This window comes from Mesorhizobium sp. SEMIA396 (assembly GCF_024518615.1).
In the GTDB taxonomy this organism is placed as follows: Bacteria; Pseudomonadota; Alphaproteobacteria; order Rhizobiales; family Rhizobiaceae; genus Mesorhizobium.
Genome location: NZ_JANIFC010000010.1, coordinates 1 through 55,051 on the forward strand (window position 1 = coordinate 1; position 55,051 = coordinate 55,051).

Sequence of the window (55,051 nt, forward strand, 5' to 3'; positions counted from 1 at the left end):
ATGCGACCATCCTGGCGGTCGGCGCCGGCGAGGAGCGGGCGGTGGTCAAGAACGGCGAGATCAAGATCGCCACCGTGATGTCGGTGACGCTGTCGACCGACCACCGCGCCGTCGACGGCGCGCTGGGGGCTGAACTGCTGGTCGCCTTCAAGCGGCTGATCGAGAACCCGATGGGCATGCTGGTCTAGGACGGAGAGGGCGGTGCGGATCTTCTTCACCTCCCTCATGGCGTTTTTCCTGTCAGGATTGGCAGGCGGCCTGGTTGCTCAACAGCTGGCGGTCGCAACCCATGCTCAGGAAGAATACATTCTGGTGTTCATGACGTCGGTGCTTGTCACCATTGCTACGACGATCATGTTTTTCATCGCGCAGCTTTTTGCGAACGCACCGACGATCATCAACTGGCTGGGCCTCTGCGCAATTGTCCTGTTCGTGCTGATCGGGCTCGGCCTGATCGGTTGGACGTTCTCTCAGCCGGTCGATAAGCGCCAGTGGGGAGGTGACCTGCCGATCGTCGCCGGCCTGGTTTTGCCGAACCTGGCCACTGTGCTGGTTCACTGGCTGTTCGTGCGCTGGCGGTTGAGGCGCGGCTCGATTAACGCACAGGTGGGCGCATGAAGACGGTTCTTTGCTACGGCGACTCGCTGACCTGGGGCTACAATGCCGAAGGTGGCCGCCATGCGCTGGAAGACCGCTGGCCGAGCGTGCTGCAGGCAGCGTTAGGCGCCGGCGTGCAAGTGATTGCCGATGGCCTCAACGGCCGCACCACGGCCTTCGACGACCATCTGGCCGGCGCGGATCGCAACGGCGCCAGGCTGCTGCCAACGGTGCTGACGACCCATGCGCCGATCGACCTGATTGTCATCATGCTCGGCGCCAACGACATGAAGCCATGGATCCACGGGAATCCCGTCGCGGCCAAGCAGGGCATCCAGCGGCTGATCGATATCGTGCGCGGTCACGACTATCCCTTCGACTGGCCCGCGCCGCAGATCCTGATCGTTTCGCCGCCTGTCGTCAGCCGTACTGAAAATGCCGACTTCAAGGAAATGTTCGCCGGTGGCGATGACGCCTCGAAGTTTTTGGCACCGCAATATGCAGCGCTCGCCGACGAGGCCGGCTGCGGCTTCTTCGACGCCGGCAGCGTGGCGCAAACCACACCGCTTGATGGCGTCCACCTCGACGCCGAAAACACGCGAAACATCGGCAAGGCGCTGGCACCCGTCGTGCGCGTCATGCTGGAATTGTGAAGGAGAAAACCCGTGGCTGAGAACTACGACGTCATCATCATCGGCTCCGGCCCTGGCGGCTATGTCACCGCGGTGCGTTCCGCGCAACTCGGCTTCAAGACGGCGATCGTCGAGCGCGAGCATCTCGGCGGCATTTGCCTCAACTGGGGCTGCATCCCGACCAAGGCGCTGCTGCGCTCGGCCGAGATCATGCACTATTCGGATCACCTGAAGGATTACGGGCTGAAGCTCGACGGCAAAGTCAGCGCCGACACAGCGGCCGTGGTCGACCGCTCGCGAAAGGTCTCGCTGCGGCTCAATGGCGGCGTTGCCTTCCTGATGAAGAAGAACAAGGTCGATGTCATCTGGGGCGAGGCCAAGCTTTCGAAGCCGGGTGAGATCGCCGTGTCCAATACGGCCAAGAAGCCGATGGAGCCGCAGCCGCCGGTGCCGAAAGGCGTCAAGGGCGAGGGCACCTACACCGCCAAGCACATCATCCTGGCGACCGGCGCGCGGCCACGCGCGCTGCCCGGCATCGAGCCTGACGGCAGACTGATCTGGACCTATTTCGAGGCCATGGTGCCGAAGGAGATGCCGAAGTCGCTGCTGGTCATGGGATCGGGCGCCATCGGCATCGAATTCGCCTCCTTCTACCGCACCATGGGCGCCGAAGTAACGGTGGTCGAACTGCTGCCGGCAGTGATGCCCGTCGAGGATGCCGAAGTCTCGAAATTCGCGCAAAAGCAGTTCGAGAAGCAAGGCATGAAGATCATCCTCGAAGCCAAGGTGACCAAGGTCGAGAAGGGTGCGAACTCGGTCACCGCGCATGTCGAGATGAAGGACGGCAAGGTCGAGAAGATCACCGCCGATCGCATGATCTCGGCCGTCGGCGTCCAGGGCAACATCGAGGGCCTCGGGCTTGAGGCGCTAGGCGTGAAGACCGAGCGCGGCTGCATCGTCATCGACGGCTACGGCAAGACCAATGTGCCGGGCATCTACGCCATCGGCGATGTCGCCGGCCCGCCGATGCTCGCCCACAAGGCAGAACATGAGGGGGTCGTGTGCATCGAGAAGATCGCTGATTTTCCTGGCGTGCATGCCACCGACAAGCTGAAGATTCCGGGCTGCACCTACTGCAATCCGCAGGTCGCCTCGGTTGGCCTGACGGAAGCCAAGGCCAAGGCCGAGGGCAAGGACATCCGGGTCGGGCGCTTCCAGTTCGCCGCCAATGGCAAGGCCATTGCGCTCGGCGAGGATCAGGGTTTCATCAAGACCATCTTCGACAAGAAGACCGGTCAATTGCTCGGCGCCCACATGGTGGGTGCCGAAGTGACCGAACTGATCCAGGGCTTTGTCGTGGCAATGAACCTGGAGACGACCGAGGAAGAGCTGATGCACACCATCTTCCCGCACCCGACGCTGTCGGAGATGATGAAGGAAAGCGTGCTCGACGCCTATGGCCGCGCGCTCAACGCCTGATAGATTGAAAGCGCTGCTACAGATGGAACCCGGCGGCAAGGTACTTCGTTTGCGGATGCGTTTTCACGCATCACACAAGGAGAAGGCATATGCACCTGAATGGCGTCGGCTGGATAGCAGCCATCATCATCGGCGGCCTGGCAGGCTGGTTCGCCGAAATGTTCATGAAGAGCAACACCGGCATCTTCATGAACATCGTTATGGGCATCGTCGGCGCGGTCGTGCTGAACGCCATTCTGCAGGCTCTCAATTTTGGCCCGTTCGGCGTCGGCTGGATTGCCTATCTGATCACCGGCTTTATCGGTGCCTGCCTGCTGATCTGGGCGGGGCGTCTGGTGCGCCGATAGCATCACTGAAAAGCTGCCATGCGAAAAAGGCTGTTGCGGCATGCGCCGCGGCGGCCTTTTTCTTTGCGTTGAAAAGTCCTAGATGACGTTATGACAGCGAACGCCTGACTGGCGTCGCGAATGAACCAGGTTTCCCGATGGTCACTGTCCTCGATACGATCGCCAACGCCCCGCGCTTGCGGCATCCGGAAAAGGCGCACAAGCCTGATCAGGATGTGCTGCGCAAGCCCGACTGGATCCGCGTCAAGGCGCCGATGTCGAAGGGCTATGCCGAAACGCGCGAAATCGTCAAATCGCACAAGCTGGTGACGGTCTGCGAAGAGGCCGGCTGCCCCAACATCGGCGAATGCTGGGAAAAGAAGCACGCCACCTTCATGATCATGGGCGAGATCTGCACGCGCGCCTGCGCCTTCTGCAACGTCGCCACCGGCATTCCGACAGCACTTGACCCGGATGAGCCGGCCCGCGTCGCGCATGCGGTCAAGCAGATGGGCTTGACCCATGTCGTCATCACCTCGGTCGACCGCGACGACCTCGCCGATGGCGGTGCGCAGCATTTCGCCGAAGTCATTCGCGCCATCCGGGCGGCAACGCCGCTGACGACGATCGAAATCCTGACGCCCGACTTCCTGCGCAAGGACGGCGCGCTGGAGATCGTCGTGGCCGCCAAGCCCGACGTCTTCAACCACAATCTCGAAACCGTGCCATCGAACTATCTGACGGTACGTCCGGGCGCCCGCTATTTCCATTCGATCCGGCTGCTGCAGCGGGTCAAGGAGCTCGATCCGTCAATCTTCACCAAGTCCGGCATCATGGTGGGGCTGGGCGAAGAACGGAATGAAATCCTGCAGCTGATGGATGATCTGCGGTCCGCCAATGTCGACTTCATGACCATCGGCCAGTACCTGCAGCCGTCGAAGAAGCACCATCCGGTGATCCGCTTCGTCACTCCGGAGGAGTTTAAATCTTTCGAGACGATCGGCCGGACCAAGGGTTTCCTGCTGGTGGCGTCCAGCCCGCTGACGCGTTCGTCGCATCACGCCGGCGACGATTTCGCCAAGCTGCGTGCGGCACGGGAAGCGATTCTCAAGAAAACAGCCTAACCCGCTGGTTTCATGCCAAAATTCGAAGCCACCCGACGCGTATCCCATACACCCGAGCAGATGTTCGCGCTGGTCGCCGATGTTGAATCCTATCCGCAATTCCTGCCGCTTTGCGAAGCGCTGACGGTTCGCTCGCGCAAGGAGCGTGACGGGCGCACGGTTCTGCTTGCCGACATGAGCATCGGCTACAAGGCGATCCGCGAAACCTTCACGACGCAGGTGCTGCTGAAGCCCGCCGAGAACACCATCGACGTGAAGTACATCGACGGGCCCTTCAAATATTTGAGCAACGTCTGGCGTTTCGAAGCGGACGGCGCCGGGTGCACCGTCCGCTTCTTCATCGACTACGAGTTCAAGAGCCGTATTCTGGGCGCGGTCATGGGGACCATGTTCGATCGCGCCTTCCGCATGTTCGCCGAAGCCTTTGAGAAGCGCGCCGACGTCATCTACGGTGCAGCACCCCGGGTCCAGGGTTAGCCGAGTGCTTGCAGGCCCAACTCCAGCGCTTGCCGGACCGTTTCGCGACGAATGAAATCGCGGCCTTTGTCTGCAAAGAGCTGGTGCTCGGCGACAATCGGTCGGCCGTCCAGCGCAACCCCGAACCAGACCAGGCCGACCGGTTTTTCCGCCGAACCGCCGCCAGGCCCAGCGATCCCGGTGACCGCCAGGGTCAGCCCGGCGCGCGAACGGGCAAGCGCGCCTGCCGCCATTTCAATCGCAGTCTCGCGCGAAACCGCGCCATGCGCCCCGAGCGTGGCGGCGGAAACGCCGAGCATGTCCATCTTGGCTTCGTTGGAATAGGTGATGAAGCCGCGATCGATCACGGCGGACGAGCCGGCGATGTCGGTCAACGCGGCGATGATCATGCCGCCGGTGCAGCTTTCCGCCGTTGCCAGCATGATGCCGCGTCTCTGGCAGGCTTGCAGCAGGGCATTTGCCAGCTCGTTGTGGGTCATTCCGGCACCTCGCCGGGAAACACCACGCTGGCGGTGGCGATCGCCGCAATGCCTTCCTCGCGCCCGACAAAGCCGAGCTTCTCATTGGTTGTGGCCTTGATCGAGATGCGATCCGGCGTAATTGCCAGCATCTGCGAAAGGGCTGCGGTCATGGCCTCGCGATGCGGGCCGACGCGCGGCGCTTCGCAGATCAGCGTGATGTCGGCATTGGCGATGCGGCCGCCGCGCGCGCGGACCAGTTTCGCCGCATGCTCGACGAATATGCGCGACGCAGCGCCTTTCCACTGCGGGTCGGATGGCGGGAAATGCGTGCCGATGTCGCCTGCGCCGCAAGTCGCCAGCAGCGCATCGGTCAAGGCGTGCAGACCGACATCGGCGTCGGAATGGCCGGACAGCTTCTTGTCGTGCGCTATGGCGACGCCACACAAAGTGACATGGTCTCCCGGTTCGAAGGCGTGGACGTCGTAGCCATTGCCGGTACGGATGTCGGGAAAGCGCACGCGTTCGCCGGAAAGCCGCTGGTCCGCCATCGCAATATCCCGTGCCCAGGTGAGTTTGACATTGTCCGGCGAGCCCGGAACGATCTTGACCGGAATATGCGCCCATTCGGCGATCGCGGCATCGTCGGTAAAATCCATTTTTCCCAGATGACGGGCTTTCTCGTGCGCGGCAAGAATGGGCCAGAACGGAAAGCCTTGTGGCGTTTGCGCCGCGTGAAGCCCGCTGCGCGATACGGTTTCGCCAACCACGCCGGAGGCCGATTCGCGCTTCAGCGTGTCGGCGACGGGCAAAGCGGGCAACGCGCCCTCGCGCTCGCCGATGGCGGCGATGGTGCGATCTATCAGGTCCGCATCGACAAACGGACGCACGGCGTCATGGATCAGGACCTGCGCCGGCGCGTGGCCTCTAAGGGCAAGCAGGCCGAGCCGAACGGATTCCTGCCTCGTCGCCCCGCCCATGATGGCGGTGACGCGCTCGGCATTGGCGCCCGCCGCCTGCCGGAACAACTCATGGTCATCGGCATGAATGGCGACGACGATCTCGCTCGTCCGCGGGTGGGCCAGAAAAATGTCCAGCGTGTGTGCAATGACGGCAAAGCCGCCAATGTGTTGATATTGCTTCGGTCCGTTGGCCTGTCCGGCGCGCGCACCACGGCCGGCCGCAACGATCACCACCGCGACCTTGCCATCCGCACCCGAAACGTGATTTTCACTTGCGTCAGTCATGCCTGTTTGGTCCTAGCGCACGATCCCGAAAAGTGTAATCGGTTTTCGGAAAGATCGTGCGCTAAGTATGAAATTCCAAAGCGTCTTTTGCGCGTCCTCGGCGACGCGCGGCGCTTTGGTCGCGGCCAAAGCCGAAGGCCGGCATTTTCCCAATTGCGCCTTAATGTGGCGTCATTCCGCGTTGCACATTGCGCCGGTTCTGGCTAGAGAATGTGCAACGAATGAAGATGCTTGGTTTTTGTGCATGGTTAACTTGACCAAATTGGCCGCGCCGCTCGATGTCGGTGGCGTGAGAATCCGCAATCGCGTGTTCCTCGCACCGATGTCGGGGATTACGGACGAGCCGTTCCGGCAGCGTGCCCACGCGCATGGAGCGGGCCTGGTCGTATCCGAAATGGTTGCCAGCGGCGAGCTTGCCAAGGGCAGGGCCGGTTTCAAGCTGCGCATACGCCACTCCGGCCTGCCCGTCCATATGGTTCAGCTGGCAGGCCGTGAGGCGATGCACATGGCCGAAGGTGCCAGAATCGCCGCCGGTGAGGGCGCCGACATCATCGACATCAACATGGGATGCCCGGCCAAGAAGGTTACCGGCGGTTATGCGGGTTCGGCATTGATGCTGGATCTCGACCACGCACTGTCGCTGATCGACGCCGTTGTCGGCGCGGTCGAGGTGCCGGTGACGGTCAAGATGCGGCTTGGCTGGGACGAAGGCGCGCTCAATGCGCCGATGCTCGCGCGCCGCGCCGAGCAGGCCGGTGTCAGCATGGTGACCGTGCACGGCCGCACGCGCTGCCAGTTCTACCAGGGCAAGGCCGACTGGCGCGCCATCGCCCGCGTCAAGGAAGCCGTGTCCATCCCGGTCGTCGCCAATGGTGACGTCTCTTCGCCGGCGGAAGCGGCCGACATTCTCGATCAATCGGGTGCCGACGCCGTGATGATCGGCCGTGCCCATTATGGCGCGCCCTGGATCGCAGGCGGCATTGCGGCCGCAGCGATCGGCGAGGCGACGCCAAACATGCCACGGGACTCGACGGCGGTCGCCGACTACATCGTGGCCCATTATGAGGACATGCTGGCGCTCTACGGCGCCGAAAGCGGCCTGCGCCAGGCGCGCAAACACCTTGGCTGGTATCTCGACCGGCATGCCGGCGGCGTCGCCGACGACAGCCGAAAGGCCATACTGACCGCATTCGAGCCCGCGCGCGTCATTGCCTTGCTGCGCGATGTGTTTTCGCGCGATCCGCAACCCTTGAACCTGCGGAGCGCCGCATGAACGCCGCCGCCGGCCAGGGCGCTGAAATGGCGGATGCCGCCCAGATCGTGCTCAACACCATCCGTCGCCCGGTGATCATGATCAGCGAGGAAGGTTTCATCACCTATGCCAACGCCGACGCGGAAGATTTCTTTCGCTCGAGTGCAAACATGCTCGCCCGCAACACGCTGTCAAAACTCATTCCCTTCGGCAGCCCGCTGCTGACGCTGGTCGATCAGGTGCGCGAGCGTCGGGCTCCGGTCAACGAGTATCGGGTCGACGTGTCGTCGCCGCGTCTCGGCATCGAAAAGGTCGTCGATCTCTACGTCGCGCCGGTGCCGGAATATCCGGGCTCCGTCGTGGTGATGTTCCAGGAACGGTCGATGGCCGACAAGATCGACCGGCAGATGACGCATCGGGGTGCCGCACGTTCGGTGACCGGTCTGGCGGCAATGCTTGCCCATGAGATCAAGAACCCGCTCTCCGGCATCCGCGGCGCTGCCCAGCTTCTCGAACTGTCGGCTTCCGACGAAGACCGCGCGCTGACGCGGCTGATCACCGACGAGACGGACCGCATCGTATCGCTGGTCGATCGCATGGAGGTGTTTTCCGACGAGCGGCCGATCGATCGCTATCCCGTCAATATCCATGTCGTGCTCGACCATGTGAAGGCGATTGCCAAGAATGGTTTTGCCAAGAAAATCAAGATAATGGAGGATTATGATCCTTCATTGCCTCCGGTGTTTGCCAACCGCGATCAACTCATCCAGGTGTTCCTCAACCTGGTCAAGAACGCTGCCGAGGCGATCGGCAGCGACCCGCAGGGCGAGATCGTGCTGTCGACCGCCTTCCGGCCGGGCATCCGTGTTTCCGTTCCGGGCACGCAGGACCGCGTGTCGCTGCCGCTGGAATTCTGCGTGCGCGACAATGGCTCCGGCGTCTCCGAAGACATCCTGCCGATCCTGTTCGACCCGTTCATCACCACCAAGCCGAACGGCTCCGGGTTGGGTCTTGCGCTGGTCGCCAAGATCGTCGGCGAGCATGGCGGCATCATCGAATGCGAATCGACGCCGCGCGGCACCACATTCCGCATCCTGATGCCGGCCTGGAAAGAAGCGCCAAACGGCGCCGATGATGACGGCGAAGGAGACCTCAAATGACCGTTCGCGGCAATATTCTCGTCGCCGACGACGACGCGGCAATCCGCACCGTCCTCAACCAGGCGCTTTCACGCGCCGGTCATGAGGTGCGCGTCACCTCCAACGCTTCGACGCTTTGGCGCTGGGTGGCGGCGGGCGAGGGCGATCTGGTCATCACCGATGTGGTGATGCCGGACGAAAACGCCTTCGACATGCTGCCGCGCATCAAGAAGGCGAGGCCGGAGCTGCCGGTTATCGTCATGAGCGCCCAGAACACATTCATGACGGCGATCCGCGCCTCCGAAACCGGCGCTTACGAATATCTGCCCAAGCCGTTCGACCTGACCGAACTGCTCAACATCGTCAACCGGGCGCTTTCCGAGCCGCGTCGGCCGAAGATCGATGCGCGGCCGGAAGAACAGCCGGACGCGATGCCGCTGGTCGGCCGCTCGGCGGCCATGCAGGATATCTACCGCATGCTGGCGCGCATGATGCAGACCGACCTGACGGTGATGATCTCGGGCGAATCCGGCACCGGCAAGGAGCTGGTGGCGCGCGCGCTGCATGAATATGGCCGCCGCCGCGGCGGCCCCTTCGTCGCCATCAATATGGCGGCGATCCCGCGTGACCTGATCGAATCGGAACTGTTCGGTCACGAGAAGGGTGCCTTCACCGGCGCGCAGAACCGCTCGACCGGCCGCTTCGAGCAGGCCGAAGGCGGCACGCTGTTCCTCGATGAAATCGGCGACATGCCGATGGAGGCGCAGACGCGCCTGCTGCGCGTGCTGCAGCAGGGCGAGTACACCACGGTCGGCGGACGCACGCCGATCAAGACCGACGTGCGCATCGTCGCTGCCACCAACAAGGATCTGCGCACGCTGATCAACCAGGGGCTCTTCCGCGAGGATCTTTTCTATCGCCTCAACGTCGTGCCGCTCCGGCTGCCCGCGCTGCGTGAGCGCTCCGAGGATGTGCCGGACCTCGTCCGCCATTTCTTCAAGCTCGGCGAAATGGAAGGCCTGCAGACCAAGCGCATTTCTTCCGGCGGCATCGAGTTGATGAAGCGCTATCCGTGGCCGGGCAATGTGCGCGAACTGGAAAACCTGGTTCGCAGGCTCGCCGCGCTCTATTCGCAGGACGAGATTTCCGCCGAGATCATCGAGGCGGAGCTCAAGACCGGCGAACGTCCGGTGGTGCCGGGTGGCGGCAATCTGATCCCCGACGATTTGTCGATCGGGCAGGCGGTCGAGCACTTCCTGCAGCGCTATTTCGCTTCCTTTGCCGGCGATTTGCCACCTGCCGGGCTTTATCAGCGCATCCTGTCCGAGGTCGAGTTTCCCCTCGTCCTGGCTTCGATGACGGCAACCCGCGGCAACCAGATCAAGGCCGCGGAACTGCTGGGCTTGAACCGCAACACGCTGCGCAAGAAGATCCGCGAGCTCGGCGTCAACGTCTACAAATCATCGCGGCAGGGCTGAGCCTTGATCTGAGCCCGCGCTCTTTTCAGGGGATCGGCTCGCGAAAGATTTCCGTCTCGGTCACACTTGTTGCATAATCGCCACAATGCGTTGCATACATCCGACGCAATCATGGCTCTAGACGGCGACATGGCTCCGCAGGCACCGACAACAAACCAACCGCTCTTCAGCGAACCCGGCGCTCGTGACGGGCGCCGGCTGCTTGCGCTGCCGGGTGTGATCGCGGTCGTCGGCGCGCTGATGACGGCTGCGATCTCGTTCACCATCCTCGTCGGCGCCACGCCGATCACACCGAACGAGTCGACGACGCTGGCGCTGATTGCCCTCAACGCGGCTTTCGTCCTGTTTCTTATCGCGCTGGTCGGGCGTGAGGTGCACCGCATCCTGATGGCGCGCCGGCATGGTAAGGCCGCTTCGCGGCTGCATGTGCGCATTGTCGCCATGTTCGCCCTGGTTGCCGCCATTCCCGCCATCATGGTGGCCATCATTGCCTCGATCACGCTCGACATCGGCCTTGACCGCTGGTTCGAGATCCGCACCAAGACGATCGTCAATTCGTCCCTCTCGATCGCCGACGCCTATGTCCAGGAAAATGCCCGCAACCTCCAGGGCACGACATTGTCCATGGCCTATGATCTCGATGCGTCGCGCACGCTCTACGGCCTTGATCGTACCGGCTTTCTCGACTTGATGAACAAGGAAGCCGTGGGCCGTTCGCTGGCCCATGCGGCGCTGATCAAGCCGGACGGCTCTTTCGTCATGAGCGCCAAGACCGATACGGAGTTCGCCATGCCCGAGCCGCCGGAAGGCGCGGTGGCCAGCGCTGCCGACGGCAAGCCGGTGCTGATCGAACCGAAAACGCGCAACATCATGGGCGCCATCGTCAAGCTGCGGGAGATCGAAGGACTCTACCTCTACACCATTCGGCTCGTCGATCCCGAAGTGATCAAGGCAAGGCAGATCGTCAGGTCCAACACCGACGAATATCGGGGGCTGGAAGATAACCGCCGTACCTCGCAGGTGGCCTTCGCGCTGCCCTATCTGTCGCTGACGCTCATCATCATCCTGTCCGCGATCTGGACCGGCATTGCGGTCGCCGACCGTCTGGTGCGGCCTATTCGCCAGCTCATCGGCGCCGCCGACGAGGTGGCGACCGGCAATCTCGACGTCGCGGTTCCCGTCAGGCCTTCGGACGGCGATGTCGCCTCGCTCGGCGATACCTTCAACAAGATGCTTCTCGAACTTAAATCGCAGCGCAATGAGATCCTGTCGGCCAAGGACCTGATCGACGAACGGCGCCGCTTCTCCGAAGCCGTGCTTGCCGGCGTTACCGCCGGCGTCATCGGCGTCGATCCCTACGGCATCGTCACCATCGTCAACCGCTCGGCCGAGGCGATGCTGGCGATTTCGGCCAGCGCAGCCCTTGGGCAGAATCTTTCCGCCGTACTGCCGCATGTCGGCCGCGTCTTCGAGATCGGTCGCAAGTCCGGCAAACCCGTCTATCGCGAGCAGGTGACCTTTTACCGCGCCGGTGCCGAGCGGACCTTCAACGTGCAGATCACCATCGAGGCCGGCGACGACGGCTCGGAGGAAAAATCCTATGTCGTGACGGTCGACGACATCACCGACCTGGTTCAGGCGCAGCGCTCGTCGGCCTGGGCGGATGTGGCGCGGCGTATCGCCCACGAGATCAAGAACCCGCTGACGCCGATCCAGCTCTCGGCCGAACGCATCAAGCGCCGTTACGGCAAGGTGATTACCGAGGACCGCGAGGTTTTCGACCAATGCACCGACACCATCATCCGTCAGGTTGAGGATATCGGCCGTATGGTGGACGAATTCTCGGCGTTCGCGCGCATGCCAAAGCCTGAGATGAAGGCGATAGATCTGCGCGAATCGCTGCGTGAGGCCTCGTTCCTGGTCGAGGTCAGCCGCGCCGACATCACTTTCGAGCGGATATTCGGCACGGAGCCGCTCAAGGGCACTTTCGACAGCCGCCTGATGGCGCAGGCCTTCGGCAATGTGATCAAGAACGCGGCCGAGGCGATCGACGGATTGGAACAGAAGGACGGTTCGCACGGCATAATCCGGATTCAAGCCGGGCGCCAGAATGGTGCGATTCGAATCGACGTCATCGACAATGGCAAAGGCCTGCCGCGCGAGAATCGCCAACGGCTGCTCGAGCCCTACATGACCACACGCGAGAAGGGCACCGGACTTGGCCTCGCTATCGTCAAGAAGATCGTGGAGGACCATGGCGGCAGGCTGGAACTACACGATGCTCCAGCGGACTTCCACGATGGGCGCGGCGCGATGATCAGCATCATCCTGCCGCCTGCGGCCGCAACGGCTCCGCGCAGCGAAAGCAGGGCGGAAAACGAAAGAGAAACTGAAAAGGTCGGTAATGGCGTCTGATATTCTCATCGTCGATGACGAGGAAGACATCCGTGAACTCGTCGCGGGCATACTGAGCGACGAAGGTCACGAAACCCGCACGGCATTCGATGCTGACAGCGCGCTCGCTGCTATAGCTGATCGCGCGCCGCGGCTGATTTTCCTCGATATCTGGCTGCAGGGCTCGCGCCTGGACGGGCTGGCGCTGCTCGACGAGATCAAGACCATGCATCCGACCTTGCCGGTGGTGATGATTTCCGGCCACGGCAACATCGAAACGGCGGTCTCCGCCATCCGTCGCGGCGCCTATGACTTCATCGAAAAACCGTTCAAGGCCGACAGGCTGATCCTTATTGCCGAGCGTGCGCTCGAGACCTCGAAATTGCGGCGCGAGGTTTCCGACCTCAAGCTGCGCAGCGGCGAAACCTTCGATCTGATCGGCATGTCGTCGGCGATGAGCCAGTTGCGCCAGACCATCGAACGCGTCGCGCCGACCAACAGCCGCGTGATGATCATCGGACCGTCTGGCTCGGGCAAGGAATTGGCCGCGCGCGCCATCCACACGCTGTCGGCGCGCAAGAGCGCACCTTTCGTGACGCTGAGCGCCGCCAACATCACGCCCGAGCGCATGGAGATCGAGCTGTTCGGCACCGAATCGAATGGCGTCGAGCGCAAGGTCGGCGCGCTGGAGGAGGCCCATCGCGGTATCCTCTACATCGACGAGGTGGCCGACATGCCGCGCGAGACGCAAAACAAGATCCTGCGCGTGCTGGTCGAGCAGCAGTTCGAGCGGGTAGGGGGAACCAAGCGGGTCAAGGTCGATGTCCGCATCATCTCCTCGACCTCGCAGAACCTCGAAGCGATGATTGCCGACGGGCGTTTCCGCGAGGATCTTTACCATCGCCTCGCGGTGGTTCCGGTCATCGTGCCGGGATTGGCCGAGCGGCGCGAGGATATTCCCTACCTCGTCGACAATTTCATGAAGCAGATCGCCCGCCAGGCCGGCATCAAGCCGCGCCGCATCGGCGACGACGCGCTGGCCGTGCTGCAGGCGCACAACTGGCCGGGCAACGTTCGCCAGCTGCGCAACAATGTCGAGCGCCTGATGATCCTTGCGCGCGGCGACGACGTCGATGCGCCGATCACCGCCGATCTGTTGCCGGCCGAGATCGGAGATGTCATGCCGCGCACGCCGAATCAATCCGACCAGCACATCATGGCGCTGCCGCTGCGCGAAGCGCGTGAGCAGTTCGAGAAGGACTACCTGATCGCCCAGATCAACCGGTTCGGCGGCAACATCTCGAAGACCGCCGAGTTCATCGGCATGGAGCGCTCCGCGCTGCACCGCAAGCTGAAGTCGCTGGGCGTCTGACGCGGGTTAGCCGCGCCTGGGCCAAGCATTTGCCGGTTACGGCCGCGGTGGAATCGCATAAGAAAGCCCCAGAATTTCTTAGAGGTTGCCCATGCCGCGCATTGCCTATGTCAACGGGCGCTATGTCACGCACGCCGACGCTGCCGTGCATATCGAGGATCGCGGCTATCAGTTCGCCGACGGTGTCTATGAGGTCTGCGAGGTGGCGCATGGCTTCATCGTCGACATGCCGCGCCATCTGGCGCGGCTGAACCGCTCGCTGACCGAATTGTCGATCGCCTGGCCAGTCACCTCTCACGTGCTGCCGCTTATCCTGCGCGAGGTGGTCAACCGCAACCATGTCGCCAACGGCCTGGTCTATGTCCAGGTGACGCGCGGCGTCGCCAGCCGCGACTTTGTCTTCCCTTCCGCAGACACCAAGCCGGCCCTGGTGGTGACCGCCAGGAAGGCCGACCCCGCAGCCGGAGCAAAGCGAGCCGAGACCGGCATCGCGGTCATCACCGTGCCGGAGAACCGCTGGGACCGCGTCGACATCAAGACCGTCGGGCTGCTGCCCAATGTATTGGCCAAGCAGAAGGCAAAGGAGGCCGGTGCGCAGGAAGCCTGGTTCGTCGACGCCGAAGGCAACGTAAAAGAAGGCGGCTCGTCCAATGCCTGGATCGTCACTCGGGACGGCGTCCTGGTCACCAGGCCGGCGGAGCACGGCATCCTGCGCGGCATCACCCGCACGACCATGTTCGAAGTGGCGGCCAAGCTCGGCCTGAAGATCGAGGAGCGCGGCTTTTCCGTCGCCGAGGCCAAGGCGGCACGCGAGGCGTTCATCAGCTCCGCAACGACACTCGCCATGCCGGTGGTGGCTATCGACGGCGATACGGTCGCCAATGGGCACCCCGGCTCAATAACACTTTCCTTGCGGCAGGCCTTTTTTGACATTGCGGAAAAAAGTCCAGCCTGATAACCGCACAGGTGGAATGAACATCAATATATCTCGTTCTGCTTGTCGTTACTGACGACAAGACGGTGTTTGCGAGCTTGACATGCGCCCGTTAATTTGGCGCATTGGCTTGCAAACCGAAGGGGATCGGCGAAAGACAAGAACAATGGCGGAACGATCGCAAAACCTTCAGGACCTGTTCCTGAATTCAGTTCGCAAGAGCAAGAACCCGCTCACCATCTTCCTTATCAACGGCGTCAAGCTGACCGGCGTGGTCACTTCGTTCGACAATTTCTGTGTCCTGCTGCGCCGTGACGGTCACTCCCAGCTCGTCTACAAGCACGCCATTTCCACGATCATGCCGAGCCAGCCGGTTCAGATGTTCGATGGCGAGGAAAGCCAGGGCGCCTGATTGGCACGTGAGAAAGACGCGGACGCCACCGTTCGCGGGAAACCAACGCATCATCCCGGGACGGAAGCCAAGGGCCCGACCCGGGCTGTTGTCATTGTGCCCGTCCTTACCCGCCACCAGCGCAACGACGACGAGACCAACCGTCCTCGGCTGATGCGTTCGGCTGATGCTCGCCACGACGAGGCCGTCGGCCTTGCCCGCGCCATCAACCTGGATCTGATCCACACTGCGGTGGTGACCGTCAACGATCCGCGCCCGGCGACGCTGCTCGGCAGCGGCAAGGTTGCGGAGTTCGCGGAAATCGTCAAAGAGGGACATGCGGAAGTGGTCGTCGTCGACCATCCGCTGACCCCGGTGCAGCAGCGCAATCTCGAAAAAGAGCTGAACGCCAAGGTGCTGGACCGCACCGGGCTGATTCTTGAGATCTTCGGCGAGCGCGCACGCACCAAGGAAGGCACGCTGCAGGTCGAACTCGCCCATCTCAACTACCAGAAGGGCCGCCTCGTGCGCAGCTGGACCCATCTGGAGCGCCAGCGCGGCGGCGCCGGCTTCCTCGGGGGCCCCGGCGAAACGCAGATCGAATCCGACCGGCGGCAGCTGCAGGAAAAGATCATCAAGCTGAAGCAGGAGCTGGAAACGGTGCGGCGCACGCGCGACCTGCACCGCGCCAAGCGCAGGAAGGTGCCGTTCCCGGTGGTGGCGATCGTCGGCTACACCAATGCCGGCAAGTCGACGCTGTTCAACCGGCTGACCGGGGCGGATGTGCTGGCGCAGGACATGCTGTTCGCCACGCTCGACCCGACGCTGCGCCGCGTGCGCCTCCCACATGGCACGCCGATCATCCTCTCCGATACGGTCGGCTTCATTTCGGACCTGCCGACGCATCTGATCGCGGCTTTCCGCGCCACCCTGGAAGAGGTGGTCGAGGCCGATCTTGTGCTTCATCTGCGCGACATTTCCGATCCGGACACTGCTGCACAAGCGGAAGATGTCGAGCGCATCCTGGCCGACCTCGGTGTCGACGCCGGCGACGCCAAGCGCGTGATAGAAGTGTGGAACAAGATCGACCGGCTCGACGAAGGCAACCGGACCCGGCTGCTTGCAGACGGCGCCGACGCCAACAAGGCGCCGCCGATTGCGGTGTCGGCGGTGACCGGCGAGGGCATCGATGCGCTGAAGGCGATCATCGAAACACGGATGGCGGGCGAACTCGAAGACCTCACCGTGACGATCGAGCCGGCCCAGTTCGGCCTTGTCGACTGGCTTTACCGCAATGGCGATGTCGTTTCGCGAAGCGACAATGATGACGGCAGCGCCACCATCTCGCTCAAGGCCACGCAAAGCGCCCGCGAAGAGATCGAAAGCAGATTGCGTCGTAAAAACAACGGGTAATCCGGAGCAATTCCAGGAAAAAGTGTATAGCGGTTTTCCGTCCGGAATTGCCCGAAAGAGAGATTACTTCGCGGTCTTTGCTTCCTGCCAGAGCGCTTCCATCTCGGCCAGATCAGCCTTTTCCAGCGTGCTGCCGGATTTTTCCAGAGCTTGTTCGACATAGTGGAAGCGCGAGCGGAATTTTTCGTTGGTGCCGCTCAGCGCTGCTTCGGAATCGAGCTTGAGATGACGGCCGAGATTGACGACGGCAAACAGCATGTCGCCGAACTCGTCCTTGATCGAGGCGGTGTCGCCCTTTGCCAGCGCCTCGCGCAATTCGCCGATCTCTTCCTCGATCTTGTCGAGGATGGGCGCCGCCTCGCTCCAGTCGAAACCGACGCGGGCGGCCTTCTCCTGAAGTTTCAGCGCCCGGGTCAGTGCGGGCAGGGCGACCGGCACGCTGTCCAGAAACCCCTTGCCGTTGTCTTCGGGATCGAGACCACGCGCGAGGCGGGCGCTTCGTTTCTCCGCCTTCTCTTCGGCCTTGATCTCTTCCCACATGCCCTTGGCCATGCCGGCGTTGCGGGCTTTCTCGTCGCCGAAGACATGCGGATGGCGGCGGATCATCTTCGTCGTGATGGCTTGCACCACATCCGGGAAGGCGAATTCACCGGCCTCCTCGGCCATCTGCGCGTGATAGACAACCTGCAGCAGAAGGTCGCCGAGCTCGTCGCGCAGATCGTCAAGGTCGCCGCGCGCGATGGCGTCCGCCACCTCATAGGCTTCCTCAATCGTGTAGGGCGCGATGGTCGAGAAATCCTGTTCGATGTCCCAGGGACAGCCGGTCTTCGGCGCCCGTAGCGCCGCCATGATCTCGATCAGGCGCGAAATGTCTTTCGATGGCGTCATCTAGAGCTATTCCAGGAAAAGTGTGAAACGGTTTTCTGTCCGGAATTGCGTCAAAACAGTCTATCGGATGCTATCCCGCGACCGGCCGCGCGGCTAACGCTGTCAGCCGGCGCGGAAGCCTTGTCCACAGACAAGCCGCGTCAATCAAGAACCGAAACGATCGCCTTGGCGAGTTCGTCCATGCCGTCCTCGGGCAGGCCGGCGACATTGATGCGGCTGTCGCCGACCATGTAGACGCCGTGCTCGGCACGCAGTCGCTCGACCTGCGCTTCCGTGAGCCCAAGGCGGGAGAACATGCCGCGATGGCTGGCGACGAAATCGAAACGGTCGGAATTCGACTGCCGGCGCAGCGCCTCGGCGAACTGCACGCGTAGCCTGAGCATGCGCAGCCGCATCTCTTCAAGTTCGGCTTCCCAGTCGGCGCGCAAGGCGGCATCTTCGAGCACGATGCGCACGGCCGCCGCACCGTGGTCCGGCGGCATCGAATACATGGCGCGCGCCGCCGACAGCATCTGGCTCATCGCCACATCCGCCTGTGCGCCGTCCCTGGCCAGGATCATCGCCGCGCCGACGCGGTCGCGGTAGACAGCAAAATTCTTCGAGCAGCTCGAGGCGACGACCATTTCCGGAATTTTTGCCGCCAGCAGGCGCAAGCCGAGGGCATCGGCCTCGAGGCCATCGCCAAAGCCCTGATAGGCGATGTCGACAAACGGCAGCAGCTCGCGCTCGACGACCAGATCGGTAACGGCTGCCCACTGTGCCGCATCCAGATTGGCGCCGGTCGGGTTGTGGCAGCAGCCATGCAGCAGTACGACGTCGCCGCTCTTTGCGGTCCGCAGCGCCGCCAGCATGTCGTCGAAGCGAACAGCGCCCGAGGCGGCGTCGAAATAGGGGTATTCACGGATCTGCAGGCCGGCGGCGCGCATCACCGGCATGTGGTTCGGCCAGGTCGGGTCCGACAGCCAGATGGTTGCATCCGAGCGTGTCCGCTTCAGCAGTTCCGCCACCAGCCGCAGCGCGCCGGAGCCGCCGGGCGCTTGTGCGGCGCGGATGCGCGTCATGTCGGCGCCTGGACCGAAGGCGAGCTTGGCCATCACCGTGTTGAAGCCGGTATCGCCGGCAAGGCCGAGATAGGTCTTGGTGTCCTGGGCCTGCAGCAGGCGCTGTTCCGCTTCGCGCACGGCGCGCATGACCGGCGTCTTGCCGTCGCGATCCTTGTAGACGCCGACACCGAGGTCGACCTTGTCTGGACGCGGATCGGCGCGATAAAGGCCGATCAGGGCGAGGATCTTGTCGGCGGGGGCGGGCTGCAGGGCTTCAAACATCGAAAATGGTTCCATTGGCGCGGCGGAGTGATACGCAAATCGGTCGCGTTTCGCCAGCGGTTTTAGCTAGGTGCTCCAGCCCGAGGCGGGGGTGCCGGGAAGCCTGCCCTGCCTGCTCCTTTCAGCTTTGCCTCGGCCAGCGGTCAGCCCCCGCCGTGTTTCCCAGTCTGCCGCAACAGATAGATGACCGCGCCCAGCACCATCAAGGCCAGCCCGAACCATGTCAGGGCATAGGCCAGATGGTTGTTGTGGAACGAAACGACCGTCAGGCCGCCGACCGGCCACCCTCCCGGATTGGGCGCGGCATCGGCATCGATGAAATAAGGAGCGACCTGCCCGAGGCATTGCGTCGTGGCGATCGCCTGCACATCGCGCGAATACCAGCGGTTGGCGGCCGGATCGTTGTTGCGCAGGAAGCCGCCCTTCGGTTCGGTCAGGCGCAGCAGGCCGCGAATTCCGGTGTGATCGCCCGAGGGCTTGCCTGCGAGGCGGGTTGCCGGATCGCGCTTGTCCGTCGGCACGAAGCCCCTGTTCACCAGAATCGTGAAGCCATCATCCGCTCGGAACGGCGCCATTACCCAGAAACCACCGCCGCGATCGGTGACCGCCTGGACCAGGGTCTCGCGATCACCGAGGAACCGGCCCGTGACGGCAAGCTGGCGATACTCATCATCCCTGGCGTTGATCTCTGGCCAGGCCGAAGGCGCCGGGGCGGCCACAGGTACCGCCTTGAGACGCTGGTCGACACGCTCGATCAGGTCGAGCTTCCAGACGCGGCGCTCCAGCTGCCAGATACCGAGCGCCGAGAACCCTGCGACGCCGATGGCACCGCAAAGGCAAAGCACCAACAGCGTCCATGGTGAACGCGTAACCCTTTGGCCGTCGCCTGTATTCGAATGCGGTGTCGTCCGCGCCTGTTCATCCAAAGCCAGGTCCCTCTCTCAGGGTATCTGACTCATGTCATGGCCGGGCATCATGTTGGCGTTCAGATGGTACATGACCCAGAGCGAGCCCGTCAGCGCGATCACCACCAGGATGAGGGTGAAGATCAGGGCCATCATGGTCCAGCCGCTCTCCGACCTGGTGTTCATATGCAGAAAGAACACCATGTGGACGATGATTTGCACGACGGCGAAGGCCATGATGGCAATCGCCGAAGCCATCTGATTGCCGAGTGCGTTGGTCATGACCAGCCAGAAGGGAATGGCGGTCAGCACGACGGACAGGCCGAAGCCTGTCAGATAGCCGCGCAGCGAGCCGTGATCGACGCCGTGACGCGCGTGGCTCTGGTCGCTGGTGTCTGTGTGGTGGCCGGCGCTCATCGCAACATTCCCATCAGATAAACGAAGGTAAAGACGCCGATCCAGATGACGTCAAGGAAGTGCCAGAACATGCTCAGGCACATCAGGCGCCGCTGGTTCGCGGCGATCAGCCCGTGCCTGGAGACCTGCACCATCAGCACCACCAGCCAGACCAGGCCGAAGGTGACGTGCAGGCCGTGCGTTCCGACCAGCGTGAAGAACGATGACAGGAAGCCGCTGCGCTGCGGCGTCGCCCCCTCGTGGATGAAATGGGCGAATTCGTAGAGTTCGATGCTGAGAAAGGCGAGGCCGAACAGGCCAGTGATCACCAGCCACACCTGCATGGGTTTCACCCGTCCCTTCGCCATCTCCAGCATCGCGAAGCCGTAAGTGATGGAGGACAGGAGCAGCATGGTGGTGTTCAGCGCGACCAGCGGAAGATCGAACAGATCCTTCGGCGCGGGTCCGGCCGCGTAATTGCCACCGAGCACGCCGTAGACCGCGAACAGCATCGCGAAGATGAGGCAGTCGCTCATCAGGTAGATCCAGAAGCCGAGCATGGTGCTGCTGCCGCTCTCGGCATGGCCGTGGTCGTCTTCCAGGTGGAAGACCGTGTCGTCGATCACCGTGTCGGCGTGTGCCATGGTGCTTATCCCGCCTGGCTGGTGGCTGCGAGCAGGCGTGTCCGCTCGTCCTCGACGCGGGTGACGTCACTGGACGGAATGTGGAAGTCCCGGTCGTAGTTGAAGGTATGCGCGATGGCGTAGCCGATCAGGGCGACGAAGCTGACGATCGCCAGCCACCAAATGTACCAGATGAGCGCCATGGCAAGCACCACGCTCAACCCGGCCAGGACGACGCCGGCTCCGGTGTTGCGCGGCATGTGGATGTCGCGGAAGCCCGTCAACGGACGCTGGTAGCCGCGATTCTTCATGTCCGCCCAGGCGTCGAGATCGTGGACGACGGGCGTGAAGGCGAAATTGTAGGCCGGGGGCGGCGACGAGGTTGCCCATTCGAGGGTGCGCCCGTCCCACGGATCGCCGGTATCGTCGCGAAGCTGCTCGCGCCGGCGCACGCTGACGAAGATCTGGATGAGGAAGGACAGGATCCCAAGCAGGATCAGGAAGGCGCCGAAGGCGGCGATGATGAACCAGATCTGCAGCGAGGGATCCTCAAAGGTGCGCAGCCGGCGCGTTACGCCCATCAAGCCGAGGATGTAGAGCGGCATGAAGGCGAACCAGAAGCCGACCACCCAGAACCAGAACGACATCTTTCCCCAGAACGGATCGAGCCGGAAGCCGAATGCCTTGGGGAACCAGTAGCTGATGCCGGCAAACAGGCCGAACAGCACGCCGCCGATGATGACGTTGTGGAAATGCGCGACCAGGAACAGGCTGTTGTGGAGCACGAAGTCGGCCGGCGGAACCGCGAGCAGCACGCCGGTCATGCCGCCGACGACGAAGGTCAGCATGAAGGCGACCGTCCACATCATCGGCAGTTCGAAGCGGATGCGGCCGCGGTACATGGTGAACAGCCAGTTGAATATCTTGGCGCCTGTCGGGATCGAAATGATCATCGTTGTGATGCCGAAGAACGAGTTGACGCTCGCTCCCGATCCCATGGTGAAAAAGTGATGCAGCCAGACCAGGTAGGACAGGATGGTGATGACGACGGTCGCGTAGACCATCGACGTGTAGCCGAAGAGCCGCTTGCCGCAGAAGGCCGAGGTCACTTCCGAAAATATGCCGAAGGCCGGCAGGATCAGGATGTAGACCTCGGGGTGGCCCCAGATCCAGATCAGGTTCACGTACATCATCGGATTGCCGCCGAAGTCGTTCGTGAAGAAGTTGGTGCCGACATAGCGGTCGAGAGCCAGCAGGGCCAGCACCGCCGTCAGCACCGGGAAGGCGGCGACGATGAGCACATTGGTGCAGAGCGCGGTCCAGGTGAAGATCGGCATTCTCATCATGGTCATGCCAGGCGCGCGCATCTTGACGATGGTGCAGACCAGGTTCACGCCCGACAGCAGCGTGCCGACGCCCGCCACCTGCAGGGCCCAGATATAGTAATCGACACCGACATCGGGACTGTAGCCGATCCCCGACAACGGCGGATAGGCAAGCCAGCCGGTGCGGGCGAATTCGCCGACGAACAGCGACATCATGACGATGACCGCGCCGCCGACCGTCATCCAGAAGCTGAAATTGTTGAGGAACGGAAACGACACGTCGCGCGCGCCGATCTGCAGCGGGACGACGAAATTCATCAGGCCCGTCACCAGCGGCATCGCCACGAAGAAGATCATGATCACGCCGTGCGCGGTGAAGATCTGGTCGTAGTGATGCGAATTGAGATAGCCTTCCGAACCGCCGAAGGCCATCGCCTGCTGGAGCCGCATCATGATGGCGTCGCTGAAGCCGCGCAGCAGCATGACGATGCCGAGCACCATGTACATCACGCCGATGCGCTTGTGGTCGACGCTGGTGAACCATTCGCGCCACAGATAGCCCCAGAGCTTGAAATAGGTCAGCGCGCCGACGAGGGCGATGCCGCCCAGCGCGACGACTATGAAGGTCGCGACCACGATGGGCTCGTGCAGCGGCAGCGACTCGAGCGTAAGCCGGCCGAAGATCGCCTTGAGAAGAGCAGGATTGTCGAACATGTCTTGCGTGGCGCCTCAGGAGTTGAAGGGCGACCGAAGCGTGCCGGTTGCGGAAGGTGACGGCAGTCGGATCGACAGGGGCAGTGGCCGTTGCAGACCAGCGCCGACGATCGGCGTCGAGGTCATCGGCGTGAAGGATTGATCGGCCTTCGAAGCCGCCAGTGCTTCTTCGGTCGTGCATATGCTGGCGACATAGGATGGGGCAGGGCCGAATATCGTGCCGCGCCGGGCGAACTTGTCGTACAGTAGCGGAAGGGTGTTGCGGATGCCGGCCATTCCCAGACCGCCCTTGGCATCGATCTGCGACATCTCGCTCATGCACATCTTGCCGGGCTCGACGCACATGTTGAGGATCGCCTTGTAGAGATCGGCATCCACCGCCGCATAGTGGCGCACGGGTTGGTTCTCGCTGGGCTGTTCGAGCTCCAGATAGCCGTTTCGGTCGAGCTTGCCGCCGCCGTCCTTTGCCTTCGCGATCCATGCCTGGAAACCGGCGTCGTCCAGGCCGTGGAACGCGAACCGCATTCCCGAGAAGCCGGCGCCGCTGTAGTTGGCGGAGAACCCTTCATAGTCGCCGGACTTGTTTATGACGGCGTGCAGCCTGGTTTCCATACCCGGCATTGCATAGATCTGGCCGGCCAGTGCTGGAATGTAGAAGGAGTTCATCACCGATGCGGAGGTGATGCGAAAGCTGATCGGCCGGTCGACCGGCGCAGCCAGTTCGTTGACCATGGCGACGCCGTACTCCGGATAGATGAACAGCCATTTCCAGTCGAGCGCGACGACTTCGACCTCAAGCGGACGCACGTCCGGCGGCAGCGGCTTGCCGGCCGCTACACGTCCGATCGGACGATAGGGGTCGAGCAGATGGGTGCCCATCCAGGTCACTGCGCCCAGGCAGATTATGATCAGAAGCGGCACCGCCCAAATGACGAGTTCGAGATGGGTCGAGTGGTCCCAATCCGGCTCGTAGCGCGCCTCGCGGTTGGACTGGCGGTATCGCCAGGCAAAGAATATGGTGAGAGCCATCACCGGTATGATGACGATCAGCATCAGTGCCGTGGACACCATCAGCAGGTCGCGCTGCTGCGCGGCGACGTCGCCGGCAGGGTTCATGACGACCATGCTGCAGGAGCCGAGCGATGCCAGCAGGGGCAGCAGGAAAAGGGTACGGAGACGGCTCAATGTATGACCTGTCGGTTGTTCCCCCCAGTGCTAGCCGTACCGCGGCAATGAAGGCATTGGACAATTTGTCCAATGCCGCAATGACGCGGCAGGCCTCATCAAAGCACCTGGCCCGCGCACATGGCAAGCGATCGTAATGAGACCGCGGCGGGGCGACGGAGAATGCTGTGAGCCCAACTTCTAAGATCGAAGCCGACGCAAGACGGATCAACGCGCGGCATCATGAAGTGAAGCCCGGCGAAATCGCCGTTGGCGTCATCATCGGCAGGACGTCGGAATTCTTCGACTTCTTCGTCTACGCGATCGCTTCCGTCATCGTTTTTCCGAAGCTCGTATTTCCTTATGCCGACCCGTTGACCGGCACGCTCTACTCCTTCGCCATCTTCGCGCTTGCCTTCATCGCGCGGCCGATCGGCACGGCGATCTTCACCGCGCTCGACCGCGCCTACGGACGCAGCGCCAAGCTCACCATCGCGCTGTTCCTGCTGGGGACCTCGACCGTGTCGATCGCCTTCGTGCCCGGTTACGACCAGATCGGCCAGGCTTCGGCCTGGCTGCTGGCCATGTTCCGGATCGGTCAGGGACTGGCGCTGGGCGGGACATGGGACGGACTTGCCTCGCTGCTGGCGTTGAATGCGCCCGAAAAGCGCCGCGGCTGGTATGCGATGATCCCGCAGCTGGGCGCACCACTCGGGCTCATCGTTGCCAGCGCCCTGTTTGCATATTTCGTCGGCAACCTGTCGGCCGAAGACTTCTTCAGCTGGGGCTGGCGCTACCCGTTCTTCGTCGCCTTCGCCATCAATGTCGTCGCCCTGTTCGCACGGCTGCGCATCGTGGTGACGCCGGAATACACCAAACTGTTCGAAGGCCAGGAACTGGAGCCGACTTCCGTCCGCGAGACGTTGCGCGCCGAAGGGCGCACTGTCGTGCTCGGCGCCTTCGCGCCGCTGGCGAGTTTCGCCCTGTTCCACATGGTGACGGTGTTTCCTCTGTCCTGGATTTTCCTGTTCACGCGCGAGGGACCGGCACGGTTCCTCGTCATCGAGACGATCGGAGCTTTCTTCGGCCTGGCGGCAATCGCGATCTCGGGCTTCGTCGCCGACCGGGTTGGGCGCTGGCCCTTGCTCGGAGGCTCGGCGGTGGCCATTGCCGTGTTCAGCGGTTTCGCGCCACAGCTGCTCGATGGCGGCTTCGTCGGAGAGTCCGTCTTCATGGTCTTGGGCTTCGTCCTGCTCGGCCTGTCGTTCGGCCAGTCTTCAGGAGCACTCGCCTCGAACTTTTCAAAGACCTACCGCTATACAGGGGCGGCGCTGACCTCGGATCTCGCCTGGCTGTTCGGGGCGGGCTTCGCCCCCATAGTCGCCCTGTTCCTGTCCGCCCATTTCGGGCTGATCTCATCAGGCGCCTATCTGTTGTCGGGAGCGCTATGCACGTTGCTTGCGCTGAGACTCAACCAGCGCCTGGATCGGACGCCCGCTTGAGTGACCTGCTTGGCCAGGGCTGGGGACCTCCCGGCCCAATGACGTTGCACGACAAGACCAACAAACAGAATTTTCTGCTTCTGATTCAACTGCGCTGGATCGCGGTCGGTGGTCAGATCGTGACGATCCTGTTCGTCCGCTACGTGCTCGGCATTGGATTGCCGCTGGTCCCGATGGCGGTGGTGATCCTGCTGCTGATCGCTCTCAATGTCGCCAGCCTGCGCCGGCACAGCAGCCAGGACGCGATCACCAACACCGAGCTGTTTCTTGGACTGCTGCTCGACGTCACCGCGTTGACGGTCCAGCTTTACCTGAGCGGCGGCGCGTCCAATCCCTTCATTTCGCTTTACCTGCTCCAGGTCATCCTGGGCGCGGTGCTGCTGGAGACATGGTCGGTTTGGGCGCTTGTCTTCATTGCAAGCACGTGCTTCATCGCGCTGACTACTTTTTACCGTGAGATCAGCCTGCCCGCCGCACACGGGGCCGGGCTGTTCAGCCTGCACATCCAGGGCATGTTCATCTGTTTCGTCCTGGCGGCAACGCTTCTGGTGCTGTTCATCACCAGGGTCCAGAACAACATTCGCACCCGCGACGCCCATCTTGCGGATTTGCGCCAGCAGTCGGCGGAGGAGGCTCACATCGTCAGGATGGGCCTGCTCGCCTCCGGTGCCGCGCATGAGCTCGGCACGCCGCTGGCCACGCTTTCCGTCATCCTCAATGACTGGCAGCGCATGCCGGCTCTCGAGGCAGATCCGGATCTGGCGCAGGAAATCCGGGAGATGCAGGGCCAGTTGGACCGTTGCAAGAAGATCGTTTCGGGAATCCTGATGTCGTCGGGCGAATTGCGCGGCGAAGGCACGGTTCGCACCTCCGTCGACGCCTTCCTGGCGGAGCTGGTGGCCGAATGGAAGTCGACACGGCTGCCGCAAGGCTTCGAATACACCAGGCGTTTCGGCGCCAACCAGGAGATCGTCTCCGATCCCGCGCTCAAACAGGTGATGTTCAATGTACTGGACAACGCACTTGAAGCGTCGCCTCTATGGGTGGGGTTGACCGTCAGCCGCCAGGCGGACGATCTCATCATCGAAGTTGTCGACGTGGGACCGGGATTTGAAGAAGCCATGCTTGCTGAATTCGGCAAGCCCTATACGTCGACCAAGAACCGGCCAGGTAGCGGGCTCGGCCTGTTTCTGGTCGTCAATGTCATCCGCAAGCTGGGGGGTACCGTCACCGTAAGAAATAGAACCGAGGGGGGAGCTTCGGTTACGTTGCATCTGCCACTGGCTGCTCTGTCTCCACGAGGGCACAATGCCGACTAAACGCACGCTGTTGATCGTCGAGGACGATATCGCCTTTGCCAACGCACTGCGCCGGTCTTTCGAACGGCGTGATTACGAAACGCATAGCTGCCGGAGCGTCGACGGCGTGCATGCGCTGATCGGCACCGTTGCCTTCCAATATGCCGTCGTCGATCTCAAGCTCGCCAGCGGCTCGGGCCTGGAATGCGTCAGGGCGCTGCACGAGCACGATCCTGAAATGCGGATCGTCGTGTTGACCGGCTTTGCAAGCATCGCCACCGCTGTCGAGGCGATCAAGCTCGGCGCCTGCCAGTATCTCGCCAAACCCGCCAACACCGACGACATTGAAGCCGCTTTCGGCCAGGTCGAGGGCAATGCTTCGGTGCCGCTCGCCGAGCGACCAACCTCGATAAAGAACCTCGAATGGGAGCGCATCCACGAAATGCTGGTGGAGGCCGACTTCAACATTTCCGAGACAGCACGACGGTTGGGCATGCACCGCCGGACGCTGGCGAGGAAGCTGGAGAAGAGGCGTGTGAAGTAGGCACGATCTACCGGGCATCGCACATCGTGCCGATACCAATGATAAAATTGATGCCGGCAACAATCGTTACATTCGAACGATGTCCTCCGAAGGGAAAAAATTGGCAGGGCAGGGATTAAAATCCCCACATGCTCCGTAAACAGGACATGAAACCGTCAATGCCACGTTTTGACATCATAGGACAGCTCGGTTCGCTGCGCCGCTATGCGCGCTCGCTGACGCGCGACAGCACCGACGCCGAGGATCTTGTCCATGACGCGCTGGTGCGCGCTTATGAGCGGCGCAGCACGTTCCGCTCCGGCGGAAACCTGCGCGCGTGGCTGCTGTCGATCGTCCACAACACCTTCATCGACAAGATGCGGTCCCGCAAGTCCGAAGCGTCGCGCGTCGAACAGGCTGGATACCTGGCCGACGGCAGCACGCCGGCACCACAGGAACATTCGGTGCGCCTGGCGCAGGTGCGCGAGGCTTTTTTCAGCCTGCCGGAAGAACAGCGTTCAGCGCTGCACCTCGTCGCCATCGAAGGCCTCTCCTATCAACAGGCCGCCGATGCCAGCGGCGTGCCGCTCGGCACGCTGATGTCCCGCATCGGCAGGGCGCGCGCCGCACTGCGCGAGATGGAGGAGCCGGCGAAGGCAAAAAACCACCTCAGGATCGTTGGAGGCCCGTCATGACCGCAACTGTCGATCCCGTGACCGATATCGACCTCGACGCCTATGTCGACGACCAGGTCGACGTCACCCGCCGCATCGAGGTCGAAGCATTCTTGTCCGCTCGCCCGGAGGCGGCGGCGCGTGTGATGTCGGATCTCAGGACCCGCGATGAACTGCGCGTGGCGCTTGCCGGCTCCAAGGGCATGGCGCGCCCTGCGACCGCCGATGCCGCGCGGCGGCTGGAGAGGGGGCTTGCCCGCGGCCGGCTCTTCGGCGTGTTGCAGCGCGCGGCGGCGGTAGCCGGCTTCGTCGCCGCCGGCTGGCTGGCAAACGGCATCATCGGGCCGATGTCGGTGACCAAGGTCGTCGCCTCGCCGCAGCCGCCCGCCTATGTCGATGAGGCGGTGCAGGCCCACAGGACGACGCTGGTGCGCGAGAGCATGCCATCGCAGGCGGAAACGCCCAATTACAACGCCGGCGAAATCCGCGCCGCCACTGCCATCGTCATGCCGTCGCTGCCGACGGATTGGAGGGTGCGCGACGTGCAGATCTATCCGTCGCGCTTTGGGCCGAGCGTCGAGATGGCGGTCGAGACGAAAGACATGGGGCTGGTGTCGCTGTTTGCGATCCGGCCCGGAACCTTCGACGTCGTCAAGCCGGCGATAGCGCCCTCGGGCGACATTTCGTCGGCCTATTTCCAGATCGGCGATGTCGCCTATGCGGTGGTCGGACGAAGCGAGGTCCACGACCTCGACCGCGCCGCCGAGACGCTTGCCAAGACGCTTTACTGATCGATCCACAAAGGAGAACGCAAATGAACACCCCCAATCTGGGATATCGCGTCGGCGCCGGCGCCCAAACCGGAGCCATCTTCGACGAGGGCCTGCGCCAGCATATGCTGCGCGTCTACAACTACATGGGCGTCGGCCTGGTGGTCACCGGCCTCGTCGCCTTCATGATCTCATCGACGCCGGCGCTCTACGTGCCGATCTTCTCCAGCCCGCTGAAATGGGTGGTGATGCTGGCACCGCTCGCCTTCGTCTTGCTGTTCTCGTTCAAAATGCAGACCATGTCGGCGGCGAGTGCCCAGGCGATGTTCTGGGCCTTCTGCGCGGTCATGGGCCTGTCGCTCGCCTCTGTGTTCCTGGTCTTCACCGGAACCAGCATCGCGCGCACCTTCTTCATCGCCGCCACCATGTTCGGCGCCACCAGTCTCTACGGCTACACGACAAAGCGCGACCTGACCCAGTTCTCGTCATTCCTGATCATGGGCCTGATCGGCGTGGTGATCGCCAGCATCGTCAACATCTTCCTCGGCTCGACCGCGCTGCAGTTCGCCATCTCGGTGATCGGCATCGCCGTGTTCATCGGCCTGACCGCCTGGGATACGCAGACGATCAAAGAACAGTATGCCGAGAATTTCGACGCGGAATCGCGCCAGAAACTTGCCGTCTTCGGCGCCTTCTCGCTCTATCTGAACTTCATCAACATCTTCCAGCTGCTGCTGAACTTCACCGGCGAACGCGAGTAATCCGGACCGTAGCAGGCAACATTTCGCAACTTACCGTGGCCGGAGGGAAACCTCCGGCCACGGTTTTTTATTTGAGGCAGCATTTGCCATGTGCGGTGGATCGTTCATCGCGGCTGACTGAGACGCGATGTAAATCTGCCGCTCTTGAGTTCGCACGTCCCCTTTTGCTAGCCTGCCGGCCACGCCAGATAGCCGCGAGGACGCATGGAACAGGACAGCCTGACGCTTCACGGTGACGGCATCTCGGCGACTGTTGTCGGGCAGGGCGCCGAACTTGTCTCCCTACGCGATGCCGACGGCACAGAGTTTCTGTGGCAGGCCGGTCCGGAATGGCGGCGTCACTCGCCGGTGCTGTTTCCAATCGTCGGCCGGCTGAAGGGCGACCAACTGCGCCATCGCGGCCAGACCTATCCGATGACCCAGCACGGCTTCGCGCGCGACAAGCCGTTCGCCTGGGCGCAGAGGGGACCACGATCCTGCACGTTGGTGCTCACCGACGATGCCGATACCCGCGCGCACTACCCCTTCGCCTTTCGCCTGGCAGTGACTTACACGCTGGACCGCCATCAGCTTGATGTGACCTTCGACATCACCAACACCGGCGATGAGCCGCTGCCGGCATCGATCGGGGCGCACCCGGCGTTCAATTGGCCTTTGCTTCCGGATCTGGCCAAGACGGATTACCAGCTGACCTTTGCCTCCGCCGAGCAAGCGCCGATCCGCCGCCTGAAGGACGGCCTGCTGCTGAAAGCGCCACAACCGACGCCTGTGGAAGGCAAAAGGCTGGCACTCTCCGAAAGGCTCTTCGGCGAGGACGCGGTGATCATGGATCGGCCCGTCAGTTCCAGCGTGCGCTACGCTGCCGAGAGCGGTCCCGCGATCGAGATGTTGTGGCAGGGATTCCAGGAATTGGGTATCTGGTCCAAACCCGGCGGCGCGCCATTTCTTTGCATCGAACCCTGGCATGGCCTTGCAAGCCCGGTGGATTTCGATGGTGAGTTTATCGATAAGCCTAGCGTGATGTTGATCGAGCCTGCCGCGAAGCGTGTTCTGAGCTATCAGGTACGTCTGCTGCAGCGTCGTGCGCGAATGGCTGAATTGGAGTGAGCCCAGTGAATTCTGAAACAATCGAGATCTACCATCCACGTGGTGTTTTGAATTTGGGCCAATGGGACATTGGCGGTCTCAAGCTCAAAGTCTATGGCCTCGTCGCAGACAACAAGAAGGTCGACGGACCCATGGTGACCCTGGCACAGTCATTCGTGCGACAGGAGGTTCTGCCGCGTGTGGTGGACGAGGGTGACGACAATGGCATGGGCTTTGTGATTATTCATCCTGGCGAGCTGGGTGTTTCCATCTCGGTTCACTGGTGGATACAAGGTTCGGTGCTTTGTCAGCATATCTATCGGAAGCTGTATTCCGCCGCCGAACCGATGGATACGGTAAAGAGATCTGTTGTTGCCTGTGTTTGGGAATTGGCTCTGATAAATGCCGAGCAGGAAGCTTGGCGAAAAACGATGATGAAAAGCGAGCCCAGTCCGTCAGGATACATGGACGCTCGAGCTGGCTTCGAAGCTGCATAGAGACCGCCCATGATCGACTATGGCGTGGTCGCTCAGACCGTCGGTGCCCAATGAAGCTGTATTTCAGCCGCAATCCGAACCCTCGGCTCGCGCTCGCGGTGGCACGCTACCTCGACGCGAAAGTCGAATTTGAATTTGCCTCGCCATTCGCTCCGGGGCAAGCGGAGAAATTTCGCCGGTTAAATCCCAATCTCTCGCTGCCCATCCTCGCGGAAGAAGAGGGAAAAAGCCTCTGGGAGGCAGACGCCATAGCCTGCCGGCTCTCGCGCGATGCGCATTCGGATTTCTGGCGCACCGGCGATGACGAACCCGAGATGATCCGCTGGCTGAGCTGGGGCAAGGAGCACTTCGCATTCGCTTGCGACATGGTGCATTTCGAACGTGGGACCAAACAGCGGTACGGCATCGGCCCGATCGATCAGAAGCGGGTGGAGGAGGGCCTAAACCAATTCCATACGGCCGCGGCAATACTCGACGCCGTGCTTGCCGAGCGGCAGTGGCTGGTCGGGAATTCGGTTTCCTATGCCGATTTTCGAATGGCGACCTTCCTGCCGTTCAACGAAGCCGCCAGATTGCCGCTCGACGATTATTCCTCTGTCAGCCGCTGGTACCGTCGGCTTGAAGACATCGGCGCCTGGCGTGACCCTTTCAAGGGGATGGATGCACCCGAATTGCCGCCGGTGCCGCAAACGGCTGTCGCGGACCAGCGGTGAGAACGCGCGCGAAGAGCCGCGCAGCAGGCCGAGCCTACCAAGGCAATGATGTGCGGGGGATCGGATGAATATCTATGTCCTGAGCGTGGTCGAAGGACAGGAATGGGTCCTTCCCCGACAGGCGGACGACTACCAGCTGTTTTCGATGCTCTGCGGCCGGAAGCAGACACAATGGCATCCGCCCGGGATGGAGATCCTGTGCGAACACGACGACGGTACGCTCCGGCAATATTCAGATTTTCCATGGCTTGGCGAGCATGTGCTCATCCTGCGGGCGAGGGCGTTGAAGTTGCTTCGGCCAACCCTCGAACCGTACGGTGAATTCCTGCCGCTTCGTGCCGACGAGGCCATATCGCTCTTCAATGTCACCACCGTGATCGATGCGCTGGACGAGGAACGTTCAAAGATCGTTCGCTTTGACGACGGCGGCATAATGGTGATCGAAAGCCTCGTCCTTCGAGCGGACGCAATCGGCGGTACCGAGACATTCAAGCTGCCCGAGCGTGCCGATGGGGTGCGAATATCCGATATCTATCTGCAGGAGACGATCGTACGCCGGATCGGGGAGCTTGGGCTCAAGGGCATTGCTTTCAACTTGGTCTGGAGCGACGAGCCGGCCGGACAAGGCAGGATCGAGTACCCAGGTGTGGAAAAGGGCATTTCAACCGCAAGCTCGCTCACGCGCCTTTGGGCCGGTCTGCGGCGAAAAGCAGGGTTTTGATATCAAACCTGCCGGACGACGGTGCCGACCACATTGACGAGAAGGCGCGCGGCGGTCAGCGCTGACAGGCCGTCGATATCGGCCGGAGGATAGAACTCGACAAGGTCGAACCCTGCGATCCGGGCCCGTCTGCCGAGGCCGGCGATCAGGTCGATCACCTGCGTGTAGGTGAGACCGCCGGGTGTACGCGCCGCCACGCCCGGCATGACGCTTGGATCGAGGCTGTCGCAGTCGAGGGTGACGACAACCCGCGCGCCTTCCGGAATATGCCGGAGCGCGGCTTCGACGCCCTGAGCGTGAACCTCGCGGGCGGTCACGAAGTGGCTGCCATAGCGCCGTGCCGCTTCGATCTCGGTGATGCGTGCGCTGCCGACGCTGCGCAGGCCGACTTGCACCATGCCTGCGACATGCGGCATCTCGCTCGCCCTGCGCATCGGGCTCGAATAGCCGTGGCGTTCGCCATACACCTCGTCGCGCCAGTCGATATGGGCGTCGATCTGCAGGACCCAGACCGGCCCGTGCTCCGCAAAGCCGGCGAGGAAGGGAATGGTCATGGAACAGTCGCCGCCGATCAGGATCGGCACGGCCGGCAATGCCAGGATTTCGCGCGTTTTTGCCTCGATCCTGACCCTGTTGCCGGCATTGTCATGCATGGTGGTCAAGATATCGCCGGCGTCGATGCAAGAGGCCGGCTTGCCGTCGAACAGCGGGCCGCCGAGATCGAAATCCCAGTGCTCGACGAACGCGGCATCGTCCTGGCTCGCAACGCGGATCGCATCCGCCGCCAAGGCATGGCCGCGGCTGTCCTTGCCGGGATAAGTGCTGCCGTGACCGGCCCCGAAGATCACCGCGCGGGGCATGTGACCATCTGCGAGACGGTCTGGAAAGCCGAGAAAGGGAGGCGAGGGGGTCATGCCTTGATGGATCCTGATGATGCTTAGCGCACGCCGATCGGGTGCGGTTAAGTCAAGCGCCCCGGCTTCAGCTTTGTGCCGATTGGGTAAGCCCAATAAACTCTAAAACAATCGAGATCGATCACCCACCTGGTGTTTCAAATTTGGGCCAACGGGGCATTGGCGGTGGCATGCGCCGATTTCGAGGCGACATTGCGCTGCCGGCGAGGACGTTGGGGCGGCTTGCGTCGGCAGGCGCGATCCCGAAATTTCCAGTACGTGACGAGAATGAACCTTGGCTGGTCGCCTGATAGCGGAACCAGGCGAGGTTCACGTTGTTACCACAGCGGGCGACTGCCGGTTGCCGGATTCGGAGTCATCGTTTCATGACCAATGGTCCATTGCCTGAAAACGTTCTGGTCTCGCTTCCCAAGATCGATGCAAAAGCGGCGCCGACGCTCAAAAATGCCGAGGCGGAGGTATTTTACACGGAAGCGATCCGTGAGCTTACCGCCACCGACATACCCTTTCTGGTCGCCGGGACCTACGCGGTAAGCGCTTATACGGGTGTCACCCGCCAGACCAAGGACCTCGATATCTTCTGCAAGGCAGGCGACTACGCGCGGATCCTCGCTCATTTCAAGCAGCTTGGATATGCCGTCGAAATCGAGGATGACCGGTGGCTCGGCAAGGTGTTCAAGGGCACGCATTTCTTCGACGTCATATTCGGCTCGGCCAACGGCACGGTGCCTGTTGGCGACCTGTGGCTGGAACACGCCCGCCAAACAGAGCTGTTGGGCAGCAGGGTGCGGATCATCGGCCCGACCGAACTCATCTGGTCCAAATGCTTTATCCAGGACAGAGGGCGACACGATGGCGCCGATATCGCTCATACGATTCTCAAGGCGGGCGATCAGATCGATTGGCACCGGCTGCTTTCTTATCTGGAGGTTCACTGGGAGGTTCTGTTGATGCAGCTTATCAATTTCAGGTGGATCTATCCGAGCGAGCGCGATCATATCCCGGCGTGGCTGCTCGATGAATTGCTCGACCGCCTCGCCAAGCAACGGCAGTTGCCGTCTCCAAGGATGAAGATCTGCCGTGGGCGGCTGCTTTCGCAAACCGATTACGAAATCGACGTCAAGGAATGGGGCTTCGCCGGCGTCGGTGGTGTGGGAGAATTCCGTGATGGCTGATCCCGTCAAGAGCAGCGCGCCCAAGGAGGGCGCACGCGCGCTCAAAGTTGCCGCGGTCGGGGATCTCCATGTGCGGGAAGATGCGCAAACCTCGTATCGCGACCTCTTCGGCGAGATATCGAGCGAAGCCGACATTCTCGTTCTCACGGGAGATCTGACCAATCTCGGCAAGCCTCGTGAAGCGGAGATGCTGGCCGAGGATCTGCGCAACTGCTCGATCCCGGTCGTGGCGGTGCTCGGCAATCATGACTACGAGTCTGGTGCGGTGGAAGACGTCACGAAGATCCTGCGCCAGGCGCATGTTCATCTCCTCGACGGGCAGGCAGTTGAAATCGAGGAGGTGGGTTTTGTCGGCGTGAAGGGATTCATAGGCGGCTTCGGCTCACGCATGCTCGGCTCATTCGGTGAACCGGCGATCAAGACGATGGTCGCGGAAAGCGTGAACGAGGCAATGCGACTTGAAAATGCGATGCGCCAGGTGCGGGCGAAGCGCACACTGGTGATCCTCCACTACGCGCCAATTGCCGACACAGTCGCGGGAGAACCGCCGGAGATATTTCCATTTCTGGGCTCTTCACGCCTGGCGGAGACGATCGATCGATTCCAGGTTAGTGCTGTCGTGCACGGTCATGCACATCGCGGTTCTTACGAAGGTCAAACACCTGGCGGAGCCAAGGTCTACAACGTCGCCATGCATGTGGCCAAGCCAAGCGGCCGCCCCTACGCCTTGCTCGAAATCTGACGCCAGCGGCATGCGCCGTGGTGTCCATTGGCCTTGACTCAATTGGTGGCCTTGACTCAATTGGTGGCGTTGATCGATTTCGCCAACTCTTCCAGCTTCCGGGGGTCGTTGCCGTGACGGCGCACCAGTTCGCGAGCCTGCCTGGACGGCAAATCGGTCGTGGCCGCCAGTTGTCGCACCTGCTGATCGTCGATGGCGACCTGCGGCAATGTATGGTCGATATTTCCTTCCTTGTCCTTCATCGCGCTTCTCCTTGATCCCTGTCGACGACAACGGCTCGAAAATCCGACCGGTTCCGAACGATCTGCAACTTTTGCGCCTTCACCTGGGCGGACCAACATACTCGTGTCCCGAGGGCGTAACGATCTCGCTGGATTCTGCCAGGAACCATGCCACGGCGCACGAGTTGTTCCGACTGAACGGAGATAGTTCGATGCCACAGCCAAGACAGCCAGACCCAAATCGCGATGTTCCCGTGCCGCCTCCAACATGGAAGCCCGAGCCGATCGAGGAACCCGAACCGGAAAGGCTCCCGGACGAGACCCCGCTGCCCAATCCCGACGAGAATGAAGAGCCTCCCATCCACGCGTAGGATGATGGAGTTTCTTTATCGCGGGGCAAAGCACACCTCCGGACGGCTAACGATCGATCTCGCCAAACACGATGTCGAGCGATCCGATGATGGCGGCAACGTCGGCGATCATGTGCCCTCGAGACAGGAAATCCATCGCCTGCAGATGGGCGAAGGATGGCGCGCGTATCTTGCACCGGTAAGGAACATTGCCCCCGTCGGAAACCAGATAAACACCGAATTCTCCCTTTGGCGCTTCAACCGCGGCGTAGACTTCTCCGGCCGGCACGCGATGCCCCTCGGTATAAAGTTTGAAATGCTGGATGGTCGCCTCCATCGAGCGTTTCATCGTGGCGCGCCGCGGCGGCGTGATCTTCTGGTTTGGAAGCGCGACCGGCCCCTGGCCTTCGGGTGACCGCAGTTTTTCCAGGCATTGCTTCATGATCCGCACCGACTGGCGCATCTCCTCCATGCGGACCAGGTAGCGGTCATAGCAGTCTCCGTTCTTTCCGACGGGAATGTCGAAATCCATGTCCGGGTAACATTCGTATGGCTGTGCCTTGCGCAAATCCCATGCGGCGCCCGATCCGCGCACCATCACGCCGGAAAATCCCCAGGCCCAGGCATCCTCCAGCCCGATCACGCCCACATCGACATTGCGCTGCTTGAAGATACGGCTGCCGGTGAGCAATTCGTCGAGGTTGTCACAGACTTTGAGGAACGGATCGCAGAAAGCCCAGATGTCGTCGAGAAGCTTCGGAGGCATATCCTGGTGCACGCCGCCGATTCTGAAATAATTCGCATGCATGCGGGCGCCGGAGGCGCGCTCGTAAAAAACCATCAGCTTTTCCCGCTCCGCAAACCCCCAAAGCGGCGGCGTCAGCGCGCCGATATCCATGGCCTGCGTCGTGACGTTGAGGAGATGCGACAGAAGCCGGCCGATTTCGCAAAAAAGAACACGGACGAGTTGTCCACGCGTTGGAACGCTGATTTCGAGCAGTTTTTCGGCAGCGAGGCAGAACGCATGCTCCTGGTTCATCGGCGCGACATAGTCGAGCCGGTCGAAATAGGGCAGCGCTTGCAAATAGTTCTTGTGCTCTATGAGTTTTTCGGTGCCGCGATGCAGTAAGCCAATATGCGGATCGGCACGCTCGACGATCTCGCCGTCCAGTTCGAGCACCAGCCGAAGAACACCGTGGGCCGACGGATGCTGGGGCCCGAAATTGATGGTGAAGTTGCGAACGGGGGCTTCGACCATCGCTGCTCTCCGCGACTGTCGGGGCAAGGCGTGATGCGAATGGTTCGGCGCCTCAAGTCGTCGTCTGAATGATCAGCGTCAGGGTGCCATCGCCATCTATGTTTGCAGCGACAACCTGCGAGGAATTGAGCCCATTCGCCCTCAAGGCCGATGTCGCTTGAGGCGAAGCATCGACTGAGTTTTGCAGGCGTAGCAAATCTTCGGCGCTGGTCTGATTGATCACGGCATCCGCCTGCGCCTTGATTTCGTCAGGCAGATCCTCGACGGCGACAATGGCAACGCCGGTGAAATTCAAATCAGCAGAGCCTGGATCTGACAGCGCCTGCTCCGGTTGCACTTCGCCCTGCGGTGGCGTCACCTGGGGAAGCTGCGGTCCAACAGTTTGGGCGTAGACGGGCTGAATGATGACCGCCCCGGAAAGTGCGACAGCTATCGTCAACATGCGCATGGTCGCTCCTTGCATCCTTCGAGGGAGATTTTGAAGAAACCCCCATGCCGAGCGATTGTTCCCGCGGGGCTGGTCACACTGGGCAATTTCGCGTCGACCCCCCTGGGGAAACGCCGAACGAACCATGGCCCAGACGACGTCATATGGCTGTCTCCCAACCGGCTGAGCGGTTGCGTACGGAATCGTACCATCGATTGATCTGCACCTTGGAGAGGATCAAAATAAAGCAGAGGTGACCATGGGAGGGAGCCGCATGAGCATCGCCAGATGGGCAATAAGACCTGTCGGTACCGCCAAGGCATTTCTGGCAGAGCAGCTTCGAAGTGGGCGATACGGCGACATCGTTTCGGTCAAAGCGGCGATAGAGGCCGCTCGCAGGGACGCGCCTTATTTGCAGGATACAGACGATGAGTTGATGGAGACGATCGTCGAGCTGGCACGGGAACTGGGGCTGGCCGTCCTTTTTGACTCTCGCGATTGACCGATGAGCCATGGCTGGAGGACTCACCGGTGGTTGAAGCGATTTGGTACGAAATCGACAATTGGCTCATGGCCGAAAATGCGCAATTATTGGGAAATGGGACGACGGCTGGACGACAAACTCGATTGCAAGGCTTGTGGGACTATCCAAATGGACATTCCCGACAACGCCAAGGAATCGACGCCAATTCATTGCAGCAATTGCGGCGCCTTTCTCGGCGAGTGGGGCGAATTGCAGGACGATTTCTACCGCCAGGCTCGCGGTACCGAGGCATTCGACTTGCGCAACGGAACCATTATCAAGAAGTAGCGCGCAACGACGCGGCCTCCGGATGACATCGGCAAATTCGCAAGGGGTTGGCAGATCTAGCCGACCTCGATGACCACCATCAGCCCGCCGCCGCCCTTCTCCTCGACATTGTTGTTCGTCGTGTGATGCGGGATGTGGCAGTGAATGAGCCACTTGCCAGGACGCAGCGCCTTCCACACGACGTCATAGCGCTGTCCCGGTCCGACATTGATCGTATCGGCCAGAAAGCGCGCCGACGAAGAAAGCGTCTCACCGTCACGGGCGACGACCTCGAAGGGTCCGCCATGGATATGCATTGGATGGACGAAGCCGTTGTTGGTGCCGATGAAACGCACCTTCAGCGTCTCGCCCACCTTCATAGGAATGGTGTCGGTTGCGGGATAGGCTTTGCCGTTGATGGTGAAGAAGTTCGGCATGCCGCCTTCCATGGGCATCGACGGATAAGTCAGCCCATCGCGCACCAGCCATTCCTGAAGTTCGATGACATAGTCGTGGTCAGCCGGAACCTCGTCGGCAGGATTGGCGGGATCGATAATCAGCGCCCCATAAAGCCCCAGCGCCTGGGTGCGGTCCGGCTTGGCATGCGGATGATAGAAGTAGGTCCCGTGCTGGGTCGCGGTGAACGCATAGGAATAGGATTGTCCAGGCTCGATCGGCGGCTGGGTGATCTCGGCAGGTCCATCCATCTGGTTCGGCAGGATCATGCCGTGCCAATGCACCGTGGTTTCCTCGGGCAGGTCGTTGGTGACGTCGATGCGAACCTTATCGCCCTGGCGAATGTGGATGCGCGGACCGGGAATCTGGCCATTGTAGGCATAGGCGTCGACCGCGACGTTGGGCAGGATCTGCCAGCGGACCACCGATGGTCTGAGCTCGAACACCTTGACGCCGTTCTCTAGACGGAATGGCAGTTCCTGGTCGCCCTTGGCGGCAAGACCATAGGACGAGGTAACGCGACGCGGATCGGTTGCAGCCATGTCACGCATGGATTCCGCCGGCGTGTCGCGACCCATGATCATGCCTTGCGGCATGATCGCGCCGCCGACGTCACGCGCCGAAAGCGTCAGGTTCAGCCAGTTCGCCGGCGCGGCCATGCCGATCGCCAACGCCAACACCGACACAATACCGAGGGCCGCAATCTGCGGCGTCGTAGCGTCCGTCTCCATCTGATGGCCGCTGCGTTTGGACTTGTGGGAGGTGTTGCGGCTTCGTCGATCGTCGCCGGCGTTGGGGTGATGCGTAGCGTGCTGTTGGTGGGCGGTCGGCTCTCCACTGCTCGTTTCGTTCGCCTGCGGGCGCTGCGTCATCAATCCGTGCTTCAGCCCGCGCGCGACCAGCCAGACATTGGCCGGATAGGCGAGCGTGAAGCCGGCGATGACGCCGATCGACATCACGCCCCAGAACAAAAGCTCGGTCGGCTCCATGGCGCGCATGTCGCGTCCCATCATCAGAAAGCTCATGACGGGCGCCATGCCGGCCATCATGAAATTCATCGAGATGAACTCGGGCAAGAAGCTCTTGCGCACGTTCTCCCAGTAGGTGCCGCCCATCATCGATTTCATGAACAGCGATTGGAAGATGAACAGGCCGAAGGCAAAGCCCGCCAGATATTCGACGATGAGGTCGAGCCACATCGGCAGGCCAAGCGTTGCCGTGATGACTGCGGCGAGAATGATGCCGGTCGCATCGCCGGCAACGCAGTGGATGGTCGAGCCGACCCCCTGTTTCCACAGCGGCCTGGTGAAGTCTTCATGCTCGCCTGGACGTGGCTCCTTGTCTGCAAGCACATAAAGCAGCAGCCCCAATGGACCCATATAGAGGGTCACCAGGATGAAGCCCCATTTCATCACCACCGGTTCGGGATTGTTGCGGTATTGATCGAAGCCGACATAAAGCGTCGAGGCGGCGGCAAGAGCGAACCAGACGGCAAGGAAATAGTCGATTGGCTGGATGAACATGGATGCATCCCGTCGCGGATCAGTGGCTTGTCACAAGCAGCCCCCGTCGATGAACGCAGCCGGCGTGTTTATGATCCCGCCGGCCCAATCCGGTTGTGTCGAATTCTCCAGCCTGGCGCTCTTGTCGAAGCATTAACGCGCGGTAATTCCCTTGAAGGCGTGGGCGCTTCGCTGCCTCAACAGGAGCTGGCCATGAAACATCAAACACTCGACCAACTGCATGCCGTCGCCAAGATTGAATCGTCGGCTGCTTATTCCGCCATGACACGAAATCAGCGCATAGAGCGCTGGGCTGAACTGCTGGAGCGTAATCCCGAGCGATGCCTTGGGGCGTTTGCAGGCACCGAACATCTGCACCCTGAAGCACGTTCATTGATGCGGGGCGAGGGAACGGCAATTTCGGTCGCCTTCGAGGATCCAGTGCTGCGCGCATCGGGTTTAAAGGACGACACATACGGTGAGGCAAGGCGCTTTTTCGAACTGAACGACTGGCAGCTGCACGACATCGTCTGCGATTGCCACGTCGGCTCAACCATGAAAGCGCGCTGGGCTGCGACGCGGGTCCGCTCAGCCATCAGCGGCAGGTTCTTTGCGTGGTTGCGGCAAAGGATAATGCGCTGACCGTAGTTGGGGATCGTCGTCGCTTCGGTGCGGCATACGATCCCCTGTCTTGCCGATTGGATGTCTTGCCAATCGGATTGTCTTGCCGACGCGGATCAACGCTTGTCCTGGTACAGCCGGTTGGTCGCCCGGTCGCTCTCCCGTTGTTCGGCGGGTCCACGCCGACGGCGTGCGATAACGGCATAGGCCATCAGCACGATCAGCAGCAATGGGCCGCCGGCAACGACGACCAACCACATGATATCTCCAAACATGGCGGCATCTCCTTTCCCAGACAACCGGCGAGGAGGAGAACCGTTCCGTGCAGCAGGCCACCTCGGTCGCCCCTGGTCATTAACTTACGAATTGCGTTCGTAGGTTCCGATGAGTTCAGCCTGCTCAAGCGAATGTTTCTGCGCCTCCCGCCAGATGCGCTCGATGCCCACGCTCGCTGGAATGGCAAGGCTCGGCGTGTCGAGCGCGGCCAGCCGGAAATGGTAATGGTGAACGCCATGTCCGACCGGCGGTTCAGGGCCGTCGTAATAGGCGTTGCCAAAATCATTCGTTGCTTGCCTGAGGGCGCCCGGACCCGGCTTGCCGCTTTCGGCCTCGGGAAGTTCCCTCGTGTCCGGGGAGATGTTGAACACCGCCCAATGACCAAACGTTCCGCTCGGCGCGTCAGGATCCTGAACGACGAGAACGAGACTCTTTGCTTCGTCCGGCACTCCAGACCATTTCAGCGGCGGCGATACGTTTTTGCCGTCTCGTGTGTATCTTTCGGGAATTTGTCCGCCTTCGGCAAAGGCGGCACTGCTAAGGGCAAGTGGCATGGTTCACTCCTTCCGGCGAAGTTGATCGCAGCGACGCGCAGGGCAGCTATTTGTTGGTCCGCATCTTTTGTCTTGGATCGATCCCGCCAGCGGCGGTCGTGTCGTTTTCGACGTCACCTTCGACCGTATTCTCGCCTTCAAGCTCGAACTCTTCGCCTTCCTTGATCGTTCCCTTGGAAGTCCCGATACCAGGATTGTTCGCCAAGTCGGCATCGCTCGGTTTCTTCCATTTCGGATGTTTGGTTCCGGTCATGAGAAAACTCCTTCGACGGGGATTGCAGTTTTGAAATCGCAGACCGGATAGTTCGTTCCGGTTCCACGCCTCAGCTTCTTCATTGGTTCGCCGCGCGCCGGCTAAAGCCCGAACGGGTAGGTGTCGGGAACGCCGGTTCTTGCATGCTCCGGGCCAAGCGGCGTCACTGCCGCGGTTTTGTCGAACCATAGGAACGCGTCGAACTGCCGGGGCAGGGAAGCGTCCGCATAGTGGCTGCCCAGCTCGGTTTCCGGCCGGTAGATCACCCCGATGAATCGCTCCAGCCTGCGTTCCAGCAGCCGCTCACGCAGCGTTGTGTCGCGCCCGAGGTCGAGCAGGAACCGCGACACAAGGGAATCGTGGCAAAGCCGTTCGTAGCTGTCGGCGTGCGACGCGCGGATTTGCTTCACCTCCATTTTGCCGTCCCAGTCGCTGGCGGCCGCTACAGTGCCGGAATGCGTGCCCATACCGATCAGCGCTGCCTCATCCCCGAAACGCTGCCGGCAGAGCTGGCCGATGTTCAGTTCGTCCCTGACGACGCCCATCTCGGTAAAGCGGGCATCGCCGATATGGGAATTGTGCGCCCACACCACGGCCTTGGCGTTGGGGCCGCCGGCATGCAGCAAATGTTCCAACGTTTCGAACATGTGCGTGTCGCGCAGGTTCCAGGACTCCGCGCCGCCATAGTACATGATCCGGTAATAGTGTTCGGCGGACGCGATCAGCCGGGCATTCTGACTGGCGTCGAGAAAGTCGGTGCCGTCCCTTTTTGCATATTCGAGCTGTTTGGCGAGCAAGTCCCGGCATTGTTCCAGCACCGCTTTCTCGCATTTTTGATAGCCGGCGGTGAGCACCGCGCGGCCGTAGGTGGACGGATCGTGTTGCCAGGGCGTCAGGCAGCCATAGCGTTCGCGCGCGATCTTGGCTGCCGGGGGATCGACCCGGTCGAGATAATCGAGGACCGCGCCGATGGAACCGCTCATATTGTAGATGTCGAGGCCGTAGAACCCTGCTTGCGCCGAAGGCTCTAGCTTCTCGTTGTGACGGCGCATCCAGTCGGTGAAGGCCGCGACATCGGTGTTGCGCCACATCCAGGTCGGAAATCGCTGGAATGGCGCGCCAGTGCCGGTTCGCGGCCGACGATGGCGAACATAGCGGTCGATCGCCGCTGCGTCGGGCCAGTCCGCCTCGACCGCGACGATGGTGAAGCCGTGGCGTTCGATGAGCCTGCGGGTGATCGCCGCGCGCGCCCTGTAGAATTCGGACGTGCCATGGCTTGCCTCGCCAAGCAGAACAATGCGCCGGTCGGCAAACCGATCGAACAATGCGCCGAAGGCCGGATCGTCGAAATCGGGCAGGGGTTCGGCCGCGGCCGCGATCATATCAGGCAGGCTGATCGGATGGGGATGTCGAAGCGGACGACCAACGTCGGTGGCCGTGCCGTTTTCCGACCAACCCTGCTCGCCGATCAGAGGGACGAAGCGCACGCCGCCGAAATCCTCCTCGCTATAGGTTGCGGCGCCTGTCCGGGTGACTTTGAGCAGACGTTGCAAATCCGGGTCGTCGCCGACCGGAATGACGAGCCTGCCGCCGACATCGAGTTGCTCCTGAAGGGCGAGCGGTGCGCCGGGACCACTGGCTGTCACCACGATGGCGTCGAACGGCGCCGCCTGCGGCCAGCCCTTGGTGCCATCGCCTGTCCGAACCTCGATGTTTTGGTAGCCGAGTTTTTCAAACCGCCGCTTCGCGGCTTCGGCCAAACCGGGATGACGCTCTATCGTGTAGACCTGTTCGACGATCCGGCTCATCACCGCGGCCGCGTATCCCGAGCCGGTGCCAATTTCGAGCACATGGTCACCCGGTTTGACATCCGCCATCTCGATCATGAACGCGACAATGTAGGGTTGCGATATGGTCTGGCCATCGGCGATCGGCAGCGGCGTGTCTTCGTAAGCAAATTCCTCGAAGCCGGGTTCGACGAAGGCCTCGCGTGGAACTTCGCGCATTGCCTGCAGAATCTCACGGTCATGAATGCCACGCCGGCCGACATGGATATTGACCATTCGATCACGGGCACGAGGAAGATCGAGCATCTTTTAGCTCCCTTTGGTGCAACGCTTCGAGGCTATCCTTCGCGGTACCTGCCTTGAGCCTGGTCTTCGCGATTTCAGTTTCTAACCGCCGGAGGACTTCAAGGTTCCCGCCTATTTGCGGATAGGGCCGCAAGCCCGGCCGAGATGGCGTCCGGTCTCTCGGCCGCGTGGGTCGTGACGCCGACCCGAACGCGGCAGTCGGGGGTTGCTCAAGCGCAAAGATGCCCCAGTTATCACCAGCGAACCGAAGCTGGAGATGTCGATGAACGACAAGGCTGCCGCGACGCCGCAGGCCATCGGCCACGAACGGATCGACCTCATGGACCGCTACTGGCGCGCCGCGAATTACATCTCGGTCGGCCAGATCTACCTGCTCGACAATCCGCTGTTGCGCGAACCGTTGAAGGCCGAACACGTCAAGCCGCGGCTGCTTGGCCATTGGGGCACGACGCCGGGGCTGAACTTTCTCTACGTGCATCTGAACCGCGTCATACGCGAACGCGACCTCGATGCTCTGTTTATCTGCGGGCCGGGCCATGGCGGTCCCGCAATGGTCGCCAACGCCTGGCTCGAGGGCACCTATAGCGAGATCTATCCCGATATCGGGCAGGGCGAAGACGGCCTCAGGAAACTGTTCCGGCAGTTTTCCTTCCCCGGCGGCGTGCCAAGCCATGCCGCGCCCGAGACGCCAGGCTCCATCCATGAGGGTGGTGAATTGGGATATGCGTTGGTTCACGCCTTTGGCGCGGCCTTCGACAACCCGGATCTGGTGGTTGCCTGTATCGTTGGTGACGGCGAAGCCGAGACCGGTCCGCTCGCGGCGGCATGGCATTCCAACAAGTTCCTGAACCCGATGTCGGACGGCGCCGTCCTGCCGATCCTGCATCTCAACGGCTACAAGATCGCCAATCCAACGATCCTCGGCCGTATGGACGATCAGGAGTTGCGAAGTCTCTTCGCCGGCTATGGCTACGAACCGTTCTTCGTCGAAGGCCACGAGCCGCTTGCCATGCACCAGTCGATGGCCGCGACGCTCGACACGGTGCTCGATCGCATCCGGTCCATTCAGGAGCAGGCACGGGCTCCGGGATGGCATGGTCAACGCCCGCAATGGCCGATGATCGTGCTGCGCAGCCCCAAGGGATGGACAGGTCCCAAGGAGGTCGATGGCGAGAAGGTCGAGGGTTTCTGGCGTTCGCATCAAGTGCCGGTGTCGAACGCACGCGGAAATGAGGGCCACCGCAAGATCCTCGAGAACTGGATGCGAAGCTACGAACCGGGAGAGCTGTTCGATGAAAGCGGGCATCTGTTGCCGGGGCTCGCGGCACTTGCCCCAACAGGGACAAAGCGCATGGGCGCAAGCCCGTACGCGAATGGCGGACTGTTGAAGCGCGATCTTGTGCTTCCCGACTGGAAAAGCCTGGCGCTGGAAGTGCCTCGTCCGGGAGGCGTCGTCGCTGAAGCGACGCGGATTTGCGGAAGCTATCTTCGCGAGGTGTTCCGCCTCAATGCCGAGGCGCGGAATTTTCGCCTGATGGGGCCGGACGAGACGTCATCCAACCGCCTCGACGAGGTGTTCGAAGTTACCGATCGGCTCTGGATGCAGCGCATTGAACCCTACGACGTCCATCTTTCCCGTGACGGACGTGTCATGGAGGTGCTCAGCGAGCACCTCTGCCAGGGCTGGCTTGAAGGCTATCTGCTCACCGGCCGCCACGGCCTGTTCTCCTGCTATGAGGCCTTCATCCACATTGTCGATTCGATGGTCAACCAGCATGCCAAATGGCTGAAGACCTCCGGCGAGCTTGCCTGGCGCAAGCCGATCGCCTCGCTCAATTACCTTTTGACCTCGCATGTCTGGCGGCAGGATCACAATGGTTTCAGCCATCAGGATCCGGGCTTTGCCGATCTGGTCGCCAACAAGAAGGCCGATACGGTAAGGCTCTATTTTCCGCCGGATGCCAACACCCTGCTGTGGATCACAGATCATTGCCTGAGAACCTATAACCGCATCAATGTCATTACCGCCGGCAAGCAGCCGGCACCGCAATGGCTGTCCATTGAAGAAGCCGAAGCGCATTGCAAGGCGGGGGCGGGCATCTGGGAATGGGCCGGTACGGTTGCTCAGGGCGAGGAGCCCGACGTGGTCATGGCCTGCGCCGGCGACGTGCCCACCCTGGAAACGCTGGCCGCGACCGACATTCTGCGCTCTGCGATCCCCGACCTGAGAATCCGTGTCGTCAATGTTGTCGACCTGATGACGCTGCAGTCGAACACCGAGCATCCGCACGGGCTCGCCGATGGAGACTTCGATGCGTTGTTCACGAAGACACGGCCTGTAATCTTCGCCTATCACGGCTATCCCTATCTTATTCATCGCCTGACCTACCGTCGCGCCAACCATGACAACATGCATGTGCATGGCTTCCGCGAGGAGGGCACCACGACGACGCCGTTCGACATGGTGGTGCTCAACGAACTCGATCGCTACCACCTCGCGCTTGCCGCCATCGAACGTGTGCCGGGACTGGCCGAAAGGGCTGAAGGGCTTGCCGGCGAACTCCACGGCCGGTTGGTGAAGCACAGGGCTTATGTCCGCGAGCACGGCGAGGATATGCCCGAAATCCAGAAATGGAGCTGGCCCGACAAAGGCGCGGCAAAGGCGCGCCAATGACGCGTCGGTCGATCCTGGCGCTGAATGCCGGTTCGTCCAGCATCAAGTTCGCGCTTTACGATCTTGTCTCGTCACAGGATATGCAGCTCGTTTCGCGCGGCACGTTGGACTTGGGCGACACACCCACACTCCGCGCAAAAGCGGCCGACGGAACGGTGCAGTGCGATCGGCAGCTCGCCACCGACAAGCCGCGGGACGCGGCCATAGGCGAGATGCTGAATTGGGTGCAGGGCGAAATCGGCGAAAGAAACCTGCTCTGCGCCGGCCATCGTATCGTGCATGGCGGAAGCGAGTTCATCGAACCTGTCCGTCTGGCCCCAGACATCATCGACGCCATCGACAGACTGACGCCGCTCGCTCCGCTGCATCAGCCTCGCAGTCTCGCGCCGGTCCGCGCGATAGCCGCCTTGCAACCGGACCTGCCACAGGTTGGTTGTTTCGACACCGCTTTCCACCAGACGATCGATCCGCTCGTGCGGCGCTTCGCCCTTCCGCGCCAATATGAAGGGCAAGGCTTGCGCCGCTACGGGTTTCACGGTCTCTCCTATGAATACATCGCCGGGCGGCTCAGCGGGATATCGCCAACTCTTGCGGCGAAACGCACCATCGTCGCCCATCTCGGCAATGGTGCCAGCCTTTGCGCTTTGCGCGAGGGCAAGAGCATCGATACGACGATGGGGTTTTCGGCCCTGGATGGCCTCGTCATGGGCACGCGGTGCGGCGCCATCGATCCCGGCGTGCTGTTGCACTTCCTACTGGAAAGAGGCATCGCGGCTGAGGAGCTGCAGACGATGCTTTACGAGAAGTCGGGACTGCTCGGCGTATCCGGTATTTCGGGCGACATGAGGACGCTGGAAGGGAGCAACGATCCTCGCGCCCAAGAGGCGATGGCGCTTTTTGCCTTCCGCGCGGCGAGGGAAGCAGCAGCGCTTGCAAACACGATGGGTGGTCTTGAATGCCTCGTGTTCACCGCCGGCATCGGCGAACGGTCCGCGTCCATCCGCAAGGCCATATGCGAAAAATTGACCTGGCTTGGCGTGGTGCTTGAAGAACGCGCCAACGACATCCACGCCGAAATCATCAGTCGTCCCGAGAGCAAGGTGGAGGTGCGCGTGATTGCGACCGATGAGGAAAGTGTCGTTGCACGTCACAGCCGCAAGGTGATGCAAGCCTGAAGGCTCGCCATTGGCATCGGAAACCCGACGTCGGTTGGGCTCGGTAAAAGCGCGGGCAAGGGCATTCCCTGTACGAAAATTACCAAGCAAGCGGTCGGGGGAACCAACGGCCCATGGAAATATTGTGCGAGCAATCTCGGCTAAACCCGAGACCGTCGGCACGATGATCAGGCCGACAGCCTTACTTCAGGCATTGGCTGAGGAATCCATGTTTACGGACGATGTTGCGGTGAGGCGCCTGAAAATCCTGGTCCAGCAATATGTCGAGACACGCAAGAAACGCCACGATGTGATCTCTACCGCCAAGGCCGGAACCGCAATTCGGGAGGTGATGCCAAGTTGCCCGCTTTCGGGAAAGGCCTTCGATGATCTGATTGCGGCCTGCGCCATCGAGCATGGCCTGGCTGTGCTCTTCGACAATCCGGGTACATCAGGCACTGAAATCTGAGGCTGGCGCTTCCGATTCCATCGTCGCAATGAGGAGTTCAGTCGGCATGTCCAGGTACTTTTTCGACCTTCGAGACGAGAGCGGAAGCTTGCAGGAGGATCCCGAGGGCCAGGAATTTTCTGATCTAGCGAGCGCCGAGGAAAACGCGATGGCGTCGGCGAAGGAAATCCTCGCCGAAGAACTGCTGCATGGCAAGCCGCTGCGTACCGGATTGGCCTTCGAGATTTTTGACGAGAACCGCAACCTGGTGCTGCGCTTCCCCTTTGCGCTCGCGGCCGAAAAGGCCGGCGAGCCCCCTTAATCCCGAATTGCCTGGCGGCCGATCCCCTGCAGGGGTCATGCAAGCCGGGCCTCAATGCGTCCTATCCTTCCGCCTTGAAGTTTCTGGCTTCTTTCTCGACCTTGGGGCTGTCCTTGCCATGCTTTTGCATAAGCTCCTTGGCCTGCTTGGGTGAGACGTCGGTGGTCTCTGCCAAGCGCAGCGCCTTCTTGTCCTTGCTTTCGGTCTTCTGCTTCTTGGCCGTCATGGCTCTTGAACTCCCTTGAAGCCTGTTCCGATCGATCTTTGCCGGTCCCGAGCATATCCAGATGAATTGTCATTGCCTGGTTTGCTTCGACGAGACGTCAACGAGACGATGCGGGTCAGGTTCCGTGCATCGTCTGCTCATGTCCGAACTTGTCACGCCACGCGGCGATACCGATGGCGATCTCGGATGAATTCATTGAAGAAGCGGCCTTTTGAGAAAGCTTTGGTGAAAGCGGCATAAGTTACCGGAGCAACATCCTCATAGTCGTAACGTTTGCCGCTCGGAACAAACCAGACCGAGAGGATCCTGGTGGCGGGGTCGTATTGTGCGTTTCGGATCACGGTCGATGGCATGGTGGCACCCGACGGGTCTGCCCGAATAACCCGTTAGCGATCGTCAGGTTCCGCCGATGCCCTCGCGCCTTGCACCGCGACTACCGGTCGCGCGGGTTGCCCAACTTCGGGTCGCGCTTCCTCGAATATCGGTCGATGCGTGGCAGGCTGTCATCAAACTCGATGTACGGTAGCCTCAGATCCCAATAGGCATGGGCTTGCGGCTGAAAACCTTCAGGTTTGTCAAGAAAACCGACCGTCACGTAGAACTCGTCCGGCAGACCTTCGTCGCTATAGCCTATCGAGCTTCCACAGTCCGGGCAGAACGTGCGGGTGACGCCTGGCGTTTTCGAAAAGGCCTTCGGTGTCCCTCTAAGAAGCTGAAATTGCTCAGGCCGGTAACCGACCCAGATTGTCATCGGACTTCCGATGGCCCGGCGGCAATCGTCGTCGTGATCGTAGCATATCCAGAAAGGCTCTCCGTCCATGGCTGCGGCGATCCCTCCGCAGAAGCAGGCTCCGGTCTCGCGCCGCATCGTCTGTCCATCCTGTCGCGCCCAAGGGACGTTCAGAGAGCGGCCAAGCGGCCGCTCCCGTTCAAGGTGAAGTCCTCGAAATCATGCATCGTGATGCTCGGGCATGCTCTTGAGCTGATCCTTGGTCCAGTTCGTCACCGCGTGAACGTCGCCGTCTTCATCGCGCATGAATTCCAACTGGCTCGCGGGAACGGCCACCGGCTTGGCACCTATGCCGAGAAAGCCGCCGACATCGATGACGACCTGACTGGCGGCTCCAGAGCCGTGGACGTGCGAAACGCTGCCGACCTTGTTGTCGTCCGCGTCGTAAATCGTGGCGTCTTCGAGAATGTCTGGTGTCAGTTCGGTGCTTGTGAGGCGTACGCGGTTGGTGTGATCCATCGTTCGAGACTCCTGTTGGGTGGAGTATTTGAACCTCTCAGCCGAGCAAACGTTCCGAAGAATTTCGGGGCGACGGACGGACGACGCAAGGACGCAAGAACCCTCAAATCAGCCTCGGGCCCGAATTGACTCGCAAAGCTCTGTACGGAAGCGTACAAAAGGAAATCGTCAGCAGCACAATTGGGCGCTGACGCTTGGGAGTGACCACCGCTCTTGCCCATCGCGAGGCATGGCGTTGCATGGCAAAGGCGCCCGAGCACCCCGGTCTGCCAGTAGACGCGATAACCGCGCTGGCGCGGGATACAGGCGCCACTGAACAGCAGATACGCGAAATCATATTTCTCCAAGAGTTCGATCGCGCCTCTATCCTGCGGGAGGCTCGTTTGCTGGCGAAAGATGGTCAGCCAACAAGGCCTTCGAGTTTTCAGCAGTAACTGTCGGTTTCATACCAACGCGCCGGCTCGTCTAGTGCTGCGCGAGACGAGGTCTATGGTTCGTTACCGTCCGCTCGTTAGACGGACGCGGCCGGCTAAGAGATCCCAGTGCTCTTGCCCAAGGGAAAAGAGTCTCGTGGATTACCAGATACTGCAAGCCAAGAGCGAATTGCTTCGCCGCATGAGCGCGGACGATCTCGCGCGGCTAAGGCCGCATCTGGCGAGCGTTTTCCTGGAGGTGCGCGCGCCACTGGAGAATGCGGGGCAGAAGATCGAAGCCGTCTATTTTCTGGAAAGCGGACTGGCCTCGGTGGTGGCGCGGACTGCGCCAGCGACCGAAGCGGAAGTCGGAATCATCGGGTTCGAAGGAATGACGGGTTCGGCCCTGATCATGGGGGACGACCAGGCGAACTTTGATTGTTACGTCCAGTCGACATGCGAGGCGCTCCGGATAGAGGCTGCCCCATTCGTCGAAGCCCTGGAGAACAGTCCTACGTTGCGGTCGTTCCTGTTGCGCTATGTCCAATATTTTCATGTTCAGACAAGCTATACGGCTTCGATCAACGCACGGCAGAGCCTGGAAGTCCGGCTGGCGAGATGGCTTTTGATGTGCAGCGACCGCACTGTCGGCGACAGACTTATGATAACCCATGAGTTTCTGTCCATCATGCTTGGTGTCAGGCGTCCGGGGGTTACCGTCGGTCTGCAGATGATCGAGAGTTACGGCTATATCCGAGCGCGCCGCGGAGAGATCACGATCCGCGATCGAGATGGTCTCATAAAGTTGGCGCGAGATTCTTATGGTCCACCTGAAACCCAGTATCGCCGGCTAATCGGAGATTTGGGCTCGCATCATCCCGCGAGGCAGGAACGGCCTCGCGCTTGAGCGCTGGGCCAACAGAGGCTTCTCCGCCACTGAGCCGCCAAGGACCATTTCAAGTGGCCGACGCGATGGTGCCGGTGAGACACCGTTGCCTAAACCCGCGTCGGCCACCGCGGCATTTTTTGGGGATGCCGCGTTGCCAATCTAGTTGCTGACAAGCAACTGGCAACGAAGGCTCGCGGTTTGGTAAGAACCGTACGTACATGCATGCAACCTCCCTCGGTCGCATTCAAGGCATGCCCGCGAAATCCTGAGTAGAATACCGTCACCCCGATAATCTCCGGATTGGCAGGCTTTGATGCGGTGATGTCCACAGGGTGGGGTGCAGATGCTGGCTCGGTTCCGATATTGCCAGGCGGGCTGGCCTTCACCATCTAGCTGGGATGGCGGCACCCAAATCGAAAACACTCGGCTCCGGCTCATCCGGGCTCCAGCACGATCTCTTTGGTGCTGCCGACGACCTGCCGGAAGGCTTCCTCTACCAGCCTGATCTTATCACCGCGCAAGAAGAAACCGAACTCGCCCGGCATCTCGAAGGCCTGCCTTTCGAGGCGTTCGATTTCCATGGCCATCTGGCAAACCGGCGCGTCGTGGGTTTTGGCCTGCGCTACGACTACGATAGGCGCCAGGTAGTCGAGGCCCCGCCGATCCCTGACTTCCTGTTGGCCCTGCGCGACCAGATCGCGGCGTTGGCAGGCAAGCCCGCCGAGGCCTTCGCGCAAGTGTTGATCAATGAATACCGGCCCGGCGCCGGCATCGGCTGGCATCGAGACAAGCCTCATTTCGAAGACGTTGCGGGTGTTTCGTTGCTGGCGCCTTGCAGCTTCCGGCTCCGGCGGAAGAATGGCGCCAAGTGGGATCGCCGGACCATCGTCGTCGAACCAAGGTCGGCGTATCTCATGACTGGACGATCGCGCACTGAATGGGAGCACAGCATTCCGCCAGTTGACCTGCATCGATACTCGATCACCTTGCGGACATTGCGCTAACTCCGCAGGAGGATCGGACGCCGAGCCGTTCTGAGACATCGCCAGCGCCATCACGAGTTCTTGAACGCAAACGGTTCCGGGAACCTCCTAACCACAAGTTGGTTTGGAGGACAGGTACAGCTTCAAAGGTGGAGAATGTCCATGGCCCGTGCCCGATCCGTATTGGTGGCCGCCAGGCGTCCGTTGCATAAAACGCCGATGGCAGTCGCAAATGCGTGTTTCGTCGGCACATTGCTGACCGACGCTGCCTATTGGCAAAGCGCTGAAATGATGTGGGCCGATTTCTCCGCCTGGCTGCTGCTTGCCGGCCTGCTTGTAGGCGTGCTCGCGGTTCTTGCAGCACTGGTCGATTTGTTTACCGACCGGCTTTCCGGTGAAGCCGGGCGCGTATGGCCATATCTCCTCGGCAGCCTCATCGTGCTCGTCATGTCGCTCTTCAACGCACTGGTGCACAGCCGGGATGCCTGGACCTCGGTCGTGCCGACGGGGCTCATCCTGTCCGCCGCCGCCGTGATCGTTATTCTCTTGGTGGGCCTGCTGGGATGGAGTTCCGGCCGCACTCAGGTGGAGGTGGTCGAATGAATGTCTCCGCCAGACATATCCCGCGTATCGCCAGCCTCGGTCTGCTGTGCGGATCGATTTTGGTGCTGCCCGCATGCAGCGACAACGAACCGGATCCCACCGATCAGGTCGGAGCGAACCCGACGCTGCCTGAACCGATCCAGTATCTGGTGCCGCCGATGCATGTCGCGTCGGTCATCGGTTGGAAACAGGAGGAAAGGCCGACGGTCGCCAAGGGTTTGCAAATCCAGGCCTTCGCCAAGGGCTTGAAGCATCCGCGCTCGCTTTACACATTGCCGAATGGTGACGTTCTGGTGGTCGAATCCGTGGCGCCGCCCGGTGCAGCGATCAAGCGGCCGAAAGACCTGGTCATGGGCTGGATCGAGTCCATGGCGACGTCGGGCGGCGGCACCGAAGGAAGCAACCGTATCACTCTGCTGCGCGATACCAACGGCGATGGTGTGCCCGATGTCCAGGAGGTTTTTCTCGATCATCTCAATTCGCCCTTTGGTGTGGCGCTGGTCGGCAACGATCTCTACGTCGCCAACACCGACGCCATCGTGCGGTACCCCTACACGTCGGGCGACACCAAGATCACCGCCCCGGGCACCGTGCTGACGCCGTTGCCCGGCGGGCCTATCGATCACCACTGGACAAAGTCTCTCGTGGCCAGCCGCGACGGGTCTCTGCTTTATGTCGGCATCGGATCCAACAGCAACATCACCGAGAACGGCATCCAGGCGGAAAAGGACCGGGCCGCCATCTGGGAAGTCGACAGGGCCACTGGCCGTTATCGTGTTTTCGCGAGCGGCCTGCGCAACCCCAACGGACTGAGCTGGGAGCCGCAGAGCGGCGCGCTGTGGGCTGTTATCAACGAGCGCGACGAGCTCGGTCCTAACCTGGTTCCCGACTACATGACCTCGGTCAAGGACGGCGCGTTCTATGGTTGGCCGTACAGCTACTATGGTCAGCATGTCGACCCGCGCGTGATGCCGCAGCGGCCGGACCTGGTCGCCAAGGCGATCCCTCCCGATTATGCCTTGAGTTCCCACGTCGCACCTCTGGGCTTGGCGTTCTACACTGGAACCAACCTGCCGGACCTGTATCGCAACGGCGCCTTTGTTGGCGAGCATGGCAGCTGGAACCGCAAGAGCTTCAACGGCTACAAGGTCGTTTTCGTGCCGTTCAAGGACGGTCATCCAGACGGCAAGCCGCAGGATGTCGTCACCGGTTTCCTCGACAAGGACAACAAGGCGCACGGGCGGCCGGTCGGTGTTGCCGTCGACAAATCGGGCGCGTTGCTGATCGCCGACGATGTCGGAAACACGGTCTGGCGCGTAACTTCCGCGAGCCAGTAGGCACCTGCATAAACGCGGATCGCTTCACCTATCTCGGTGCAAATTCCGCCAGCGCCTTGACGAATTCTGCCGGTGCCTCGATCGGCAGGAATTCGCCGCAGTTGGCGATCATGTGACCTTGCAGGTTCTTTGCGCCAGACAGCCTGCGTCGGAATCGCTCATCGCTGTCTGTCCTCCAGTAGTGGTCAGTGCCCCTGTGAGCCGGCTGGACCGTCACCAAGTGGGAGGAGGGGGCCGTCTCGCCCCCGGCCTGTTGGTCCGCTTGGCGGAACAAGCATTCAACCCTGGCGTTAAATGCCGGGCGCTCCCGCAACGGGCGAATGGGCTGTCGCGACGTCGTCGCGGCGATTTGCAATTAGGACAATGCAGGGAGATCCAGATGCCGCTTACGGCCTTCGCACTCAATTGCTCGCTCAAAGCTTCGAACGACAGGGAAAAATCCTCCACCGATCGGTTGCTCGCCGATGTCCTGGCGGCGCTGATGCAATACGAGGTGAAGGGCGAGATCGTGCGTGCGCTCAGT

General features: G+C 61.6%; 61 protein-coding genes (1 of these 61 cut by a window edge). 39 read left to right on the forward strand and 22 right to left on the reverse strand.

The window, feature by feature from the left end; translation table 11 throughout:
* The 7 genes from NP503_RS22520 to NP503_RS22550 all read left to right on the forward strand — a co-directional run.
* On the forward strand, nucleotides 1–188 hold a 188-nt coding region (locus NP503_RS22520; protein WP_206517217.1), incomplete at its 5' end, for a 2-oxo acid dehydrogenase subunit E2.
* A 13-nt stretch (nucleotides 189–201) separates the two neighbouring features.
* A complete protein-coding gene (locus tag NP503_RS22525) occupies nucleotides 202–618 on the forward strand; it encodes a hypothetical protein (RefSeq protein ID WP_127270644.1) in 417 nt (138 codons plus the stop codon).
* Nucleotides 615–1,250, forward strand: coding sequence for an SGNH/GDSL hydrolase family protein (locus NP503_RS22530; protein WP_127270643.1), 636 nt, complete (start codon nucleotides 615–617; stop codon nucleotides 1,248–1,250). Before NP503_RS22525 ends, NP503_RS22530 begins: the two co-directional genes overlap by 4 nt.
* A 12-nt stretch (nucleotides 1,251–1,262) precedes the next feature.
* A complete protein-coding gene (gene lpdA / locus NP503_RS22535) occupies nucleotides 1,263–2,708 on the forward strand; it encodes a dihydrolipoyl dehydrogenase (protein ID WP_127270641.1) in 1,446 nt (481 codons plus the stop codon).
* A gap of 89 nt (nucleotides 2,709–2,797) precedes the next feature.
* Nucleotides 2,798–3,055 carry a GlsB/YeaQ/YmgE family stress response membrane protein gene (locus NP503_RS22540; RefSeq protein WP_023812036.1) on the forward strand — a complete coding sequence of 86 codons (258 nt, stop codon included), beginning with the start codon at nucleotides 2,798–2,800 and terminating at the stop codon, nucleotides 3,053–3,055.
* Nucleotides 3,056–3,192: 137 nt separating this feature from the next.
* Nucleotides 3,193–4,158: a lipoyl synthase gene (lipA, locus tag NP503_RS22545; RefSeq protein ID WP_127272707.1), complete on the forward strand. Its 966-nt coding sequence runs from the start codon at nucleotides 3,193–3,195 to the stop codon at nucleotides 4,156–4,158.
* A 12-nt stretch (nucleotides 4,159–4,170) separates the two neighbouring features.
* Complete coding sequence (locus NP503_RS22550) at nucleotides 4,171–4,635, forward strand: type II toxin-antitoxin system RatA family toxin (RefSeq protein ID WP_127267305.1); 465 nt, start codon at nucleotides 4,171–4,173, stop codon at nucleotides 4,633–4,635.
* Here the strand turns inward: NP503_RS22550 and NP503_RS22555 are convergent.
* On the reverse strand, nucleotides 4,632–5,114 hold the full coding sequence (locus tag NP503_RS22555; RefSeq protein WP_127267304.1) for a CinA family protein: 483 nt from the start codon (nucleotides 5,112–5,114) through the stop codon (nucleotides 4,632–4,634). The two genes, NP503_RS22550 and NP503_RS22555, sit on opposite strands and share 4 nt — an antisense overlap.
* Nucleotides 5,111–6,340 carry a bifunctional 2-C-methyl-D-erythritol 4-phosphate cytidylyltransferase/2-C-methyl-D-erythritol 2,4-cyclodiphosphate synthase gene (locus NP503_RS22560; protein ID WP_127267303.1) on the reverse strand — a complete coding sequence of 410 codons (1,230 nt, stop codon included), beginning with the start codon at nucleotides 6,338–6,340 and terminating at the stop codon, nucleotides 5,111–5,113. Before NP503_RS22560 ends, NP503_RS22555 begins: the two co-directional genes overlap by 4 nt.
* 244 nt (nucleotides 6,341–6,584) lie before the next feature.
* Here NP503_RS22560 and dusB point away from each other — a divergent pair, with 244 nt between their 5' ends.
* The 8 genes from dusB (at nucleotide 6,585) to hflX (ending at nucleotide 16,713) form a co-directional block, all read left to right on the forward strand.
* Nucleotides 6,585–7,613: a tRNA dihydrouridine synthase DusB gene (gene dusB, locus NP503_RS22565; RefSeq protein WP_127267302.1), complete on the forward strand. Its 1,029-nt coding sequence runs from the start codon at nucleotides 6,585–6,587 to the stop codon at nucleotides 7,611–7,613.
* Nucleotides 7,610–8,752 carry a nitrogen regulation protein NR(II) gene (locus tag NP503_RS22570; RefSeq protein WP_127272394.1) on the forward strand — a complete coding sequence of 381 codons (1,143 nt, stop codon included), beginning with the start codon at nucleotides 7,610–7,612 and terminating at the stop codon, nucleotides 8,750–8,752. The genes dusB and NP503_RS22570 overlap by 4 nt, the downstream gene beginning before the upstream one ends.
* Entirely contained in the window at nucleotides 8,749–10,209 is a 1,461-nt protein-coding gene (gene ntrC, locus NP503_RS22575; protein WP_023812028.1) for a nitrogen regulation protein NR(I), read from the forward strand. The genes NP503_RS22570 and ntrC overlap by 4 nt, the downstream gene beginning before the upstream one ends.
* Nucleotides 10,210–10,338: 129 nt before the next feature.
* Nucleotides 10,339–12,624, forward strand: a complete 2,286-nt coding sequence (locus NP503_RS22580; RefSeq protein ID WP_127328257.1) for a PAS domain-containing sensor histidine kinase — start codon at nucleotides 10,339–10,341, stop codon at nucleotides 12,622–12,624.
* Entirely contained in the window at nucleotides 12,614–13,975 is a 1,362-nt protein-coding gene (locus NP503_RS22585; protein WP_023812026.1) for a sigma-54 dependent transcriptional regulator, read from the forward strand. Before NP503_RS22580 ends, NP503_RS22585 begins: the two co-directional genes overlap by 11 nt.
* Before the next feature lie 91 nt (nucleotides 13,976–14,066).
* Nucleotides 14,067–14,930 carry a D-amino-acid transaminase gene (locus tag NP503_RS22590; protein ID WP_127267299.1) on the forward strand — a complete coding sequence of 288 codons (864 nt, stop codon included), beginning with the start codon at nucleotides 14,067–14,069 and terminating at the stop codon, nucleotides 14,928–14,930.
* 145 nt (nucleotides 14,931–15,075) lie between these two features.
* Nucleotides 15,076–15,321, forward strand: a complete 246-nt coding sequence (hfq, locus tag NP503_RS22595) for an RNA chaperone Hfq (protein ID WP_006202172.1) — start codon at nucleotides 15,076–15,078, stop codon at nucleotides 15,319–15,321.
* The gene (gene hflX / locus NP503_RS22600) at nucleotides 15,322–16,713 is read left to right on the forward strand and encodes a GTPase HflX (RefSeq protein ID WP_127272395.1); all 1,392 of its coding nucleotides are present in this window, start codon (nucleotides 15,322–15,324) and stop codon (nucleotides 16,711–16,713) included.
* Between the two features lie 63 nt (nucleotides 16,714–16,776).
* Here the strand turns inward: hflX and mazG are convergent, their stop codons facing one another.
* From mazG to cyoA, 7 genes are all read right to left on the reverse strand, one after another.
* Nucleotides 16,777–17,601, reverse strand: a complete 825-nt coding sequence (gene mazG / locus NP503_RS22605; RefSeq protein ID WP_127272396.1) for a nucleoside triphosphate pyrophosphohydrolase — start codon at nucleotides 17,599–17,601, stop codon at nucleotides 16,777–16,779.
* Between the two features lie 140 nt (nucleotides 17,602–17,741).
* Complete coding sequence (locus NP503_RS22610) at nucleotides 17,742–18,926, reverse strand: amino acid aminotransferase (RefSeq protein WP_127273326.1); 1,185 nt, start codon at nucleotides 18,924–18,926, stop codon at nucleotides 17,742–17,744.
* A gap of 143 nt (nucleotides 18,927–19,069) precedes the next feature.
* On the reverse strand, nucleotides 19,070–19,771 hold the full coding sequence (locus NP503_RS22615; protein WP_127272300.1) for an SURF1 family protein: 702 nt from the start codon (nucleotides 19,769–19,771) through the stop codon (nucleotides 19,070–19,072).
* Between the two features lie 96 nt (nucleotides 19,772–19,867).
* Nucleotides 19,868–20,248, reverse strand: a complete 381-nt coding sequence (gene cyoD, locus NP503_RS22620) for a cytochrome o ubiquinol oxidase subunit IV (protein ID WP_127270910.1) — start codon at nucleotides 20,246–20,248, stop codon at nucleotides 19,868–19,870.
* Nucleotides 20,245–20,871 carry a cytochrome o ubiquinol oxidase subunit III gene (cyoC, locus tag NP503_RS22625; protein ID WP_127270912.1) on the reverse strand — a complete coding sequence of 209 codons (627 nt, stop codon included), beginning with the start codon at nucleotides 20,869–20,871 and terminating at the stop codon, nucleotides 20,245–20,247. The genes cyoD and cyoC overlap by 4 nt, the downstream gene beginning before the upstream one ends.
* 5 nt (nucleotides 20,872–20,876) lie before the next feature.
* On the reverse strand, nucleotides 20,877–22,889 hold the full coding sequence (gene cyoB, locus NP503_RS22630) for a cytochrome o ubiquinol oxidase subunit I (RefSeq protein ID WP_127272301.1): 2,013 nt from the start codon (nucleotides 22,887–22,889) through the stop codon (nucleotides 20,877–20,879).
* A gap of 15 nt (nucleotides 22,890–22,904) precedes the next feature.
* The gene (gene cyoA / locus NP503_RS22635; RefSeq protein WP_127268837.1) at nucleotides 22,905–24,074 is read right to left on the reverse strand and encodes a ubiquinol oxidase subunit II; all 1,170 of its coding nucleotides are present in this window, start codon (nucleotides 24,072–24,074) and stop codon (nucleotides 22,905–22,907) included.
* A 167-nt stretch (nucleotides 24,075–24,241) separates the two neighbouring features.
* On the opposite strand from cyoA, the gene NP503_RS22640 reads away from it, so the two are divergent.
* From NP503_RS22640 to NP503_RS22685, 10 genes are all read left to right on the forward strand, one after another.
* A complete protein-coding gene (locus NP503_RS22640; RefSeq protein WP_127268838.1) occupies nucleotides 24,242–25,555 on the forward strand; it encodes an MFS transporter in 1,314 nt (437 codons plus the stop codon).
* A 38-nt stretch (nucleotides 25,556–25,593) separates the two neighbouring features.
* On the forward strand, nucleotides 25,594–26,874 hold the full coding sequence (locus tag NP503_RS22645; protein ID WP_164748993.1) for an ATP-binding protein: 1,281 nt from the start codon (nucleotides 25,594–25,596) through the stop codon (nucleotides 26,872–26,874).
* A complete protein-coding gene (locus NP503_RS22650; protein WP_023812014.1) occupies nucleotides 26,864–27,397 on the forward strand; it encodes a response regulator transcription factor in 534 nt (177 codons plus the stop codon). The genes NP503_RS22645 and NP503_RS22650 overlap by 11 nt, the downstream gene beginning before the upstream one ends.
* Nucleotides 27,398–27,555: 158 nt before the next feature.
* Complete coding sequence (locus tag NP503_RS22655) at nucleotides 27,556–28,071, forward strand: sigma-70 family RNA polymerase sigma factor (RefSeq protein ID WP_236383399.1); 516 nt, start codon at nucleotides 27,556–27,558, stop codon at nucleotides 28,069–28,071.
* Entirely contained in the window at nucleotides 28,068–28,841 is a 774-nt protein-coding gene (locus NP503_RS22660; protein ID WP_127272302.1) for an anti-sigma factor, read from the forward strand. Before NP503_RS22655 ends, NP503_RS22660 begins: the two co-directional genes overlap by 4 nt.
* 23 nt (nucleotides 28,842–28,864) lie before the next feature.
* Nucleotides 28,865–29,581: a Bax inhibitor-1/YccA family protein gene (locus NP503_RS22665; RefSeq protein WP_127271130.1), complete on the forward strand. Its 717-nt coding sequence runs from the start codon at nucleotides 28,865–28,867 to the stop codon at nucleotides 29,579–29,581.
* A gap of 204 nt (nucleotides 29,582–29,785) precedes the next feature.
* Nucleotides 29,786–30,688 carry an aldose 1-epimerase family protein gene (locus NP503_RS22670; RefSeq protein WP_127271128.1) on the forward strand — a complete coding sequence of 301 codons (903 nt, stop codon included), beginning with the start codon at nucleotides 29,786–29,788 and terminating at the stop codon, nucleotides 30,686–30,688.
* A gap of 5 nt (nucleotides 30,689–30,693) precedes the next feature.
* On the forward strand, nucleotides 30,694–31,164 hold the full coding sequence (locus tag NP503_RS22675; protein ID WP_127271127.1) for a hypothetical protein: 471 nt from the start codon (nucleotides 30,694–30,696) through the stop codon (nucleotides 31,162–31,164).
* Between the two features lie 50 nt (nucleotides 31,165–31,214).
* Nucleotides 31,215–31,877, forward strand: coding sequence for a glutathione S-transferase family protein (locus NP503_RS22680; protein WP_127272303.1), 663 nt, complete (start codon nucleotides 31,215–31,217; stop codon nucleotides 31,875–31,877).
* A 64-nt stretch (nucleotides 31,878–31,941) separates the two neighbouring features.
* Entirely contained in the window at nucleotides 31,942–32,598 is a 657-nt protein-coding gene (locus NP503_RS22685) for an imm11 family protein (RefSeq protein WP_127271364.1), read from the forward strand.
* A 2-nt stretch (nucleotides 32,599–32,600) separates the two neighbouring features.
* Here NP503_RS22685 and NP503_RS22690 read toward each other — a convergent pair whose 3' ends face one another.
* The gene (locus tag NP503_RS22690) at nucleotides 32,601–33,512 is read right to left on the reverse strand and encodes an agmatinase (protein WP_127271362.1); all 912 of its coding nucleotides are present in this window, start codon (nucleotides 33,510–33,512) and stop codon (nucleotides 32,601–32,603) included.
* A gap of 365 nt (nucleotides 33,513–33,877) precedes the next feature.
* Here NP503_RS22690 and NP503_RS22695 point away from each other — a divergent pair, with 365 nt between their 5' ends.
* Together NP503_RS22695 and NP503_RS22700 are read left to right on the forward strand one after the other, a co-directional pair.
* Nucleotides 33,878–34,687: a nucleotidyltransferase family protein gene (locus NP503_RS22695; protein WP_023812007.1), complete on the forward strand. Its 810-nt coding sequence runs from the start codon at nucleotides 33,878–33,880 to the stop codon at nucleotides 34,685–34,687.
* On the forward strand, nucleotides 34,680–35,429 hold the full coding sequence (locus NP503_RS22700) for a metallophosphoesterase (protein WP_127271062.1): 750 nt from the start codon (nucleotides 34,680–34,682) through the stop codon (nucleotides 35,427–35,429). Before NP503_RS22695 ends, NP503_RS22700 begins: the two co-directional genes overlap by 8 nt.
* A gap of 56 nt (nucleotides 35,430–35,485) precedes the next feature.
* Here NP503_RS22700 and NP503_RS22705 read toward each other — a convergent pair whose 3' ends face one another.
* From NP503_RS22705 to NP503_RS22715, 3 genes are all read right to left on the reverse strand, one after another.
* Nucleotides 35,486–35,671, reverse strand: coding sequence for a hypothetical protein (locus tag NP503_RS22705; protein ID WP_127271064.1), 186 nt, complete (start codon nucleotides 35,669–35,671; stop codon nucleotides 35,486–35,488).
* Nucleotides 35,672–36,067: 396 nt separating this feature from the next.
* A complete protein-coding gene (locus tag NP503_RS22710) occupies nucleotides 36,068–37,258 on the reverse strand; it encodes an NADH-quinone oxidoreductase subunit D (RefSeq protein WP_127272699.1) in 1,191 nt (396 codons plus the stop codon).
* Between the two features lie 52 nt (nucleotides 37,259–37,310).
* The gene (locus tag NP503_RS22715) at nucleotides 37,311–37,706 is read right to left on the reverse strand and encodes a hypothetical protein (RefSeq protein WP_127268883.1); all 396 of its coding nucleotides are present in this window, start codon (nucleotides 37,704–37,706) and stop codon (nucleotides 37,311–37,313) included.
* A gap of 253 nt (nucleotides 37,707–37,959) precedes the next feature.
* Between NP503_RS22715 and NP503_RS22720 the strand changes: the two genes are divergently transcribed.
* Both NP503_RS22720 and NP503_RS22725 read left to right on the forward strand, forming a co-directional pair.
* A complete protein-coding gene (locus NP503_RS22720; protein ID WP_127268882.1) occupies nucleotides 37,960–38,187 on the forward strand; it encodes a hypothetical protein in 228 nt (75 codons plus the stop codon).
* Nucleotides 38,188–38,337: 150 nt separating this feature from the next.
* Nucleotides 38,338–38,496: a hypothetical protein gene (locus tag NP503_RS22725; protein WP_081738677.1), complete on the forward strand. Its 159-nt coding sequence runs from the start codon at nucleotides 38,338–38,340 to the stop codon at nucleotides 38,494–38,496.
* A 56-nt stretch (nucleotides 38,497–38,552) separates the two neighbouring features.
* Here NP503_RS22725 and NP503_RS22730 read toward each other — a convergent pair whose 3' ends face one another.
* Nucleotides 38,553–40,454 carry a DUF4396 domain-containing protein gene (locus NP503_RS22730; protein ID WP_127268880.1) on the reverse strand — a complete coding sequence of 634 codons (1,902 nt, stop codon included), beginning with the start codon at nucleotides 40,452–40,454 and terminating at the stop codon, nucleotides 38,553–38,555.
* A 192-nt stretch (nucleotides 40,455–40,646) separates the two neighbouring features.
* Between NP503_RS22730 and NP503_RS22735 the strand changes: the two genes are divergently transcribed.
* Entirely contained in the window at nucleotides 40,647–41,075 is a 429-nt protein-coding gene (locus tag NP503_RS22735; RefSeq protein WP_127268879.1) for a hypothetical protein, read from the forward strand.
* 95 nt (nucleotides 41,076–41,170) lie between these two features.
* Here the strand turns inward: NP503_RS22735 and NP503_RS22740 are convergent, their stop codons facing one another.
* The 4 genes from NP503_RS22740 to NP503_RS22755 all read right to left on the reverse strand — a co-directional run bounded on the left by NP503_RS22740 (nucleotide 41,171) and on the right by NP503_RS22755 (nucleotide 44,230).
* Nucleotides 41,171–41,329, reverse strand: coding sequence for a hypothetical protein (locus tag NP503_RS22740; RefSeq protein ID WP_127268877.1), 159 nt, complete (start codon nucleotides 41,327–41,329; stop codon nucleotides 41,171–41,173).
* Between the two features lie 84 nt (nucleotides 41,330–41,413).
* Nucleotides 41,414–41,884 carry a YbhB/YbcL family Raf kinase inhibitor-like protein gene (locus tag NP503_RS22745; RefSeq protein WP_127268875.1) on the reverse strand — a complete coding sequence of 157 codons (471 nt, stop codon included), beginning with the start codon at nucleotides 41,882–41,884 and terminating at the stop codon, nucleotides 41,414–41,416.
* A 46-nt stretch (nucleotides 41,885–41,930) separates the two neighbouring features.
* Entirely contained in the window at nucleotides 41,931–42,137 is a 207-nt protein-coding gene (locus tag NP503_RS22750; protein ID WP_013531530.1) for a hypothetical protein, read from the reverse strand.
* A 101-nt stretch (nucleotides 42,138–42,238) separates the two neighbouring features.
* Entirely contained in the window at nucleotides 42,239–44,230 is a 1,992-nt protein-coding gene (locus NP503_RS22755; protein ID WP_127272199.1) for a protein-L-isoaspartate(D-aspartate) O-methyltransferase, read from the reverse strand.
* 262 nt (nucleotides 44,231–44,492) lie between these two features.
* On the opposite strand from NP503_RS22755, the gene NP503_RS22760 reads away from it, so the two are divergent.
* Genes NP503_RS22760 through NP503_RS22775 form a run of 4 tightly spaced genes read left to right on the forward strand, consistent with a single transcriptional unit; the run spans nucleotide 44,493 to nucleotide 48,828 of the window.
* Nucleotides 44,493–46,904, forward strand: coding sequence for a phosphoketolase (locus NP503_RS22760; protein WP_127267423.1), 2,412 nt, complete (start codon nucleotides 44,493–44,495; stop codon nucleotides 46,902–46,904).
* A complete protein-coding gene (locus tag NP503_RS22765) occupies nucleotides 46,901–48,079 on the forward strand; it encodes an acetate/propionate family kinase (protein WP_127267422.1) in 1,179 nt (392 codons plus the stop codon). The genes NP503_RS22760 and NP503_RS22765 overlap by 4 nt, the downstream gene beginning before the upstream one ends.
* A 10-nt stretch (nucleotides 48,080–48,089) precedes the next feature.
* Nucleotides 48,090–48,527, forward strand: a complete 438-nt coding sequence (locus NP503_RS22770; protein ID WP_245456899.1) for a hypothetical protein — start codon at nucleotides 48,090–48,092, stop codon at nucleotides 48,525–48,527.
* Between the two features lie 46 nt (nucleotides 48,528–48,573).
* Nucleotides 48,574–48,828, forward strand: coding sequence for a hypothetical protein (locus tag NP503_RS22775; RefSeq protein ID WP_127267425.1), 255 nt, complete (start codon nucleotides 48,574–48,576; stop codon nucleotides 48,826–48,828).
* A 61-nt stretch (nucleotides 48,829–48,889) separates the two neighbouring features.
* Here the strand turns inward: NP503_RS22775 and NP503_RS22780 are convergent, their stop codons facing one another.
* The 4 genes from NP503_RS22780 to NP503_RS22795 form a co-directional block, all read right to left on the reverse strand.
* Complete coding sequence (locus tag NP503_RS22780) at nucleotides 48,890–49,054, reverse strand: hypothetical protein (RefSeq protein ID WP_081738679.1); 165 nt, start codon at nucleotides 49,052–49,054, stop codon at nucleotides 48,890–48,892.
* A gap of 152 nt (nucleotides 49,055–49,206) precedes the next feature.
* Entirely contained in the window at nucleotides 49,207–49,407 is a 201-nt protein-coding gene (locus NP503_RS22785) for a KTSC domain-containing protein (RefSeq protein WP_127267421.1), read from the reverse strand.
* An 80-nt stretch (nucleotides 49,408–49,487) separates the two neighbouring features.
* Complete coding sequence (locus NP503_RS22790; RefSeq protein WP_127267420.1) at nucleotides 49,488–49,922, reverse strand: GFA family protein; 435 nt, start codon at nucleotides 49,920–49,922, stop codon at nucleotides 49,488–49,490.
* Nucleotides 49,923–50,003: 81 nt separating this feature from the next.
* Nucleotides 50,004–50,303, reverse strand: a complete 300-nt coding sequence (locus NP503_RS22795) for a PRC-barrel domain-containing protein (protein ID WP_127267419.1) — start codon at nucleotides 50,301–50,303, stop codon at nucleotides 50,004–50,006.
* Nucleotides 50,304–50,873: 570 nt separating this feature from the next.
* Between NP503_RS22795 and NP503_RS22800 the strand changes: the two genes are divergently transcribed.
* The 5 genes from NP503_RS22800 to NP503_RS22820 form a co-directional block, all read left to right on the forward strand.
* Nucleotides 50,874–51,623, forward strand: a complete 750-nt coding sequence (locus tag NP503_RS22800) for a Crp/Fnr family transcriptional regulator (protein WP_127267417.1) — start codon at nucleotides 50,874–50,876, stop codon at nucleotides 51,621–51,623.
* A 380-nt stretch (nucleotides 51,624–52,003) separates the two neighbouring features.
* Nucleotides 52,004–52,609 carry an alpha-ketoglutarate-dependent dioxygenase AlkB gene (locus NP503_RS22805; protein WP_127267416.1) on the forward strand — a complete coding sequence of 202 codons (606 nt, stop codon included), beginning with the start codon at nucleotides 52,004–52,006 and terminating at the stop codon, nucleotides 52,607–52,609.
* A 141-nt stretch (nucleotides 52,610–52,750) separates the two neighbouring features.
* Nucleotides 52,751–53,191: a DUF2231 domain-containing protein gene (locus NP503_RS22810; protein WP_127267415.1), complete on the forward strand. Its 441-nt coding sequence runs from the start codon at nucleotides 52,751–52,753 to the stop codon at nucleotides 53,189–53,191.
* Nucleotides 53,188–54,528, forward strand: coding sequence for a sorbosone dehydrogenase family protein (locus NP503_RS22815; RefSeq protein ID WP_127267414.1), 1,341 nt, complete (start codon nucleotides 53,188–53,190; stop codon nucleotides 54,526–54,528). The genes NP503_RS22810 and NP503_RS22815 overlap by 4 nt, the downstream gene beginning before the upstream one ends.
* Before the next feature lie 379 nt (nucleotides 54,529–54,907).
* Nucleotides 54,908–55,051, forward strand: the 5' end (the start) of a protein-coding gene (locus NP503_RS22820) for a flavodoxin family protein (RefSeq protein WP_127267424.1). 474 nt of this gene lie beyond the right edge of the window; only the first 144 of its 618 coding nucleotides appear in the window; the start codon lies at nucleotides 54,908–54,910; the stop codon falls past the right edge of the window.

Excerpts from the sequence above, each read along its gene's own strand:
- NP503_RS22530 (WP_127270643.1), top strand. The coding sequence starts at position 615 with ATGAAGACGGTTCTTTGCTACGGCGACTCGCTGACCTGGGGCTACAAT.
- NP503_RS22540 (WP_023812036.1), top strand. The coding sequence starts at position 2,798 with ATGCACCTGAATGGCGTCGGCTGGATAGCAGCCATCATCATCGGCGGC.
- lipA (WP_127272707.1), top strand. The coding sequence starts at position 3,193 with ATGGTCACTGTCCTCGATACGATCGCCAACGCCCCGCGCTTGCGGCAT.
- NP503_RS22550 (WP_127267305.1), top strand. The coding sequence starts at position 4,171 with ATGCCAAAATTCGAAGCCACCCGACGCGTATCCCATACACCCGAGCAG.
- NP503_RS22555 (WP_127267304.1), bottom strand. The coding sequence starts at position 5,114 with ATGACCCACAACGAGCTGGCAAATGCCCTGCTGCAAGCCTGCCAGAGA.
- NP503_RS22560 (WP_127267303.1), bottom strand. The coding sequence starts at position 6,340 with ATGACTGACGCAAGTGAAAATCACGTTTCGGGTGCGGATGGCAAGGTC.
- dusB (WP_127267302.1), top strand. The coding sequence starts at position 6,585 with ATGGTTAACTTGACCAAATTGGCCGCGCCGCTCGATGTCGGTGGCGTG.
- NP503_RS22570 (WP_127272394.1), top strand. The coding sequence starts at position 7,610 with ATGAACGCCGCCGCCGGCCAGGGCGCTGAAATGGCGGATGCCGCCCAG.
- ntrC (WP_023812028.1), top strand. The coding sequence starts at position 8,749 with ATGACCGTTCGCGGCAATATTCTCGTCGCCGACGACGACGCGGCAATC.
- NP503_RS22580 (WP_127328257.1), top strand. The coding sequence starts at position 10,339 with ATGGCTCCGCAGGCACCGACAACAAACCAACCGCTCTTCAGCGAACCC.
- NP503_RS22585 (WP_023812026.1), top strand. The coding sequence starts at position 12,614 with ATGGCGTCTGATATTCTCATCGTCGATGACGAGGAAGACATCCGTGAA.
- NP503_RS22590 (WP_127267299.1), top strand. The coding sequence starts at position 14,067 with ATGCCGCGCATTGCCTATGTCAACGGGCGCTATGTCACGCACGCCGAC.
- hfq (WP_006202172.1), top strand. The coding sequence starts at position 15,076 with ATGGCGGAACGATCGCAAAACCTTCAGGACCTGTTCCTGAATTCAGTT.
- mazG (WP_127272396.1), bottom strand. The coding sequence starts at position 17,601 with ATGACGCCATCGAAAGACATTTCGCGCCTGATCGAGATCATGGCGGCG.
- NP503_RS22610 (WP_127273326.1), bottom strand. The coding sequence starts at position 18,926 with ATGTTTGAAGCCCTGCAGCCCGCCCCCGCCGACAAGATCCTCGCCCTG.
- cyoD (WP_127270910.1), bottom strand. The coding sequence starts at position 20,248 with ATGAGCGCCGGCCACCACACAGACACCAGCGACCAGAGCCACGCGCGT.
- cyoC (WP_127270912.1), bottom strand. The coding sequence starts at position 20,871 with ATGGCACACGCCGACACGGTGATCGACGACACGGTCTTCCACCTGGAA.
- cyoB (WP_127272301.1), bottom strand. The coding sequence starts at position 22,889 with ATGTTCGACAATCCTGCTCTTCTCAAGGCGATCTTCGGCCGGCTTACG.
- NP503_RS22645 (WP_164748993.1), top strand. The coding sequence starts at position 25,594 with ATGACGTTGCACGACAAGACCAACAAACAGAATTTTCTGCTTCTGATT.
- NP503_RS22650 (WP_023812014.1), top strand. The coding sequence starts at position 26,864 with ATGCCGACTAAACGCACGCTGTTGATCGTCGAGGACGATATCGCCTTT.
- NP503_RS22655 (WP_236383399.1), top strand. The coding sequence starts at position 27,556 with ATGCCACGTTTTGACATCATAGGACAGCTCGGTTCGCTGCGCCGCTAT.
- NP503_RS22660 (WP_127272302.1), top strand. The coding sequence starts at position 28,068 with ATGACCGCAACTGTCGATCCCGTGACCGATATCGACCTCGACGCCTAT.
- NP503_RS22665 (WP_127271130.1), top strand. The coding sequence starts at position 28,865 with ATGAACACCCCCAATCTGGGATATCGCGTCGGCGCCGGCGCCCAAACC.
- NP503_RS22670 (WP_127271128.1), top strand. The coding sequence starts at position 29,786 with ATGGAACAGGACAGCCTGACGCTTCACGGTGACGGCATCTCGGCGACT.
- NP503_RS22680 (WP_127272303.1), top strand. The coding sequence starts at position 31,215 with ATGAAGCTGTATTTCAGCCGCAATCCGAACCCTCGGCTCGCGCTCGCG.
- NP503_RS22685 (WP_127271364.1), top strand. The coding sequence starts at position 31,942 with ATGAATATCTATGTCCTGAGCGTGGTCGAAGGACAGGAATGGGTCCTT.
- NP503_RS22690 (WP_127271362.1), bottom strand. The coding sequence starts at position 33,512 with ATGACCCCCTCGCCTCCCTTTCTCGGCTTTCCAGACCGTCTCGCAGAT.
- NP503_RS22695 (WP_023812007.1), top strand. The coding sequence starts at position 33,878 with ATGACCAATGGTCCATTGCCTGAAAACGTTCTGGTCTCGCTTCCCAAG.
- NP503_RS22700 (WP_127271062.1), top strand. The coding sequence starts at position 34,680 with ATGGCTGATCCCGTCAAGAGCAGCGCGCCCAAGGAGGGCGCACGCGCG.
- NP503_RS22705 (WP_127271064.1), bottom strand. The coding sequence starts at position 35,671 with ATGAAGGACAAGGAAGGAAATATCGACCATACATTGCCGCAGGTCGCC.
- NP503_RS22710 (WP_127272699.1), bottom strand. The coding sequence starts at position 37,258 with ATGGTCGAAGCCCCCGTTCGCAACTTCACCATCAATTTCGGGCCCCAG.
- NP503_RS22715 (WP_127268883.1), bottom strand. The coding sequence starts at position 37,706 with ATGCGCATGTTGACGATAGCTGTCGCACTTTCCGGGGCGGTCATCATT.
- NP503_RS22720 (WP_127268882.1), top strand. The coding sequence starts at position 37,960 with ATGAGCATCGCCAGATGGGCAATAAGACCTGTCGGTACCGCCAAGGCA.
- NP503_RS22725 (WP_081738677.1), top strand. The coding sequence starts at position 38,338 with ATGGACATTCCCGACAACGCCAAGGAATCGACGCCAATTCATTGCAGC.
- NP503_RS22730 (WP_127268880.1), bottom strand. The coding sequence starts at position 40,454 with ATGTTCATCCAGCCAATCGACTATTTCCTTGCCGTCTGGTTCGCTCTT.
- NP503_RS22735 (WP_127268879.1), top strand. The coding sequence starts at position 40,647 with ATGAAACATCAAACACTCGACCAACTGCATGCCGTCGCCAAGATTGAA.
- NP503_RS22740 (WP_127268877.1), bottom strand. The coding sequence starts at position 41,329 with ATGTTTGGAGATATCATGTGGTTGGTCGTCGTTGCCGGCGGCCCATTG.
- NP503_RS22745 (WP_127268875.1), bottom strand. The coding sequence starts at position 41,884 with ATGCCACTTGCCCTTAGCAGTGCCGCCTTTGCCGAAGGCGGACAAATT.
- NP503_RS22750 (WP_013531530.1), bottom strand. The coding sequence starts at position 42,137 with ATGACCGGAACCAAACATCCGAAATGGAAGAAACCGAGCGATGCCGAC.
- NP503_RS22755 (WP_127272199.1), bottom strand. The coding sequence starts at position 44,230 with ATGCTCGATCTTCCTCGTGCCCGTGATCGAATGGTCAATATCCATGTC.
- NP503_RS22760 (WP_127267423.1), top strand. The coding sequence starts at position 44,493 with ATGAACGACAAGGCTGCCGCGACGCCGCAGGCCATCGGCCACGAACGG.
- NP503_RS22765 (WP_127267422.1), top strand. The coding sequence starts at position 46,901 with ATGACGCGTCGGTCGATCCTGGCGCTGAATGCCGGTTCGTCCAGCATC.
- NP503_RS22775 (WP_127267425.1), top strand. The coding sequence starts at position 48,574 with ATGTCCAGGTACTTTTTCGACCTTCGAGACGAGAGCGGAAGCTTGCAG.
- NP503_RS22780 (WP_081738679.1), bottom strand. The coding sequence starts at position 49,054 with ATGACGGCCAAGAAGCAGAAGACCGAAAGCAAGGACAAGAAGGCGCTG.
- NP503_RS22785 (WP_127267421.1), bottom strand. The coding sequence starts at position 49,407 with ATGCCATCGACCGTGATCCGAAACGCACAATACGACCCCGCCACCAGG.
- NP503_RS22790 (WP_127267420.1), bottom strand. The coding sequence starts at position 49,922 with ATGCGGCGCGAGACCGGAGCCTGCTTCTGCGGAGGGATCGCCGCAGCC.
- NP503_RS22795 (WP_127267419.1), bottom strand. The coding sequence starts at position 50,303 with ATGGATCACACCAACCGCGTACGCCTCACAAGCACCGAACTGACACCA.
- NP503_RS22805 (WP_127267416.1), top strand. The coding sequence starts at position 52,004 with ATGGCGGCACCCAAATCGAAAACACTCGGCTCCGGCTCATCCGGGCTC.
- NP503_RS22810 (WP_127267415.1), top strand. The coding sequence starts at position 52,751 with ATGGCCCGTGCCCGATCCGTATTGGTGGCCGCCAGGCGTCCGTTGCAT.
- NP503_RS22815 (WP_127267414.1), top strand. The coding sequence starts at position 53,188 with ATGAATGTCTCCGCCAGACATATCCCGCGTATCGCCAGCCTCGGTCTG.